At 69.5% G+C, this 45,990-nt stretch carries 38 protein-coding genes and 3 pseudogenes; 13 read left to right on the top strand and 28 right to left on the bottom strand.

All coding sequences use genetic code 11. The features are described from left to right. Nucleotides 1-127: 127 nt before the first annotated feature. The 3 genes from LNK82_RS45710 to LNK82_RS45700 form a co-directional block, all read right to left on the bottom strand. Complete coding sequence (locus LNK82_RS45710) at nucleotides 128-1,174, bottom strand: DUF4062 domain-containing protein (protein WP_230573072.1); 1,047 nt, start codon at nucleotides 1,172-1,174, stop codon at nucleotides 128-130. Nucleotides 1,175-2,144: 970 nt separating this feature from the next. Then, entirely contained in the window at nucleotides 2,145-2,642 is a 498-nt protein-coding gene (locus tag LNK82_RS45705) for a hypothetical protein (protein WP_230573071.1), read from the bottom strand. 497 nt (nucleotides 2,643-3,139) lie between these two features. Next, nucleotides 3,140-3,286 (bottom strand): hypothetical protein, encoded by a 147-nt coding sequence (locus LNK82_RS45700; RefSeq protein ID WP_230573070.1) that lies wholly within the window; start codon nucleotides 3,284-3,286, stop codon nucleotides 3,140-3,142. A gap of 27 nt (nucleotides 3,287-3,313) precedes the next feature. Between LNK82_RS45700 and LNK82_RS47440 the strand changes: the two genes are divergently transcribed. Continuing rightward, the gene (locus LNK82_RS47440) at nucleotides 3,314-3,439 is read left to right on the top strand and encodes a hypothetical protein (RefSeq protein WP_268998193.1); all 126 of its coding nucleotides are present in this window, start codon (nucleotides 3,314-3,316) and stop codon (nucleotides 3,437-3,439) included. A gap of 941 nt (nucleotides 3,440-4,380) precedes the next feature. Continuing rightward, complete coding sequence (locus LNK82_RS45695; protein WP_308257575.1) at nucleotides 4,381-5,322, top strand: ThiF family adenylyltransferase; 942 nt, start codon at nucleotides 4,381-4,383, stop codon at nucleotides 5,320-5,322. A gap of 691 nt (nucleotides 5,323-6,013) precedes the next feature. Here the strand turns inward: LNK82_RS45695 and LNK82_RS45690 are convergent. Both LNK82_RS45690 and LNK82_RS45685 read right to left on the bottom strand, forming a co-directional pair. Continuing rightward, nucleotides 6,014-8,017, bottom strand: a complete 2,004-nt coding sequence (locus LNK82_RS45690; protein ID WP_230573068.1) for an NACHT domain-containing protein — start codon at nucleotides 8,015-8,017, stop codon at nucleotides 6,014-6,016. 313 nt (nucleotides 8,018-8,330) lie between these two features. Then, the gene (locus LNK82_RS45685) at nucleotides 8,331-9,092 is read right to left on the bottom strand and encodes a transposase family protein (protein WP_230573073.1); all 762 of its coding nucleotides are present in this window, start codon (nucleotides 9,090-9,092) and stop codon (nucleotides 8,331-8,333) included. 31 nt (nucleotides 9,093-9,123) lie between these two features. Between LNK82_RS45685 and LNK82_RS45680 the strand changes: the two genes are divergently transcribed. After that, nucleotides 9,124-9,309, top strand: a complete 186-nt coding sequence (locus LNK82_RS45680; RefSeq protein ID WP_230573074.1) for a hypothetical protein — start codon at nucleotides 9,124-9,126, stop codon at nucleotides 9,307-9,309. Between the two features lie 144 nt (nucleotides 9,310-9,453). Continuing rightward, nucleotides 9,454-9,924, top strand: coding sequence for a hypothetical protein (locus LNK82_RS45675; protein WP_230573067.1), 471 nt, complete (start codon nucleotides 9,454-9,456; stop codon nucleotides 9,922-9,924). A gap of 17 nt (nucleotides 9,925-9,941) precedes the next feature. On the opposite strand, the gene LNK82_RS45670 is transcribed toward LNK82_RS45675, so the two are convergent. Further along, complete coding sequence (locus LNK82_RS45670) at nucleotides 9,942-12,911, bottom strand: AfsR/SARP family transcriptional regulator (protein WP_230573066.1); 2,970 nt, start codon at nucleotides 12,909-12,911, stop codon at nucleotides 9,942-9,944. Nucleotides 12,912-14,066: 1,155 nt separating this feature from the next. On the opposite strand from LNK82_RS45670, the gene LNK82_RS45665 reads away from it, so the two are divergent. Continuing rightward, nucleotides 14,067-14,720: a lytic polysaccharide monooxygenase gene (locus LNK82_RS45665; RefSeq protein ID WP_230573065.1), complete on the top strand. Its 654-nt coding sequence runs from the start codon at nucleotides 14,067-14,069 to the stop codon at nucleotides 14,718-14,720. Nucleotides 14,721-15,125: 405 nt separating this feature from the next. Here LNK82_RS45665 and LNK82_RS45660 read toward each other — a convergent pair. The 12 genes and pseudogenes from LNK82_RS45660 to LNK82_RS45610 form a co-directional block, all read right to left on the bottom strand. Further along, nucleotides 15,126-16,097, bottom strand: a pseudogene (locus LNK82_RS45660) (IS481 family transposase); the annotation flags it as partial. A gap of 91 nt (nucleotides 16,098-16,188) precedes the next feature. Beyond that, nucleotides 16,189-17,076 carry an integrase core domain-containing protein gene (locus LNK82_RS45655; protein ID WP_230573064.1) on the bottom strand — a complete coding sequence of 296 codons (888 nt, stop codon included), beginning with the start codon at nucleotides 17,074-17,076 and terminating at the stop codon, nucleotides 16,189-16,191. Nucleotides 17,077-17,361: 285 nt separating this feature from the next. Continuing rightward, nucleotides 17,362-18,192, bottom strand: coding sequence for an integrase (locus tag LNK82_RS45650; protein WP_230573063.1), 831 nt, complete (start codon nucleotides 18,190-18,192; stop codon nucleotides 17,362-17,364). 229 nt (nucleotides 18,193-18,421) lie between these two features. Next, on the bottom strand, nucleotides 18,422-18,952 hold the full coding sequence (locus tag LNK82_RS45645; RefSeq protein ID WP_230573062.1) for an EamA family transporter: 531 nt from the start codon (nucleotides 18,950-18,952) through the stop codon (nucleotides 18,422-18,424). Next, a pseudogene (locus LNK82_RS48565) lies at nucleotides 18,921-19,304 on the bottom strand (EamA family transporter); the annotation flags it as partial. The gene LNK82_RS45645 and the pseudogene LNK82_RS48565, both read right to left, overlap by 32 nt. Nucleotides 19,305-19,385: 81 nt before the next feature. Beyond that, the gene (locus tag LNK82_RS45640) at nucleotides 19,386-20,501 is read right to left on the bottom strand and encodes a serine/threonine protein kinase (RefSeq protein WP_230573061.1); all 1,116 of its coding nucleotides are present in this window, start codon (nucleotides 20,499-20,501) and stop codon (nucleotides 19,386-19,388) included. Next, nucleotides 20,498-21,403, bottom strand: a complete 906-nt coding sequence (locus LNK82_RS45635) for a phytanoyl-CoA dioxygenase family protein (RefSeq protein WP_230573060.1) — start codon at nucleotides 21,401-21,403, stop codon at nucleotides 20,498-20,500. The genes LNK82_RS45640 and LNK82_RS45635 overlap by 4 nt, the downstream gene beginning before the upstream one ends. Further along, nucleotides 21,396-22,376 carry a hypothetical protein gene (locus LNK82_RS45630; protein ID WP_230573059.1) on the bottom strand — a complete coding sequence of 327 codons (981 nt, stop codon included), beginning with the start codon at nucleotides 22,374-22,376 and terminating at the stop codon, nucleotides 21,396-21,398. The genes LNK82_RS45635 and LNK82_RS45630 overlap by 8 nt, the downstream gene beginning before the upstream one ends. Continuing rightward, nucleotides 22,373-23,494, bottom strand: a complete 1,122-nt coding sequence (locus tag LNK82_RS45625) for a pyridoxal-phosphate-dependent aminotransferase family protein (RefSeq protein WP_230573058.1) — start codon at nucleotides 23,492-23,494, stop codon at nucleotides 22,373-22,375. The genes LNK82_RS45630 and LNK82_RS45625 overlap by 4 nt, the downstream gene beginning before the upstream one ends. Next, the gene (gene aepY / locus LNK82_RS45620) at nucleotides 23,491-24,630 is read right to left on the bottom strand and encodes a phosphonopyruvate decarboxylase (RefSeq protein ID WP_230573057.1); all 1,140 of its coding nucleotides are present in this window, start codon (nucleotides 24,628-24,630) and stop codon (nucleotides 23,491-23,493) included. The genes LNK82_RS45625 and aepY overlap by 4 nt, the downstream gene beginning before the upstream one ends. Then, nucleotides 24,627-25,550: an isocitrate lyase/phosphoenolpyruvate mutase family protein gene (locus LNK82_RS45615; protein WP_230573056.1), complete on the bottom strand. Its 924-nt coding sequence runs from the start codon at nucleotides 25,548-25,550 to the stop codon at nucleotides 24,627-24,629. Before LNK82_RS45615 ends, aepY begins: the two co-directional genes overlap by 4 nt. Before the next feature lie 45 nt (nucleotides 25,551-25,595). Further along, a complete protein-coding gene (locus LNK82_RS45610) occupies nucleotides 25,596-26,480 on the bottom strand; it encodes a nucleoside/nucleotide kinase family protein (protein ID WP_230573055.1) in 885 nt (294 codons plus the stop codon). Nucleotides 26,481-26,811: 331 nt separating this feature from the next. On the opposite strand from LNK82_RS45610, the gene LNK82_RS45605 reads away from it, so the two are divergent. Next, a complete protein-coding gene (locus LNK82_RS45605) occupies nucleotides 26,812-27,102 on the top strand; it encodes a hypothetical protein (RefSeq protein ID WP_230573054.1) in 291 nt (96 codons plus the stop codon). Between the two features lie 409 nt (nucleotides 27,103-27,511). Here the strand turns inward: LNK82_RS45605 and LNK82_RS45600 are convergent, their stop codons facing one another. From LNK82_RS45600 to LNK82_RS45555, 10 genes are all read right to left on the bottom strand, one after another. Next, nucleotides 27,512-28,048: an NUDIX hydrolase gene (locus tag LNK82_RS45600; protein WP_230573053.1), complete on the bottom strand. Its 537-nt coding sequence runs from the start codon at nucleotides 28,046-28,048 to the stop codon at nucleotides 27,512-27,514. Between the two features lie 327 nt (nucleotides 28,049-28,375). Further along, nucleotides 28,376-29,173 (bottom strand): ABC transporter permease, encoded by a 798-nt coding sequence (locus LNK82_RS45595; protein ID WP_230573052.1) that lies wholly within the window; start codon nucleotides 29,171-29,173, stop codon nucleotides 28,376-28,378. Further along, the gene (locus LNK82_RS45590) at nucleotides 29,170-29,937 is read right to left on the bottom strand and encodes an ABC transporter permease (protein ID WP_230573051.1); all 768 of its coding nucleotides are present in this window, start codon (nucleotides 29,935-29,937) and stop codon (nucleotides 29,170-29,172) included. Before LNK82_RS45590 ends, LNK82_RS45595 begins: the two co-directional genes overlap by 4 nt. Further along, complete coding sequence (locus LNK82_RS45585) at nucleotides 29,934-30,887, bottom strand: ABC transporter ATP-binding protein (RefSeq protein WP_230573050.1); 954 nt, start codon at nucleotides 30,885-30,887, stop codon at nucleotides 29,934-29,936. The genes LNK82_RS45590 and LNK82_RS45585 overlap by 4 nt, the downstream gene beginning before the upstream one ends. Then, on the bottom strand, nucleotides 30,884-31,969 hold the full coding sequence (locus tag LNK82_RS45580; protein ID WP_230573049.1) for a nucleotidyltransferase family protein: 1,086 nt from the start codon (nucleotides 31,967-31,969) through the stop codon (nucleotides 30,884-30,886). Before LNK82_RS45580 ends, LNK82_RS45585 begins: the two co-directional genes overlap by 4 nt. A gap of 7 nt (nucleotides 31,970-31,976) precedes the next feature. Further along, entirely contained in the window at nucleotides 31,977-33,125 is a 1,149-nt protein-coding gene (locus LNK82_RS45575; RefSeq protein WP_230573048.1) for a M16 family metallopeptidase, read from the bottom strand. Nucleotides 33,126-33,138: 13 nt separating this feature from the next. Further along, entirely contained in the window at nucleotides 33,139-33,990 is an 852-nt protein-coding gene (locus LNK82_RS45570; RefSeq protein ID WP_230573047.1) for a GNAT family N-acetyltransferase, read from the bottom strand. After that, nucleotides 33,974-35,191 carry a M16 family metallopeptidase gene (locus LNK82_RS45565; protein WP_230573046.1) on the bottom strand — a complete coding sequence of 406 codons (1,218 nt, stop codon included), beginning with the start codon at nucleotides 35,189-35,191 and terminating at the stop codon, nucleotides 33,974-33,976. Before LNK82_RS45565 ends, LNK82_RS45570 begins: the two co-directional genes overlap by 17 nt. Nucleotides 35,192-36,070: 879 nt before the next feature. Then, nucleotides 36,071-37,060 (bottom strand): ParB/RepB/Spo0J family partition protein, encoded by a 990-nt coding sequence (locus LNK82_RS45560; protein WP_230573045.1) that lies wholly within the window; start codon nucleotides 37,058-37,060, stop codon nucleotides 36,071-36,073. 542 nt (nucleotides 37,061-37,602) lie between these two features. Next, nucleotides 37,603-40,638, bottom strand: a complete 3,036-nt coding sequence (locus LNK82_RS45555) for an AfsR/SARP family transcriptional regulator (RefSeq protein ID WP_230573044.1) — start codon at nucleotides 40,636-40,638, stop codon at nucleotides 37,603-37,605. A 278-nt stretch (nucleotides 40,639-40,916) separates the two neighbouring features. On the opposite strand from LNK82_RS45555, the gene LNK82_RS45550 reads away from it, so the two are divergent. The 7 genes and pseudogenes from LNK82_RS45550 to LNK82_RS45520 form a co-directional block, all read left to right on the top strand. Then, a complete protein-coding gene (locus LNK82_RS45550; RefSeq protein ID WP_230573043.1) occupies nucleotides 40,917-41,072 on the top strand; it encodes a hypothetical protein in 156 nt (51 codons plus the stop codon). Continuing rightward, nucleotides 41,069-41,563, top strand: a complete 495-nt coding sequence (locus LNK82_RS45545; RefSeq protein WP_230573042.1) for a hypothetical protein — start codon at nucleotides 41,069-41,071, stop codon at nucleotides 41,561-41,563. Before LNK82_RS45550 ends, LNK82_RS45545 begins: the two co-directional genes overlap by 4 nt. Continuing rightward, nucleotides 41,551-42,459, top strand: coding sequence for an HTTM domain-containing protein (locus LNK82_RS45540; RefSeq protein ID WP_230573041.1), 909 nt, complete (start codon nucleotides 41,551-41,553; stop codon nucleotides 42,457-42,459). The genes LNK82_RS45545 and LNK82_RS45540 overlap by 13 nt, the downstream gene beginning before the upstream one ends. Continuing rightward, nucleotides 42,395-43,399 carry a GNAT family N-acetyltransferase gene (locus LNK82_RS45535; protein WP_230573040.1) on the top strand — a complete coding sequence of 335 codons (1,005 nt, stop codon included), beginning with the start codon at nucleotides 42,395-42,397 and terminating at the stop codon, nucleotides 43,397-43,399. Before LNK82_RS45540 ends, LNK82_RS45535 begins: the two co-directional genes overlap by 65 nt. A 151-nt stretch (nucleotides 43,400-43,550) precedes the next feature. Then, nucleotides 43,551-43,733 (top strand): hypothetical protein, encoded by a 183-nt coding sequence (locus LNK82_RS45530; RefSeq protein WP_230573039.1) that lies wholly within the window; start codon nucleotides 43,551-43,553, stop codon nucleotides 43,731-43,733. A gap of 57 nt (nucleotides 43,734-43,790) precedes the next feature. Then, nucleotides 43,791-45,455: pseudogene (locus LNK82_RS45525) on the top strand (hypothetical protein); the annotation flags it as partial. A 111-nt stretch (nucleotides 45,456-45,566) separates the two neighbouring features. Next, the coding region (locus LNK82_RS45520; RefSeq protein WP_230573038.1) for a helix-turn-helix domain-containing protein at nucleotides 45,567-45,990 on the top strand (424 nt) is incomplete at its 3' end.

Raw genomic sequence — 45,990 nt, 5'->3', positions numbered from 1 at the left:
CGGTCCGGCGATACCACCGGGTCCGGTGACACCACCCCCCGGATCATGCGTTCGACTGGGGGCGTAAGTCATGCCGGACCCGGCGACCACAGCTCCTTGATCAGGAACCACGAAGAAGGTAACGGGGTTAGGTCTCGACCGTCGGCTCCTCGATCCCCAGCCCGTCGGTGCGCCTGCGGTAGTCCAGGTAGCTGCCGAAGGTCTCGTAGTCGTCGCACTTGAGCGCATAGTCGCGCAGCTCGATGAGGATCGGCCGCCAGCCCTCGAAGGCGGCGAGCGCCGGCTCGGTGCGCTGTTCGGCCAACGCCAACGCCAGGTACCGGGCGAGGGTCGACTTGCCCGCACCGGGATCCCCGAGCAGCACGCACGTGCGGGCCAAGGGCGAGGTGAGCGCGTAGAACGCACTGCGCGCGGGCTGGCGCCGGTACGAATCGCGGGTCTGTTCCACGAGGTGCCGGTCCAGCCCGCGAGGCAGTTCCGAGCTGGTCGGGGCGGCCGCCTCGGCCAGCTTGCGCAGCAGTTCCTTGGGCAGCTCGGTGTCCGGCATGTCCTCCCGGACATCCGGTTCGACGAAGACGTCCCTCAGCGCGATCTGCAGGTGCTCATCGCGGTCGGGCGGGGTGAGCGCTTCGAGATCGAGACGCCGGTACTCCTGGACCAGGCGCGTGCAGTAGGCATCCCACGCCGCATCCGACCCCACCGTGATCTTGTGCCGCTCCTGCAGGTGCCGGCCGACCACCTCGGCGACCTTGGCCCGAAGGTCGTCCACGGAGACGAACGTGTCGCACACGTGGGCCTCGAGGACGTGATCGCGGAAGCCGTCGATCAGCGTGGAGTCCCTGTCCATGGCCGAGCGCGGCCACATCGCGTCGGGGTCCAGCACGAACATCAGCCGCGGCACGCCCGCATCACCAGCGGTGCGGTACTCGAGTCCGGTGATCGAGGCCGTCTCCTGCGCCGGCACGAAGCCGTACCGCCAAGCCAGGACACCCACGTAGACGTCAGCTGCCCGGACGTCGTCCAGACATCGGTCGAGGGGCCGCTCCTCGCCCGCGGTGTAGGTCTCCATGGCGATGTCGTCGACACCCATCCGCTGCAGGGCGAGCCGGATCGCGCTGCGACAGTGCTGGAGGTCCTGGTAGGTCGAGGACACATAGACCCGTAGTGCGCTCATCCGGGTCCGGCGTGGCCGTGAGTCGGGTTTTCGCTCGTCGCTCCTTCAAGGCGCCGGATGACGCGGTGGGAGGTCCGGATGCTTGTCCTAGTCGAAGTCGAGCACGGCCACGTTACAAGAGTGGACTCGGCGACCGGAATGGCGCCCGACGGCAACTCTCCGGCCCCAGTCCGCCCCGGCGCCGGCGTAACGCACCCTCGTACGCCGTCCCAAACGCCCTGGGGGATCGTGACCGGGCCGTCCCGGCGCAGCGGCGCCTACAGTTGCACGCCGCCCGTGCATCACGAGGTCGAGCCGGAAAACCAGTGAACCCAAAACCCGAGCGCTGCTCCAATATCCTCATGAGTTACACGTAATCAGGTTGCGCGGACACTGAGGTTGTCAGGGATGGCGTACGGTCGCGCATCTTCTGTGTCGACCCCGACAGCCTCCACGCACTGCTCGCTATGCTCACACCGGGTCCTCGTCAGCCGATCCCGGCGGTTCTGCTGTCGGGGTTAATCGCCCTGCATCGCCTCCAACACCCGCGCCGAGCGCCTACACGCCGACCGGCAGGCGATCGAGTACAGCTCGCGCTACGTCCAGCGGAAACGACGGGCGGCACTCGCCCGAAACCTGGCAGAGGCCGCTTCCATCTTCCACGACTCGGCAGCGGAACCCGACGTGTCATAGGCCACGTACGGGGCGGTGGCTGCCCGCAAGCGGCCACCGCCCCCGCCCCTGCCCGAAGACGGGATGTCCACGCCCGTCGCCACGTCGCCGTGTACCTCATGGTGATCAGCAGCCCCTTGGCGGGCATGAGACCCTCCAGGATCCTCATCGTGGCCACCACCGGCCGGATGGATACCCAGAGCACGTCGCGGTCCACGCCTGCGGAACTGGTGGTCGCCCTGCGGGTGGGGCGAGGTGTGACCACCGCACCGCTGATCGGGTGTCGGGCCGGCGTGGCGCCCAGGAGGGTTGGGCCTTCTCAACGCCCTCGGTCCCGTCGCGGGATCACGGCGTGGTCGCGTTGCATGTCTCGATCCGGGTCTGGAGGAAGATTTCGACAGGCTTGGGGGACATCGCCCACGGCAGGCCATCGGCGCGGTGGCCCAGAACGCGGAAGTGGTCGATCCTCGGCGTAGCGCTCGTTCGCCGTCAGCGCCAGGATCGCCCAGCCCCGGTCGTTGCGCAGCCATCGGGTGTCGGCGCCCACGCCCGCCAGCCATGGCAGTAGCACGTCCAGTGCCGCCAGCGCCGTCGGCGAGCGGAACGGGTGGCGCTCGTCGTCTCCCAACTTGTGCGCCGCCCGCAGTGGGAGGGCCGCCAGCGACGGGGACGCCGCCGCCGCGCGGGTGGCGAAGTCGCGCATCAGCTCGTGCAAGCCCGACCACTTCTTGCACCAGTACTGCAACGCCTGCGCGTGCCCCATCCGGTGCAGCGGGGCGCGAGCGACCAGTTCGTCGCACACTTGCCCGAACCTCACGTGGGAGTAGGACAGTCCAAGGGCGAGCATCAGGAGCGTCACCCACGGCATCGGGTCCTCGGGCAGCGCCGTGGCCGGACCGGCTGTCCGGCAGGTAGGGCGGCTGCGGGTTGTTCCCACGTTCACCACTCGATCGATCACGGAGGGAGGTGCCCACCTCTACCCCGGCAGCATCGCCATGACTACGCCGCAGACCTTCGTCATGGCCTCCTTGCCGGACTTCCAAGCCGGTTTCGGAGTTGACCACCCACAACCGGTGGCCACGCGCTGCGTCCCGGCCCGTATTCATCAGGTTTGAGCCGGGTGCGACTTTACGAGGCGTCAGACGGTGGTTTCTCGCGTACACCTTCCCCGCGCTGCTTGCCGGACCCGGACCGTCTGATGATGCCGACCCGTCCCGGCGTTGTCAGGGCTGCTCCCATCGCTACGCGCGTTCCCGCGCATCGACTGCCCTCAGCTTCACCGGCCAGCTGCGACTGGTCGGCGGCGGAGTCCTCTCACCTCCACTCGATCGTGTAGCGCCTCGTGGCGCACTGGAAGAAGTCGCAGGCCAGCAGGCCCGCGGCCTGCGCGCGCAGGAACCGCCGCCACGAAGTGTCGCTGTCGCGCTCGGGTGCGGGCGGTATGCGTAGGCGCTTGAGCACGCGGCGCACAGTCGAGGCGGCGACCCGGTGGCCGAGCTTGAGCAGCTCGCCCTAAATCCTTCGGTGGCCCAGCAGGTGTTCTCCCGCGCCATCCGCTCGATCATCGCCACGATGGCATCGTCGACCGGTGGTCGCCCGGTCCGGTTCGGGTAGGTCCACTTCTTCGCGACCAGGCGCCGGTGCCATCGCAGGACGGTGCCCGGCGTCACCAACCGGTGTTGCCGTAACCAGTCGAGCAGGTGTCGCACCAACGCGGCGAGCGCCGCACGATCTGCCCAGTCCAACCGCGAGCGAGGCTTGGTCCGGCGCAGCACGGCGATCTCGTGCCGCAGCACCAGCAGCTCCACGTCCTTGTCCGCCGATGACCGGCCGAGCAGAACCAACCAGCCGACGACCCGGACGAAGATCAGGTAAAGCAGTCGTAGCGCCACGCCCCACGATCATGCTCCTGCGGCACGTGGTGCGCGATCACCGCAGATCAGCGCCTCAGTGCAGAGTTCTGACACCCCACAGGGGTTCTCGCGCGTTAGGCATAGTACCAGGAGTCGGATCGAGTGGATGGTTCGTGGTCGGCCGGGCCGCTTGGGGCGGGATCGGGCTGCGTGGCGGCGGTCGAGGAGGTTGCGGTGCCATCGCAGGCCTGTCTCCGGGCGTACCAGTAGTCGGAGTCGACGAAGCGCTTGCGTCGGGAGTCGGTGCAGCAGTGCCGCGAGGAAGGCCCGGTCGGCGGGGGAGAACCGTGGTCGGGTGTCTCCGTGTTGGCGTTGCAGGACGATGATCTGGTGGCGCAGCGCCAGGATCTCCGTGTCTTTGTCCCGGTCGCTCATGGGTAGCAGGCGCAGCAGCGCGAACGTGTTGGTCACGCCGAGGTAGGCCAGTCGGAGCGGCACAGCCGATCATCATGCCGTGCTGGCCGACACCACGGCGGATGGCAACCGTGACCCTGAGCCCTCTCGATGCCCTGGGTGCCGCGCGTCCTCTACCTGCATGGATGAGGTTATCGGCAGGCACACGGCTTCTCCACCGTCGACCTGAGCAGCCACGAGCGGGGATACCCGGCACTGCAGCAGATCACGGGGCAACTCGTCGGCGCCGTGGTGTTCACCCCGCAGGCCGCCGCCGGGGACCTGTGGCTGCCCGACGGAACCAGGACCACCCTGGCCGAAGTCGTCGTGCCCGACAACAACGTCCTGCGACCGCAACCCCGTCCCGCCGAACCGCCGGCACGAGACCCGGAGTACGACCGGCAGTCCCGCCTCTTCGGGGACCGGGGGCAGGAAACGCTGCGCCGACTGCACGTGGCCGTGGTCGGGCTCGGCGGCGTGGGCAGCGTGGTCGTGGAACTGCTCGCCCGGCTCGGTGTCGGACGCCTGGTCCTCATCGACGCCGACCACGTGGCCGGCACCAACCTGCCACGCCTGATCGCCGCCCGACGCGACGACATCGGCCGACCGAAGACCAGCCTGGCCGCGCGCAACGCCCGACAAGCCAACCCCGAAGTCATGCTGACCTTGATCCAACAGGAGGTGCAGACCCCTAGGGCGCGTGACGCGCTCGCCGACTGCGACTGGATCTTCCTCGCCGCAGACACCGACGCCGCACGCCACTGGGTCAACGAAACCGTCCACCAGTACCTGATCCCGGCGACGCAGATCGGGGTCAAGATCCCCGTGGACGCCAACGGCACGCTGGGGCAGATCCACGCGGTCACCCGGCCGATCACTCCCGATGGCGGCTGCCTGTGGTGCAACGAGCTGATCGACGCGACCGAACTGGCCATCGACATGCTCCCCGACGCCGAACGCGAGCGGGCCCGCTACGTCCCCGGTGTACCCGCGCCGAGCGTGATCGCCCTCAACACCCTCGCCGCCGCCGAGGCCGTCAACCACTTCATGCTCGCCGCCACCAACCTTCACCATGACGACACCGGCCAAGCGGCAGTCCTCCACCGCCCCCGAAGCCGTGACCGCGACCTGCAGAACCCTCGACACGACCCGCAGTGCCCGACATGCTCAAGGTGCCATCAGGTCACTTGATCCGCTCTACTCTGCTGGTCAACCCCTGTATCGGGATAGGTGAGACCGCAGCGCCACTCTGGCGTGAGTGCCGCGGTGAGTCGGTACCTGCTCGTCTCAGGAGGGAAGGTGCCGAGTGGCGCTGGTTGTTGAGGGTCCGATCGAGGTCGACACCGGAGCCGGTCCGACGGTGTTCTTCGGGGTTACCGAGTCGATTGCTTTGGGAGCGGCGGAGATCCGGCTGTGCGGGTCCCCGCCTCTCCCAGTGGGTCCGACCGGCCAAATCGGTCGATCCCGTCGCGTCATCGCGGTCAACGCCCCTGTCGTTGAGTTGCTGAACACTGGTCGCGTGGCTGTGGTGGGCACGAGAGGCCTCCCATGGGACGTGCGTGCCGAAGGGGTCGGACGATGGTCCAGGACGTTGTTGGACACCCGGGAATCGCGATTTTTGCAGATTGGATATCCGGTGTCGTTCGTGCGCCGGAATGGGACGCCGCCCCGGTCGTGAGAGGGCCGGTCCGCTGGACGGCTTTTGGGTCTGACTACCACGGATTGTCGGTCTCGGATGGGAGAATGGAATCGCATCCCGTCGTCGATACGGCGGGCGGCCCGTGGTTCGGGGAGGCCAAACCCCGCTTGTCGGCGATCACGGCCCCTCCGTGTCGACCATGGTCTACGTCGGATAGCACTACTTCACGATGTCGGCCGCGCTTCATAGCTTGGGTGAGAGAAGCCACTCCTGGAACTCATTGTGCCTGAACTGGATTGCCGTGCCTGCCATCCTGGTCAGGCCAGCCCGGACAGTCCAGTCGAAGAATGCGGCGAGGCGTCGCGGGCTACGGCCCTTCTTCGACGCGCGCCAGACAAAGATCAGGTAGCGTGGCCATGGCGAGCTCGCCCTCGTGACGAGGCCGAGGGCCATGCCCAGGAAGAAAGCAGCCGAGCGGTTGAGCACCGCAAAATGCAGCGGCTCGTCCTCGACTACTACTCCTTGTACAGTCGAGCATAGGTGCACTAGTAGGCCGAACCCGACTACGACCGTCACGTCGAAGGTCAACCCTGATCGTACAATCTGCGTGGGATTTCGAGCGAAGTCTCCGCCTGAGACAAACCCGCCCGCGAGTAGGAACATCGCCATAACGGCCACGGTCACGGTCACCCCGAGCAAGACACTTTCCTGCGCTATACCAGCCAACGCCCCGGTACACGCCGCCATAGGCAGAAATTCGCGGAAGTAGGGCAGATTGAACGCGGTCCGATCGAATTCGCGGTGGGCGACCTGGCGCCTACCCGAGCGGAGAAGCGCAATCGGTGCGAGGACTGCGATCGGCGGTACCACCGTGTCGAACAACGCCGACCACGTGGCGGGCGAGGCACCTCTGACCACGAGGATGATTCCCGCGACGATCAGCAACGGGGCGAGGATGAGGCTGACGTTGACCGCCGCCGACGCGAGCCGGAACGCCATCGGCGACCGCGCGACCTCGCCGTCGCCAAGCCACAGACGATCCAAATGTAGGTCGACCGATGACCCGCCATGTGCGCCTGCGCGTTGTAACCGACCGGCGAAGTACCGCAGCCAAGCGGTGGCGTCCTCTGCCGATACCTTTGCGTCTCGGGGCCCTTTATGCTGCGCCGCCGCCGCATCCACGAAGCGGGACAAGAGGTGCTTCATCACCTCGTCGGCCTTTAAGTTGCACAACGTCTTGGGCGTCGACTGTTGGTCCTTGTACGTCGTCACGGCCAGGTAGAGTCCCAGCGGCGAGGACAGGGTTCGGGCCAGCGCACCTGCGGGCCTACGCCGCAGTTGCGTCACGACCGGACGCCAGCGACGTTGCAGCCCGTCGCTTTGTGACCGGTCACCGAACCGGTGTGTCAACCAGCCGATCACTTGGTCCACACCCAGCGGCTTGGCTACCACCACCGTGCTGTCCTCGATCGTTCCGTCACCGAGCTGCCAGTAGCGGTCGGTGCGGCAGGTCAAGACGAACGGCCGCGGCAACGGCCCGTGGGAGGTGTTCAACGCGGCCACCACGTCGAAGGCCCGGTTCGGGAGATCACCGTCCATCTCGTCAAGACCGTCCAGCACAGGCAGTATCCGTCGGTCTTCCACGAGAGCGCTCGCCAGATCCGGCCTGAGGCCGAACCCACTGGCCAACTCGTCCGCCATCCACCGGTCGAGCCGCGCCACTGGCTGATCACCCGGCGGAAACGCCGGAAGGCTCAGCCGGACCGGCACTAAGCCCGTCTGCGAACCCGATAGCGCTGCCTCGACGAGATCGAGCAGCAGCCGGATCGCCAGCACGGTCTTGCCAGCCCCCGCTTCGCCCAACACGACGAGCCGCCCGCGGTCTAGGGTGGTGTAGAAGTCCGCGACAGACAGCAATGAACCCTCGTGCTCGTCACCGTCCGTGCGCCACCGGACAAGCGCGGCGGCCGGCTGCGCGAAGCGCAGGTCCGCAGGCACGGCGTGTCCGCTGTCGGACAGCAAACGCCGCAGCACCTCCGCTTCGCGCGTGGCGATTCGGGTGGCGAGCCTGCGTGCCTCAATGTCGAGTTCGGCCGCTCCGTACACGTGCGGCCGCAGTGAGAACCCTGAAGCCGACAGGGCCACGCCCAACAGCCCGACGGGCAAGGCGAAGACGTTGGCGATCTCCGCTCCGCGGGTGCCATGTAAAAGCATCCACGCCGTCGGCGCTCCCAACGCCAAGAGCACGCCACCTACGAGGAACAGCCGAGCCGGCAATGACCATGAACTTAAGCCCACGAGAAACATATCGTCCGAGACGCTTCGTTCGTTCCACACGGGCGCGCCGACCCTGCTCCAGTTGAAGCGGCTCGCCAAGGCGCGCTAAGTGAGGCAAGGTGTCACGCCGGATACCATCGGCACTTCAGCCGTCGAGGTAGGGCTGGAGATCATCCGGTGTGAGGGTCGGCGGGTCCGGCATGACGGGCATGATGCTGAGTGGGTCGAGCGCTTCGATGTGGGCCCTGGCCCTGTGCTTGCCGAAAATGAGCCTTTTCCAACCTCATCCAGCGTTGAGGTGAAGCGTGAGGACGGCTCTGGTCAGGTCGGTGATGCGGGTGGTGGAGCAGCGGAGTCTGCGCAGCAGCCGCCAGGCCTTCAGGGTCGAGACGGATCGTTCGCCGAGTGCGCGGATGCGGGCATGCGAGCGGTTGACGGCCTGCTGACCGGGCGAGAGGTTGTGCCACTTGCCGCGATAGGGCACGCGGATTGGACCACCGGCTCCCCGGTAGGCCTTGTCCGCCCAGCATTGGATGTTCGCTGCGGTCAGGGCGTCGACGATGCCGTGGGCGCGGGCCGCGGTCAGGTCGTGGGTCGAGCCGGGTAGCGCGGGCGAGGTCCACAGCAGTCGCCCGGCCGGGTCGGCGAGGACTTGGACGTTCATGCCGTGGCGCTTGTGCTTTCCCGAGTAGTACGGTCGGTCGGCGGCGATGCGGTCGATGGGCAGCACGGTGCCGTCGAGGATGACGTAGGCCTTGCGCGTGGCGACTTTCACCGCGTCGGCCACGTCCGGTGCCAGTGCCGCCAGGAGTTGGACGGCTTCGTGGATATAGCGGCAGACGGTGGCCAGGCCGACGCCGAACCCCGCGGCCAGGCGGCTGCAGGTGTCGCCGCAGCGTAGGTGCGCCAGCACCAGCAGGGCTTGGCGTCCGCGATCGAGCCTGCGCCACCTGCTGCCGATCCGGCGCCGGTGCGCGGTCAGTTCCCGCGCTAGGAACTGAAAGTGTGAACTGGACAGGTCGATCGCGTATGGGTAAACAAGCACTCGAAGCGCCTGCCACCTGATCGACGACCGGGTGGACGCGGGAGTGGAGGCGGGGGAGTGTGCGGTCGAGCTGTGCGAACGGCTGGGGTCCCACCGCACCGTCGAGCGGCTGCGGCAGTTGCGCAACGAGGTGGAACGGCGGCGATCCCACCGCGGGGCACGCGAACTCGCCGATCGCATCCGCGCGTTCCGGCCACCGTCCTCGGTGGAGTGCTGACCGCGCCCGCGGCCACCGCGATGGTTGGTTCGCGGCTGCCGGAACTCCGCCGATCCTCCTCCGAACCCGCTCCGAATCGCCTTCTCGCGCGCGAGGGGTGCGGCTGTTAGAGGGTTGTGAGACCGCGGGCCCACGCTCACCGGCATGAGAAAACTGACATGGATCGCCGCGCTGGTCGGCTTGTTGCTGGCCGTGTTGTCCGGGGGCGCTTCGGCGACAGCCGCAGACGCGGCACCCGACCGCCAGGTGCACACCCTCGACGTACCGGTGGCCGGCACCGCCGGCGCAGGCGAGGCGGCCTGTGAAGCCCGGCTGAACAACGGACCCATCGGTCACGGCATCTGCGGCACGGATGCGACGGAGATGAGGTTCTCCGACGGAACCCAACGCATGTTCATCATCGGGCTCGACCACGCGGTCTGGAACATCGTCCAGTACCCGAACGGCACGCAGAGCGGGTGGCGCAGCCTCGGCGGCTGGCTCAAGGTGGGCGTGTACCCGTACATCTACGACCAGCGGTACTCCTACGACCTGGAGATCTGGTCCTACGGGCGCGACAGCCTGAAGTGGTGCCGGGCACTGCACGGCAGCTGGGGCGCGTGGCACCGTTGCTGATCCGCTGAAGGGGTCGCTCACCGGGGGAACGGCGGGCGACGGAGGCAGGCTTCCTCCAAGCCCAGGCCGGCGACGACGGCCTGGGCCTCGTCGTCGCAGGCCCGCGCGGCGGCGCTGTCGCCGACCGCGGCGAGGGCACGGGCGAGCCGGGCGAGGGCACGGGCGACGTCGAGCGGGTCGGCGGCCCGGCGGCGCAGCTCGACGGTGTCGCGCAGCAGGTCGACGGCGTCCGGCCAGCGCCCGCACAGGGCGGCGATGTCGGCGAGGCTGCGCAGCACGCTCGCCAGACCGTCCCAGTTCGCGCGCTTGTCCTGCACGACCCGCAGCTCGTCCAAGCGGGCGGCGGCCCGGTCCAGCCGCCCGAGCGCGATGTCCACGTCGGCGGCGGTGTGCCCGATGGCGGCCAAGCCGAACTCGTCACCGACGGCGCGGGCGATCCCGGCGCTCTCGGTGAGCACCCGCTCGGCTTCGTCGAGCGAGCCGACGTCGATCAGCGCCATGCCGTAGCGGCGCAGCAGGATCGCGGTCTGCCGGGACGGCCGCTCGTCACGCTCCACCTCCAGCGCCTCCTGGAACAACGGGAGGCTCTGCTCGGGCCGACCCGCCTCGGCGTGCACGTCGGCCAGGCCGCGCAGCGGTTTGGCGAGGAACTGCCCGCCGAGCCGGGCCTCCCGGGCCACGGCGATCGCCTGTTCGAACCACCCGGCGGCCTCGCCGAGTCGTCCGGTCATGAGCGCGGCGACACCGCGGTGGTGCAGGGCGCCCGCCTGGCGCGCCGGGTCGCCGAGCGTCCACGCCAGGTGCACCTGGCGGTCGGCGACGGCGGGCAGCTCGGTGTAGCGGGACATCTGCAGGCTCGCCAGGAACAGCGCGTGCAGCAGGCGCACGCTCAGGTCGTGGTGGCCCTCGACGGTGACCGCGTCGATCGCGGTGCGCAAGGCGTGGTCGCGGTCGTCGTCGTAGGCGCGCAGCTGGAGGAACCCGACCAGCCGCAGGGCCAGCGCGCCCGCCAGGTACGCCTCGCCGAGCGCGCACGCCTGGTCGACGGCGGTGAGCAGGCTGATGCGCCCGGTCTCGCACCAGTCCAGCGCCGTGTCCCGGCTGGGAGGGCTCGCCCCGTCCGGCAGGGGCGGCGCGGCCAGTCCCGCCGCGTTGTCGGTTCCGTGGTCGATCACCTCGTCGGCCGCGGTGAGCAACGCCAGCCAGCCGTTCAGTACGCGGACCTGCGCTGCGGTGCGCTCCTGCTCTCCTTCCTCGGTGGTCGCCTGTTCGACGGCGTAGTCGGCGACGAGGTCGTGTAGCCGGTAGCGGGCCCGGCCGACCGGCTCCACCAGGTGCACCTCGACGAGCTGGTCGAGCAGCCGGTCGGCGTCCGGCGTCCCGGCCACCGCCCGCGCCACCCACGCGGGCCAGTCCGGCGCGGCGATCAGGCCGAGCCTGCGCAGCACGAGGCGCTGCCCGGGGGAGAGCGCGTGGTAGGTCAGCCCGATGCTCGCACGGACGTCGAGGTCGCCGATGGACAGCTCGTCCAGCCTGCCGCGGTGCTCGGCGAGCCGGTCGGCGAACTCGGCGAGCGTCCACTGCGGCCGCACTGCCAGCCGTGCCGCGGCGATCGACACGGCCAGCGGCAGCCGTCCGCACGACTCCACGACCGCCGCCGCGGCCTCCGGCTCGGCTCGCACCCGCTGGTGGCCGACGACGCTGGTGAGCACCGCGATCGCGTCGTGGCGCCGCAGCACCGGGACCGTCCAGCGGTGCACGCCGACCAGCGCCGCCAAGGCGCGGCGCGAGGTCACCAGGACCGCGCACCCACCGGAGCCGGGCAGCAGCGGCCGCACCTGCTTCTCGGCGGCCACGTCCTCCAGCACCACCAGCGTCCGGGTGCCCGCGAGCCTGCTGCGGTACAGCGCGACGCGCTCGTCCGGGTCCTCCGGCAACGCCGACGCGGCGACGCCGAGCGCCCGCAGGAACCGGGCGGTGACGGCGTGCGGGTCGGCCGGGTGCGCCGAGCTGCCGCGCAGGTCGGCGTACAGCTGCCCGTCGGGGAACCGGTGGACCGACTGGTGGGCGGCGACCAGCGCCAGGGTGGTCTTGCCGATCCCGCCGGGGCCGACCAGCAGCCCGACCGGCGCGACGTCACCCGTCGGGCGCAGGGCGGTGGTGATCCGGTCGAGCAGGTCGTCCCGGCCGGTGACCACCGGGGGTCGTGGTGGGAGCTGGCGGGGCACCACGTGCTCGGGCCCGCGGTCCGGCTCGGACGCGTCGTCGCGCAGGATGCGCTGGTGCAGGTGGCGCAGGGAGCGCCCCGGCTCGATGCCCAGTTCCTCGGCGAACAGGCGGTGCACCCGCTGGTAGCAGGTCAGCGCGTCCGCGCGCCGCCCCGCCGCGACCAGGGCGAGCATCTGCTTCTCGTGCAGGAACTCGCGGAACGGGTGCTCGGCGATGAGCGCCGGCACCTCCGCGAGCACGACGTCGGCCCGGCCCAGTGCCAGCTCGGCGTCCAGCCGCGCCTCGACGGCGGCCAGCTTCTCGTCGTGCAACGCCTGCCGGACCGCGCCGACTGACTCGTCGGCCACGTCCGCCAGGGCCGGCCCCCGCCACAGGGCCAGCGCCTTGGTCAGCGCCGCCACGGCACCGGCGTGGTCGGTCTCGGCGCCGGCCCGCCTGCCCCGGTTGACCAGCGCCCGGAACTCGGCGAGGTCGAACCCGTGCGGGCCGAGGGACAGCTGGTAGCCGCCGGGCCGTGAGGCGATCAGCTCACCGCTCGCGTGCAGCCGACGTCGGAGGTTGCTGATCATGTTGTGCAGCTGCGCCCGCGCCGAGGACGGGGGATCGGGCCACAGCGCGTCGACCAGCGCGTCCGCCGTGACCAGCCGGTCGGCGCCGAGCAGCAACGTGGCCAGGACGAACCGCTCCCTGGCGCTGCCCGTCGCCAGCCGCTCGCCCCCGTCGAGCACCTCGACCGGTCCGAGCACCCCGAAGTACAACCGCCGAACCTCCGCCAGTTCCACTGCGCCGCGCCTGCGGTGGGCCCGCGCGGGAGCCCACGGCCGGCGGCGTCGAGTCGGACACCCCGCGGACCCGAACCCCTCCCCGTCGTCGGGCCCGGTCCGAGTCTGCCACCGCGCTGCCTCCCGGAGACGTGTTTGAGATTTCCGGGCGCCGGGGGTGTGCGTCTCTCACCCGCTTGGCCCTCTTCGGTGGCGGCTCACCGGTTGTCGAGCGGCGCAGTTCGCGGATCACTCCTCGCCGGACGGATCGTCCTGCGCACCGTCGTACTCCTGGCGGAGCCGCGCCGGCTCCTGGAGCGCCGACAACAGCTCGTCCTCGCGGTAGGTGCGGCCGGCCTCCAGGTAGTCGGGTGCCGGCGCCGGACCGGAGGTGGCGGTCGTGGGAGTGCCGAGGCTGCGGCGTGGTGAGCGCCGGCTACTCGGTGCGGGCCGACGCGGTGTTGTGTGCGGCGTGCGTGCGGGTACGCGAGGGCAAGACATTGGTCAGCGCCCGCGAGGTGTGGGAGGAGATCGTGGAGCTGGAGACCAGACGACTGGGGCGTCGGACCGCCTTTCGCGAGCGAGTTGGCGGAGGCGCGGGCGTTGCGGGAGTCGGCGTCGGAGGTGTTCGAGGCCGCGCTGGAGACCGAGCTGCTGCACGTGGCCGACGCGGACGGCACGGTGCGTCCGGCGAAGTGCGCCCGGTGCCGTGGGCCGGTGCGGGCACGGGACGGGGCGAGGTTCGGCGCGGCCCTGTACCTGCCGAAAACTCCATCCACGCAGGTAGAGGGCGTTTCGGGCCAAAGACCTCGAAGCGCTCACAGCACGGCTGTCATCCGGCGTGGCATTGGCCAGCACGGCATGATGACCGGTTGTGCTGCTCTGATTGGCCTACCTCGGTGTGACCAACGCGTTCGCGCTGCAGTGCCTGCTGCCCATGAGCGATCGGGACGAGGACGTGAAGATCCTGGCGCTACGCCACCAGCTCACGATCCTGGAACAACGACGGTGCGTTTGTAGTTCGAGGATGAGGTGGTCACCGGCAACCACTCCGTCGGCGCTGTCCGACCCCGTGCACGGACGGTTACAGTTCGATGCAGGAGCGCTCCCATCACATCCTTGACGGATCATCCTCGATGAGGAGGAGAGAGAGTGGCGCTCATATCGCTCCCTGCAAACAGCAAGAGCCTGCTCGTCCGGGTCTTCGCGACGTTTCTGACCGTGGGCGCGCTCATGGCGAGCGTGCTGACCGGCGTCGCCGAGGCGTACGGGACCCCCACCGATCCGCCGTCGCGGACCTATGGCTGCTGGAATCGTTGGCACACCGACCCCTTGAACCCGGTGATGCCCCAGGCCGACCCGATGTGCTGGCGGCTCTGGCAGTCCGACCCCAGCGCGAGGTGGTACACGGAGGGTGTGTACCGCGATGGTGCGGAGGGCCCGGTTCCCAACGGCCGGTTGTGCAGCGCCGGGCAGGCGCGGTACGGGGCGCTGGACGAACCAGGCAGGTGGCAAGCGGTACCCAGAAGCAGGCAGTTCACCGTCACCGTGATCGACCGGACCCGTCTCGGGGCGGACTACCTGCGGGTGTACCTGACGAAGCAGGGGTACGATGCGACGACCACGCGGTTGGGCTGGAACCACCTCGATCTGGTCATGTCCACCGGACGCATCACGAATGTCGGACAACTTTCGTTCATGTTGGACGCGGCCAACCGCACCGGTCGTCACGTGGTGTACTCGGTCTGGCAACTCGGCAGCTCGGACCGGGCGTACTACTCCTGCACGGACATCATCTTCCAGTGATGTCTTGAGGCGCTGTGCCTGCCGATAACTCCATCCATGCAGGTTGAAGCCGTGCGTAGCGTGAGGGGCGGAGGTGCTCGTGAGTGCGACTGCAGGTCCGCAGCGTCCTCGGCTGACACGGCATGATGACCGACTGTGCTGCTCCGACTGGCCTACCTCGGTGTGACCAACACGTTCGCGTTGCTGCGCCTGCTGCCCATGAGCGACCGGGACAAGGACACGGAGATCCTGGCGCTGCGCCACCAGATCACGGTCCTGCAACGCCAACTCGAAGACGCCCGCCCGCGGTTCTCCCCCGCCGACCGGGCCTTCCTCGCGGCACTGCAGCCGCCGGATCCGCGTCCTCGGCGCCACCGCGCACCCAACCGCATCCTGGGTCACCCCAAGCCGCCAGGAACCTCGCCATGTGGCTGGTGGTCGGTTCCCGGCAGCGGTGTGGGGGCGATGGTAGTTGTAGTGCACATTCCAGACCGCCAAGGCGTCGATGCGTTGTTGTTCGCTGGTCCGGACGCGGGCATGGAGGAACTCGTCGCCCAGGGTGCGCTGGTAGCGCTCGACCTTGCCGTTGTGGCGCGGGGTGTAGGGCGTGATGCGCTGGTGGCGGGCTCCGAGCAGGACCTTGGCGAAGTCGTGGGCGCGGTAGCAGGAGCCGTTGTCGGTGACGACGCGGTGGATGTGGTCGATGCCGTGGGCGGTGAAGAACGCCCGGGCGCGGTGGGTGAAGCCGATCGCGGTGACCGCCTTCTCGTCGGGCAGGGCTTCGGTGTAGGCCAGGCGGGAGAAGCCGTCGACCGCGGAGTGCAGGTAGGTACAACTCCGCCGGGCGCCGGTCTTCCCGGTGGCGGTGTTCTTGGCGCGTTCGACCTGTTTGGCCTGCTCGCTGCCCCGATCGTGGGCCCGCCATCCGCCACCGTCGGGGATGACGCCGACCTTCTTGACGTTCAGGTGGACCATGTGGCCGGGCCAGCGGACGATGATCCGGCGGGGCGCGCGGTTGTTCTCCCCGGTGGGGTCGAGAAAGCGACGACGGTTGAGCCCGAGGTGGGCCAGGTGTCGGCCGACGGTGCGCACCGAGACGGTAATGCCGTCGGCGGCGAGTTCCAGGGCGATTCGGCGGGCCGACCATTTGTGATCCCGGCGCAGCCGCTCGATCCGGACGACGACCTCGGCGGAGGTGGCGGTGGGCTGCCAGTGCGGAGCGCTGGGGCGGTCGGCCAGGCCGGCCTCGCCGAAGCGGCGGCGGCGGTTGACCCACTTGGATGCGCTCTGGCGCGAGATGCCCATCTTCGCCGCGACATGTGCGATCGGGCGGGTGCGGCAGCGCTGGACCAGGCCGTGGCGGCCTCCGACGGACAGCGAGGCGTTACGGTGGAGCACGGACGGGTCTTCTGCTCGGCGGATGTGTTGGTCGCACTTCTCATCCTGCCGCCGAAAGACCCTGTGCCGCTCGAAAAATCATCGCTGCTGGTCAAGCGGCGTGTCTGTACTCGTTGATCAGACCGCCGAGAACTCGGTTGCGTTGCAGTCTGCGGGTGTCGAGGTTGTGTACTGCCGCAGGGTGCTGCCGGGCGTCGGGTGGTAGTTGGTCGCGGGCCTGGTGGGGTCGGTGTCGGTTGTAGTGGTCTTCGTAGGTCGTGAGGACTTGTCGTGCGTGGGCTTCACCCATGATCAGGATATGGTCGAGGAGTTCGCGTCTGATGGTGCCGATGACCCGTTCGCAGTGGGCGTTCATCCGGGGTGCCTGCGGCGCGCTCTTGATGATGCGTAGGCCGTCCGCCAGGAAGACGCTGTCGAACGTCTGGCTGTACTTGCCGTCGCGGTCACGGAGAAGGAAGCGCAGGGACTCCATCCGGTGTCCGAGGTCGGCGGCGAGGTTCCTGGCCTGCTGGGTCGTCCACTCCCGGGTCGGGTGGGACGTGACGCCGGTGACGTGCAGGCGGCGGGTGCCGTGTTCGAGGAATACCAACGCGTACAGACGCCTGCCGAGCGCGGTGTCGAGGTGGAGGAAGTCCGCCGCGATGATGCCCTGGGCCTGGGCGGTGAGGAACTCCCGCCAGGTCGGAACATTGCGGCGTGGTACCGGGTCGATGCCCGCGTCGCGCAGGATCTGCCAGACCGTCGAGTGGGCGATGTGGTGGCCGAGCCGGGCCAGTTCACCCTGGATCCGCCGATGACCCCACCGCGGGTTCTCCCTGGCGAGCCGCAGCACGAGCGTCTTGACCGCCGCTCGGGTTGGTGGGCGCCCGGCACGTCGACGCGCGGAGTGGTCCCACTTGCGGGCTATGAGTTTGCGGTGCCAGGTGAGCAGGGTGCCCGGCGTGACCGGGAAGACCTCCCGCCACCGGCGGCGATCCACCAGTGCGGACAGGGCGGCGAACCAGAACCGGTCCGCGGGACTCGTAGCGGACCGGGCCTGCGAGTTGCCGGCGAAGGACCGCGTTCTCGTGCCGCAGCACGAGCAGCTCGGCGTCCTTCGCTGCCTCGCCGCGCAGCAGCACCGACGGGACGGACAGCAACTTCCGGGTCACCTTGTACAGCAGGGACACGATCACCCGGACATGGTCTCAACGCGGCGGCACCCCGCTCTACCAGCAGCGATGACTTTTCGAGCGGCACAGGATCCAGCGTTCCATGATCCCGTTCATCCGCGGTATCCGGACACCGGTGAGGACGACCTGGATACCGACGTCGGCGAGGACGAGTCGAACAGGGCGGGGAACTTTCCATCCCGGTCGCGGATCAGGAACCGCGCGGAACTACCCGCCTCCTCGAGATCCATGACAAAGTTCCTGGCGGCTTGGGTGACCCAGGAGGCGGTCGGGTGTGTGGTGGCGCCGAGCACGCGGATCCGGCGGCTGGCGTGCTTGATCACCGCGAGCACGTACAGGCGGGTACCGCTCAGGGTGGTGGTCTCGAAGAAGTCGCAGGCCAGGAGCGCGTCGGCTTGGGAGCGGAGAAAGGCCGACCAGGTCGTCGTGGTGCGTTCGGGTGCCGGGTCGATCCCGGCGTCCTTGAGGATCTGCCACACCGTGGATGCGGCGCTCTTGATGCCGAGTACGAGGAGTTCGCCGTGGATGCGGCGGTAGCCCCAATTGGGATTCTCCCGTGCCAGGCGCGGCACCAGGAGCCGGATCGAGCGGACGGTCCGTGGTCGACCGGGCCGCTTGGGGCGGGATCTGGCTGCATGGCGGTGGGCGAGGAGGTCTCGGTGCCATCGGAGCACCGTCTCCGGGCGCACCAGTAGTCGGAGTCGACGAAGCGCTTGCACCGGAAGTCGGTGCAGCAGTGCCGCGAGGAAGGCCCGGTCGGCGGGGGAGAACCGTGGGCGAGCGTCTCCGAGTTGGCGTTCCAGGATCGTCATCTGATGCCGCAGCGCGAGGATCTCTGTGTCTTTGTCCCGGTCGCTCATGGGCAGCAGACGCAGCAACGCGAACGCGTTGGTCACACCGAGGTAGGCCAGTCGGAGCAGCACAGTCGGTCATCATGCCGTGTCAGCCGAGGACGCTGCGGACCTGCAGTCGCACTTACGAGCACCTCGGCCCCTCACGCTACGCACGGCTTCAACCTGCATGGATGGAATTGTCGGCAGGTACAACGCGCGCGAGCCGGAGTCGCTCCCGGTGGACGTGCTGGTCTGCGGAACGCGGGGCTCAGGTCGCGGGCCTACGGGCGAGCGAGCTTCGCCCTTGCTGTGCTCCAGGTCAGAAGCCCGTGGCCAGGAGGGACAGACCCAGCACGACCGCTGCGGCCGCCAGCAGTCTCGCGCGCCGGTGTCCTTCCGCCAGCAGCGTGCCGCTCGCCAAGACGACGAGCAGCACGCTGGCCTCGCGGATCGGGGACACGACGCTGACGGGCGCCAGTCGCAACGAGAACAGGAACAGCAGGTACGGCAGAGGCATGATGGTCGCGGCGCCGCAGAGCAGCAGGCGGCACTCATGCCACAGCTTCCGCACCTCGGCCCGCCTGCGGTGGGCCACCGGCGCCAGTAGCAGGACCCGGCCCGCGTCGTCCACCCAGTTGAGCAGCAGCGGGGAGATCGCCAACGGCCCGACGGCGTGCTGATCCCACAGCGTATAGCCGGCGATGGCGACACCGGAGAGCAGCCCGTAGCCGACCGCGCGGGGGGGGGGGGGGGCGGCCGCCCGGGGGGGGGGCCGGGGGGGGGGCGCCCCCCCCCCCGCCCATGCCGAGCACCACGACCCCGGCGACCACCGCGGCCAGACCGATGACACCGGTAGTGCTCGGCACCTGACCGAGGAACACCATGCCCCCGACAGTCGACAGGACCGGTCCGGTGCCGCGGGCGATCGGGTACACCAGGGAAAGGTCCCCGGACCGGTACGCGTATTGCGTGACCACGAGATACACGAGGTTGATGACGATGCTGCCCGCCATGAAACCGGCCTGGGGCGCTGAAACGGACAGCCGCAAACCGTCGGTCAGCCAGATCGCCACAGGTGCGTAGACGACGAAGGATCCGAGAGAGGCCAGCCAGATGAACGAGAACGGGTCGTAGTGCGAGAGGCGTTTGCCCAGCAGGCTCCACCCCGCGTGGAGGGAGGCTGCCAGAAACGCCAGGGACACAGCGAGGATGTCCACCGCACCTCCTCCCCGGCAGCCGAGCAGGGTCAGTCAACCACGGAGAGTGAACTCCGGAGGAGCGGTCTAGAAGCGTCCATAACGCTTGGGGAAGTAGTCCTCGAATTGGCTCTCGCGTTGGATGTCCACGGTAGAGCAGTGCAGGCCGCCGCCGAAGGGCGCGACGTCCCAGAACGGGATGGGGATGACCTCGAAGCCGAGGTCGACGAACTGGTCGATCTGCGCGGTCTCGCTCGCTTCGACGCAGATGGTCTTCTCGTCCAGGCTCAGCGTGTTCATGGAGAGCCAGCGGCTGCACGGCGAAAGCGGCGGAGCGACCTCGTGCCTGGCGGGCGCGGCCTCCACCACCTCCCAGTCGTTGACCTTGAAGTACTGCACCAGCGCTTCGTCCGCGGTCCGCTCGCCGCAGTGCAGCACCAGCCCCGGACGCAGCGGCACCCAGGTCGCGTCGATGTGGAGCGGGTGCGAATTCCCGAACACGACTGTGTGAACGCGGTGGTTGGGCAGGTGCTGCTCGAGCCAGCGGATGCCGCTCCGGTTGGTCACCAGAGAGAGCTGCACGAACAGGTCCTTGCCGAACCTGGCGATGTCGGCGGCGTCGAACAGCGGCTCCGCCTCCGTCAGCACCAGGTCGTTGCGCGAGACGCGCTCGACCTGGTCGTCGAAGGACAGCGCCTCGAACTCGTCCCAGAAACCCTCCCGGTAGGACGCCGATGTGAGCCGCGGTTTGGGTGCGGCCTCCCAGCGCATCTCCTTGTCCTCCCGGAAGTACGACTCGATCAGCGGCCGGTAGCACAGGTACTCGAACCAGCGGCTCCGGTAGGACATCGTCGCTTCGAGGATCTCGTTCCCCAGGGTGATCAGCACGTCCCGACCCGGCATGCAGCCGAACATGCTGTCCTGGGTCCACTCCGGGGTGCTCACCGGCTTGCCGAAGTCGAGCGGCACCGGCCGGTCGACCCGGATGCCGCGGTCGGTCAGCACCTTGGTGAAGTGGTCGAGTTGCGCGTTCGCGGCCTCGACCAGCTCGTCGGGGAGCGGACCGTGGGTACCGCGGGGGTATCCTTCATCGGGCCAGTCACGGAAGATCGCGGGCTCGGGCGCCTGCACCTGGGTGCCGTCCGCCCTCCCGACGATCACGTGCTTGAGCGGACCCCACTCGTTCCACGAGTTGACCTTCATCGCGTTGCCCTCCCTGCGCTCGGACCGCCACCAACGGACATCGCTTCGTCCTGGTCGAGCGGCTTGTAGAAGTCGGACGGGTGCACGGCGTCGCCGAAGTCGCCGAACATGCGCCGCAACCGGGGCGACATCCGGTCCAGCACCTCCCTGGGCTGGGTCGCGTAGTCGTAGGGCCGCTGCCAGAGCTGGCCGTACCGGAAGATGAAGGTCTTCCGCGGCTGGGTCGTGTTGGCCATCACCCCGTGCCAGAGGGAGTGCGGGAAGAGCAGGACGTCCCCCGGCTCGGCTTGGACCACCAGGGCGTGCTCGGGCACCTCGCCGCGGCGCAGCGGCTCGTTGAGCTCCTCGATGTTGCACATGTAGTCCAGCGATGTGGGCACCTCGAGGTGACTACCCGGCACCAGCAGGAAGTTGCCGCTGTTGGGACGGGTCACATCGGTCAGGAACACCTGCGCCTTCACCTGGAGCGGCAGGCTGTCGGCCGTCAGGCGCAGGCGCTGGAGGTACTGCCCGCCGTCGGTGTGCCACGGCTCCAGCGCCTCTTCCTGGAGGTGGCGCACCAGCACCTCGGTGCTGAGGATCTGGACGTTGCCGTTCAACAGGCTCATCAGCGGCCCGACGAGGGCCGGGTGGTCGAGGAACTCGTCCAGCCCCGCAGTGGTGGCCACCGCGTTGCGCACCCGGACCGTCTGGTCGTTGACGTAGAAGCTTTCGTGGTGCTCCAGGGTGTTCGGGTTCGCCGCGACGACCGCGTCCACGGCCTCCAACCCCCGTCGCACCTCCTCCTCGGAGAAGAGCCCGCGGAGGTGCAGGTACCCGCGCTCGGCGTACTCGGCGAGCTGGTCGTCGGTGAGTGGGGACCAGTCGTTGATCGTGGGGGCTGGAGAAGCAGTGTCAGGCATGGTGGAGCTCTCCTTTGCTCTTCATCAGTTCGGTGAAACTGGGGATCAGCTTGAGCTTGCCGGGTACCTCGTACTGAACGAGGTTGCTCGCCACGATGAGCGGGTCCCAGCCGTAGGGGTCGATGCCGAGTCCGCGCAACCCGTCCGCGAAGGCGAACCAGTCCAGGTTGCGGCCGGGCCGCTCGCTCGCGGTGAGCAACGCCCGCAGCGCCCGCGCTCGGGCACCGTCGGTGTCGGTGTCGGCGTTCGCGATGTCGTCCAGCAGTCGTAGCAGTGCCCGGTCGGAGTCGATGTCGTGCTCGGTGCTCCCGGCGTAGGCGGCGTCGACCACGGGTCGGCAGTCGTACTCGGCGGCGTCGTCGTCGAAGGAGCGGGCGAGCCGCTGGTGGACGTCCGACAGGACCGGTTCCGGCAGCATGACCGCCAGTTCCCGGAGGACGTCGAGCGGCTCGTCCGCGCAGTGCACGAAACCGAAGATGTTGTTGATCGCGCCGAGCTCCGACCGCAGGCTGGAGCCGTCGCGCTGCGCGGGGTCGGGGGAACCCTTCAGCAGGGTCAACCGGCTGCTCGCGGGCATCCCCGCGTCCGGTCGGGTGTCCTTCAGGAGCAGCATGATCGACGTGCCGTGGGTGTAGATGCCGTCGCGGACCGCCAGGCTGTCCTGGCTGATCACGTTGGCCTGGAAGCGCCACACGACGTCGCACATCGCCTGCGACACCTCGAACGGGAGGGCGTGAAGCAGTCGGAAACCGTTTCGCGCCGCGTACGAGAGGCAGGTCTCGGCCTTGCGGAGCGCGATCGTCTCCGCGTGGATCACGAGGACTGCGAGTCGGGGCAGGATCCGCGGCAGGTCCGTTCCGTATGCCCTCTCGGCGGATGCCGTGCCGGCGGCGAGGAAGCCGCCCTCCTCGGCGCGGTAATGATCGAGCTTTCCCGGTATTGTGGTCAGGCTTTCGTGGTCCAGCGCGCTCACCACGGTGACAGCACCCCTTCCAACTCGGAGACGAAGCGGGAGAGCGTGCGCAGGCTCAGCTCGCCCATGTTGCTCACCCGGAAGTAGTCACCGGACAGCCGACCTTGCGCGGCGTAGATCACGAAACCCCGTTTCTTCAGCGCGTCGTGCAACCGGTCGTAGGTCATCCCGGCCGGGAGCCGCACCGCCGTCACGGAGTTGGACCGGTGCGGTTGCGCGACGAGGACCTCCAGGCCCAGCCGCGCGAACCCGGCGCGGAGCAAAGCGGACCGGGCGCGGTAGTCGGCGACCCGGGCGCGGTAGCCCCCTTGCTCCCGGAACTCTTTGATCGCCTCGTCGAAGGATTGGTAGACCTGGACGGCGGGGGTGTGCAGGACGTCGCCCGCGCGTTGTGCCCGCAAGTGGCCGGCCAGGTCGAGGTACAGGCTCCGGGCCGGGGCCTCCTGGACCCGTGACGACCCCTTCCCCCGCCCGACCAGGACGAACGCGGCGCCGGGCAGGCCGTGCAGGCCCTTGTTCGCCGTGCCGCAGACGAGATCGGCCCGGATCTGCGGAAGGCCTGGTTCCTCGTGCCCGGTGGCGCTGATCGCGTCGACCACCAGGACCGCGTCGGACTCGGCGACGACCGCACCGATCTCCTCCATCGGGTTCAGCAGACCGCTGGTCGTCTCGTGCATCACGCCGACGACCGCGTCGATGTCGGGATGGGCGGCGAGGGCTTCCGCCACCCGCGCCGAAGCGATCGGACGATCCCAGTCCTCGGTCACCTCGTAGCTCTTCAAGCCCTGTGCCGTGCACATCCGACTGATGCGTTCGCCGTACGAACCGTTGTTGAGGACCAGCGCCGCCCGGCCCGCCCGCACCGATGAGGACAGGGCCATCTCGACGGCCGCCGTGCCCGAACCGGAGATGACGACGGCCTCGTGGCTGTCGGGCGAGACCAGCGTCTCGACCAGGCCTTCCCGGATCGACCCGAGGAGCCGGGCGAACTCCGGCTCGCGATGGCACATGTCGCCACGACCGAGGGCGCGGCGAACGCGTTCGGAGGTGTTGGCCGGTCCCGGGTTGAGCAGCACGAGGTCGGTCCGGGGCTCGGCCGCCTCCGCGGTGGCGCTCATCGGTCCACCGCGTGCACGGCCATCGACCGCGCGGCAAGCGATCCCCGCAGCCGCTCCGCGACGGCAGCGGGGCTCTTCGACGGTCTGCCGAGCGCCGGGTCCGAGCCGATGCCGATCCCGACCCGGATCAAGTGCGGCCCGCCTCCCGCCACCGCGTCACGGGTGTGCCCCGCGGCGATCGCGGCATCGTCGGTCGTGCGCGCGGTGGCGTACCCGCACGCCTCGGCGATCGCGAGGAAGTCGACGCCGGACGAGTTGCTGCGCTGGCCCCCCGTGCTCTCGTAGGCGCCGTTGTCCAGGAGGACGTGGGCGAAGCGCTCCGGTCGGTGAGCGCCGATGGAGACCATCGCCTCCAGCCGCATGAGGGCGGCGCCGTCGCCGTCGAGCACGACGACGGCCCGGTCGTGCCGTTCTCCGGCGATGCCGAGGGCGATGCTGCTCGCGCAGCCCATCGAGCCGACGACGTACAGGTTCGCAGGTCGGTCGTGGTTCGCTTCCAACTCCCTGGCGGTCTTGCCCGTCGTGGCGACGACCACCACGTCGTCGGGCAACTCGCGGACGACCGCCGCGATGACGTCCCGGCGCGGCGGTAGCCCGCTGGTGGGCAGCGCGGCTGATTCCGGCCTGATCGAACCACCGGGCACCACCAGCGCACGGGAGAGCCCGGAGCCCCACATGTCTTCGGAGAGCCGGCGGACCTGCTCTCGGAACGCGGTGGTCTCGGTGGAGATCTGCTGGTGGTCGATTTCCATGAGGTCCAGCAGCGGCAGCGTGATCGACCCCATCAACCGGTGTTGCGGCTCATCGGGCCTGCCGGGCTCGCCGCGCCAGGTCACGAGCAGCAGCAACGGGATCCGCATGGGGTGGCAGAGCGACGTGAACGGGTTGACGGCGTTGCCCAGGCCCGAGTTCTGGATCAGGACGACAGGTCGCCTGCCCGCGAGGTAGCTGCCCGCCGCCATGGCGACCGCCTCACCCTCGTTGTTGGCCGCGACGTACGCCTCCGGCGCGTTCTGCTCGCACCAGGTGACCAGCGGGGCGAGGAAGGAGCAGGGCACGCCGAAGAACGGGCCGAAACCCGCTTCGACCAGCGTGCGCATCACGGAACCGGCGTCGATCGACGCTTGGTCGGTCATCCCTCCACCGATCGGCTGTGGTTCACGCGGGTGCCGTTCGTCGACGGATCACCGCTCCGCACGTACTTCGCGTCGTGGGCCAGCAATTCGGACGTCCCCTGCAACTCGAGGATCGTGTCCAGCGGCGCGATGCGGTCTTCGCTGGAGGTCGTGCCGTCCGTCCGCAGGATCTCTTGGAACACTTCCATGACCGCCTGCGTGCCTGCCCGCAGCCCGTGGTTCGCGTAGATCACCAGCTTCGCGCCCGCTCGTTCGAGCTCGCTGCCCGTGATCCCGTGGTACATCGTCGGGACGACGACGACCGGGACCGGTCGGTCCCATGAAGACAGGAAGTCGAGCACCGGCTGCGGGGACTTGTCCTTCGCGTGGATGAGGATCGCGTCGGCTCCCGCCTCGGCGTACGCCGAGGCCCGTTTCAGCGCCTCGTCGAGGCCGTAACCGGCGATCAACGACTCGACGCGTGCGATGACGACGAAGTTCGGATCCGTCTGGGCCGCCTTGGCGGCGCCTATCTTGCCGACGAACTCGTCTATCGAGGCCAGCCGCTGGCGGCCCGCGATGAAACTGTTGGTCTTGGGGAAGACTTTGTCCTCGATGCAGACGGCGGCGACACCCGCGGCCTCGTAGAGCCGCACCATGTGGGCGACGTTGCTGGCGTTGCCGTAGCCCGCGTCGCAGTCCGCGATGACCGGACTGGACACGGCCGACGTGATCCAGCGGATGTCGGCCAGGAGGTCGCTCATCGTCAGAATGTCCGCATCCGGCACACCGTGCGAAGCCGACAGTTCCAGCCCGCTGGCCCAGATGGCGTCGAATCCCGCACGCTCACCCAGTCGTGCGCCCAGGGCGTTGTGCACCCCGATGGCTCGGATTATCTCCGTTCGGGCGAACAGCTTTCGCAATTCTAACGTGGCAGACATGTGCGTATCACACCTTTGTCGTGGATTGCGGCGATGGGTCTCGGATCACTTGACGTCAACTCGATGCTCGATCAATCGCTGCACCGCTGTGTCCTTCGTCAGGACCTCCACGGCGTGCGCGGCTGTCTCCCGCTGCGGCCGACCGTCGATCTGAAGGACGTTCCACCCCCAGTCGACGGCGGCCGCGCGCAACTTCGCGGCCACGGCGGTCTGCAGGGCCATGTAGGCATCCGCGCCCCGCCGGCCGGCCAGCCACAAGTCCTCGCCCGCCCCCAACCGGCCGTCCTGCCGCATCCGCCACTCGTAGGACCGTCGCGGCTCCACGTCGAGCAGGAAACCGATGTCGGGTTGCAGGAGCGGCATCGAGTAGGCCGTCCGGAAGAACGTTTCGAACTGGTCCAAGGCGTCGTCGGACGTCGCGTCGGCCGGGATCTCGCGGGCGATGCGGATGTTCTTGGTCGCGGTGGAGAACCCGAACCCGTCCGCCAGGGTGACCGCTCCCCGTGCGAGGACGGGCTCGACGACCTCTGCCCTGATGATCTGATCCATGGTCAGCTCCGTCGAAGCGGATGCCAGCGGGCCGGACCGCCGCACGCCCGCGATGCTCGCCGGCAGCCTGTCGACGATCCAGCCTGACGCCACTTCCGTCCGGTCGGTGAACTCCAGCGGGATCGCCGAATCGACGGGAGACCCATCGGCGTGCCCGCCGCCGAGCAGCGACCGCCACGACTCCAGCCACAACCGCTCCAAGCTCCGCGCGGGGAAGCCGCCGTCGGAGCGGGCCGAGCGGATCGCGGCCTTCCGGCTCGTGTCGACGCACTCGAACCCGAGTTCGTCGAGCGCCCGTCCCAGGTGGTTCAGGAGGGTGGTCTTTCCCGCTCCGTCGATGCCCATCAGGGCTACGGACACCCCGCGCACTGCACTGTCCATGCGATTCGCCTCTCGGATCAACCAGTCGATCTTGCCCACGTGGTGCTCGTCGTCCTGCCGTGCGGAGTCGTCGACCTCGTAGTGGTGCCGAGCGGCGCGGGCTTCGACGGCCAGACGGGGACTCGGGCGCGGGAGACAGGTCGATCGGCTGGGTCAACCTGACGCGATCACGCGCGGCACCCGTCCAGGACCGGCTCGAACCGTCCACGCCTCCTGCGCCGTGCAGCCATTCGTCGTCGCAGAAGTCACTGAAGCTGAGCCCGGCCACGATGGTGCTGCCGAAGGTCCGGTCGACGTGGTGGCATGTCCAGGCGATCGGCGGGGTGACCCTGTGCTGATCGATCGGCGCGGTCGGTCCCGCCGATCCCGCCGGTTCGAGGCAATGCCACTTTTTTCAGGAATCGGCGAATTAACCGAGCCTGAGCTTCCCGATCGCGATGGTACGCATGAACCAGCCTTCCCGGAACAATCGGGCGGCCGCGAAAATGAAATCGTACGGTGCATCGGCCACCTGCCAGGCGACGACGTCGCGTCCGCTGAAATGTCGACGTACCGCACCTCGGCGAGCATGTCCGAAGCGTCCGTTGACCATTTTCGCGCGAGCCCAGAACTGCCATCGTGAATGCCGGCCAATGCCGAGAGTTGCCGGCACCTACCCCTCCCACGGTCACTCATCCGCCCCTGGCGTCACTCTGATCCCCACCACGTTCGCCGTTCTGGAGATCATTTACAACCTTGCAGGACACCTTTCACGCATCGCACGTCACAGCCGTCTCGACTTAACGGCTTGTGATTTGGAAAACTCGATACCATTTGTATACCGGGGCAATCCTGAGGTGTCAACAGAAGGGTCGACGGTGTTCACGCCGATCGGCGCGTTACACCATGGGCCGTCATCGCAGACGGTGTTTGACGGCGCGGCCGTCCGAGTGAAAGAGGTCGTTCCCCGACCATCTTTTCCCGGCGGGGTGACACCCGACCGCTAATCGCGTGATCGGCGCGCGCCACCGTCAGTGCGGTTCGCCTGTGCGCTAGGAGAACAGCTCGAACGGTTCGTCGATCTCCTGGCCTTCGAGAACGGCGGGCAGCAGAACCGGCAGTCGACCGGGGTAGAAGCGCTCCCGGCTTGCACAGATCTCAGCTGTCGGCCACCAACGGAAGTCGAAGTAGTCCTCGCGCTCGTACTCCACGCGTTCGGACCCGTCGATGTCTGGCCCCGGAATGGGCAGCCTCAGCGTGACAATCACCTCGTCCTGGAGGTGTCGGCGCTGCCGGCTCCGGAACGACGCTCGACGTCGCCAGTTCGGTGGTCCCAACCGCGATGCGACGGCAACGATCCCGGCTTCCTCGCGGAGCTCCCTGATCGCGGCATCCTGGTAGGTCTCACCCGGGTCGATGCCGCCACCCGGAAGCTCCCACCAGGTCCCGAGATCCGGATGGTCGTGGTCCCGGATGTGGAAGAGCAACACCCTGTCGTGGACGTCGAGCACGACGACCCGGACCGCACTGCGCTCGAGGATCGGCAGGTCGTCGGGCAACGACACCGGAAGGCCGTCTTCGACAGCCACGCTCAGGCCACCCCGTCAGGCAGGCTGTCGCCGTGCACCGCCAACGCCCGCCCCACCTCGGTGGCCATGGCCCGCCTTTCCCGCCCGGCATCAACCGACCCAACGATACACACGACCCTTCGATGCCTCGAACGCTGTTCGCAGCGGGTGAGCCGGGCCGCGAGGCACGGTGTTGCACCGCCGGTCGCGGGCTGAACGGCGCATGGCGCCGAGCAGGCCGGTCGCTCACCGCACAGCACCTCCGAACCGGAAGGAGGGCCACACCGGCGGGCCGCCGCATGACGCCGCGCCTGAGCCCTTCAGCGCGATCGGCGTGCGGCAGCCCGGTCAGTCGCCGAACTCGATCGAACCGTCCCGGCGTCCGCTTTCCGCGAACTGGCGGAAGGTCAGCGCCGCGAGGGTCAACCATCCCGCCGCGACGCACAACTCCAGGCCCGCTTCGGCCAGCACGCTGCCGCCGGGTGCTCCGGCCAGGAGGTGGCGGACGGCCTGGAGGCCGTGCGTGAGCGGCAGCACCTGGGCGATCTCGTGGATCGGGCTGGGCCAGAACGACGACGGCACCTGGACCCCGCAGATGACCATCAGCACCAGTCCGCCGAGGTTCCCAACGAGGTTGCGCAGCTCCAGGTTTCGCAAGGCCACGCCGGCGAGCACGAGTCCGAAGCAGTAGGTCGACACCGCTACCAGGATGATCAGCGGGATCGCCAGGAGCACCCGCGGCATCGGCAGCGGTACCCCGAACAGCGGCCCCAAGACGAACAAGGCGATCGAGGCGCACACGGACCCGTCGATGAGCCATTGGGCACTGCGGCCGACGAACAGCGTGAACGGGCTCGTGGGCGCCGCGACGAGCAACGGCAGGGTGCCCGTCTGACGCTCCCAGGCGGTCGAGGCGCACACGAACATCGAGACCAGCGACGCGATGTAGACGGCATTGCCGACGAGCAGGTAGTGCGTGCGCTCGGTGGACGCGAGCAGAGTCCCGATCACGGCGAAGAACGCCACCTGGCAGAGGATCCGCGACAGCCAGGCGAACGTCCACGTGCGCCAGGTGTAGATGGCCCTGAGGTCGGCGAGCGCGCTGACGAACGCCGCCGCCAGGACCCGGGCGTTGTCCCGGATCACGCGTAGCTCACCTGCCCCGTCGTCCGGACCCTGTGCAGGATGCGTGCGAGCATCCACACCCCTCCCACGTAGCCGACGAGGCCCAGCAGCAGCACCATCGCCAGCCTGCCCGCCGCGTCGGGGACCGGCGATTCCTTCAGGCAGTCCCTGATCAGATCGGTGGACCAGGACAGGAACACGACCTTGGTGACCGGTTGCAGCCACAGTGGCAGCAGGGGTGCGGGCACGACGGCCCCGCTGAGCAGGTAGAACGGGTAGGACAGGGAGTTCTGGAAGGTACGCGCCGACCGGGCCAGGACGAAGACCCCCGCCATCGCCGTCGCAGTGCCGGTCATCGCGACGACGGTCGCCGCCAGCGTGGCGACCAGCACGCCGATGTGCTTCACGTCCACCACGACGCCGAAGGCCAGTTGCGCGACGAAGAGGCTCTCCAGCAGGGACAGCATGCTGATCGCCGTCACGGTGGCGGTCCTGCCCAGCACGACCACCGCCAGCGGCGCGGGTGTGCCGATCAAGGCTTCCAGGGTGCCGTTCTCGCGCTCGGAGTCGATGATGTCGCCGGAGACGAGCATCGCCATGCTCCACACGGCGATGACCGTCGAGCCGATGACCGCGTAGGGCGCGAGGTCGAGACGCCCTGCGTTGGTCATGATCGCGAGCAGGGCCAAGGTGAACATCGGCGCGTTGACCAGTGCGGTGAGGTCGGCGAGCCTGCGCAGCATCAACGCCTGGAACCACACGGCGGTGCAGAAGATCCTGATCACCGGACCACGCTGCCCCTGTCACCGATCACGTGCAGGTACACGTCGGCCAGCGACGGTTTGCCGGTCGACATCGTGACCACGCCCGCCTTGGCCAGTACCTGCACCACCTCGGCCGCGGCGCCCGCGGCCTCGGTCTCGACGACCACGGTGCCGTTGTCCTCGGCCGCACTCCGCACACCGCGGATCGCCCTGATGGACTCGGCCACGGCGGGAGGCACGTCCTCGGCGACCACGCGCTCGTACGTGGTCAGCCAGCTGCCGATGGTGCGGGGGTCCTCGGTCGCCACGAGTTTGCCGCCGTCGATCAGCGAGACCCGGTCGCAGACGGCTTCGGCCTCGGCCATGTCGTGCGTCGTGACCAGGATCGTGCGGCCCTCGGCACGCAACTCGCCCACCAGCACCCGGAAGTCGCGTGCCGCGACGGGGTCCATGCCGATGGTCGGTTCGTCGAGGATCAGCAGCCTCGGGTCGCCTATCAGGCCGCGTGCCAGGTGCAGCCGCTGTTTCATGCCGCGGGAGAAGGTCTCGACCCGTTCGTCGGCCCGGTCGGCGAGTCCGAGGCGGTCGAGCAGTTCGGCCGACCTCGTCTTGCCTACGGCGGTCGGTTGCCGGTAGAGCGTGGACCAGTAGCGGAGGTTCTGGCGTGCGGTCAGCCGCCCGTAGAGACCGCGTTCGCCGCCGAACACGATGCCGATCGAACGGCGCACGGTCCCGGTGTCGGTCACCACGTCGCGGCCGAACACCTCGGCCGTGCCGGAGGTGGGCAGCAGCACCGTGGAGAGGATCTTGCACAGCGTCGTCTTGCCTGCGCCGTTGGGTCCGAGCAGACCGTGGACCTCGCCCGGTGCGACGGTCAGGTCCAGCCCGTCCAGCGCGGTGCGCGGTGGCCGGCGCCTGCGCACGTACTCGCGGCCCAGTCCCCGGACGTCGACTGCCTTCGGCCCGTTCATCGGTCCTCACCGTCCATCGCGGCCAGCGCCGCCAGCGCGTCGGCGTGCTGTTCGGGGGTGACCACGGGGTGGTCCACGAGCAGGTAGTCGCCCACCGGTGTGGCCAGCAGGGCACTGGTGCCGAACCGGCGCAGGCGCGTCGTTTCGGGGTCGGTGTCACGGCGCGTCTCGCGCAGCAGCAGCCCTCCCACTGACCTGCCTTCGACGAGGGCGGTGGTCATCGCGTCCGCTCCCGGGGGGATCGTCGGGGCGGACCAGTTCTCACGGCGGTCGAGTTCGCGCTCGGCCGCCGCACGCAGCGGCTGCCGGGTCTGCCCGAGGAGTCCGAGGTCGACCAGGTCGCCGGCCAGGTCCAGCAGTTCGAGCAGTTCGGGCGCCAGTTGCCACCTCTCCGCCGCAGCGACGACGTCCGCCGGGGAGAACGCGACCTGCCCGAGTACCGCGATGTCGATGACGTCCTTGGCCTTGAACCCGCGCTGGAATCGTTCCTCGGCCAGCGCGAGGAGGTCGGTGACCACTGGCTGTGCGGGCAGTTCCGCGCGGACGCGCACCGGCCCCTGGGCTCCGGTGAACCCGGCCGTGCAGACCTCGACGGCATTCTCCACGTCCAGCATGGGGTCTTCGCCCGGCCACTCGAGTTGGACGAGCAGGTGGGCTTCCGGATAACCGAACACCGACACGTCGATCGTCTCCACGGGGGCGTTGTCGAGGACAGTGCGCACGACCCGCCAGAGTTCGGCCTCGTCGGGGACGACGACGTCCAGGTCACCGACCGGTCGGACGAGCGGCTCCGGGTAGTGCCTGGCCAGGGACGGGCCCTTGACGATCCTGGCCGACGTCCCCGCGAGGGCCGCGGCGAGGGCGGCGTAGTTCTGCTTGCGGTTCTTCGCCCTGCGGAGCTCGTCGGCCGACCCGCTGCCCAGGGGGCGGCCGTCCCTGGCGTACGCCGACAGCAGCAGGGCGGGAAGCGCCCAACTCTGGGAACGCGCGGTGCGCACCAGCTTGTCCGGCGGCTCGTCCTCGTCCGCGCCCAGGACCCTGGAGAACAGGTCGATACCCAGCCCAGCGGCGGTTGTGGTCATTCGGTGGTCATCCCTCGGGTCGCACGACGGTGATCAGGTTCGCCAGGATGTCGGCCGCAGCTGCGGCCACGTCGGTCGCGGACACCGCGCGCAGCGCGTCCAGCTCCGCCTCCGGTGTCCACCCGAGGACGCCTCCGCGGGTTCTGACACCGGTCAGTTTGGCCAATTCCAACGGGTTCTCAGAGTCGATCAGCAGCTGCATCCCGGTTTGGCGCTGGACCATGAGCAGGTGCTCGCGGGACGGCCCGGTCTCGGCGATGTCGGAGAGCAGGTCGCGCACGATCGCCTGGACGCGGTCGCCGTTGCCGTCGTCGACACCCACGAGCAGGCGCCACGCCCCGGCTTCGGTGTAACCGCGGTCCCACGCCTCGAACGCGTAGCCCAAGCCGTTTTCGTCGCGCAGACGCGTGTACATGAGCGAAGAAGGGCTGGCGCCCAGCAGGGTCGCCAGCAGCGAGTAGGCGTGTCGGCGCGGATCGCCGACACCGGGCGAGCGGGCTCCGAAGCACAACCAGGAGTAGCCGGAAGGCCAGGCCACGGCCGGCTGGGTCACGGGTGCCAAGGGGACCGGGTATTCCCGGCGGAGTCGGGTCTGGGGGGCCACGTCGAGTTGCGGCGGGCGGGGACCGACCACGGTGAGGCTCATGGGGCGGGTCAGGAACCCGGTCGTGTGGTGCGCGGCGAGGTCCTGGGCGCTCGCGGCCCGGATTCCCTCGGCCGTGCCGCCGACCGGTGCGCCGAGCGGGTGGCGGGGATAGAGGGCGGCGAGGATCGCGTCCTGCACGACCTCGTTGGGATCTGCGGCGTTCCCGGCCAACTCCTGCAGCACGGCGTTCTTCTCGTTGGCGATCACGGTGTCGTCCAGGTTCGGACAGGACACCGTGCTCAGCAACAACTCGATGACGTCGTCGGCGTCGTCCGGGTGGACCTGGGCGTAGAACTGCTGCTCTTCCAGGCCGGTGTGCGCGTTGACCGTGCCGCCCCGGAACTCCGCTCGTCGGCTGAACGACATCCCACCGGTCAGCGGCGCCGACATCACGACGTGCTCCAGGAGGTGCGTCAGGCCGCCCAGCCCTTCGGGGTCCGACCGCGAACCGCACATGACGGTCAGGCAGAAACTGGTGGTGCGTAACCGCGCATCGACCAGCGGGAGCACTGTGACACGGTGATCAGCCAACGCGGTGTCCTTCTTGTTCGAGAGAGCACGACCAGTAGGTGGTGTCCCGTACCCACCCCTTGCCCAGCAGCGAGTCGAGCACCCGGTCCGGAGCGGGGCCGTGTCCGGACACGTAGCCACGCAGCGGAAGCCCTCGGTTCCTGGCGTACCGCAGTGCCGCCGAGGTGAGCAGCCGGGAGGCCGGGGTGCCGCGCCGGTGTCGTGGCACGAACAGGTCGAACAACTCCAGTCGGTCGAGGCCGCTGAGCTCGTCCCGGTCGGGGACTATCGTCACGTGGCCCGCGAAACCCTCGTCGTCGTGTGCCACGAACACGATGCCGTCCTCGACCGCCCGGTCGAAGAGTCGGCGCGCATCGGCTTCCACCTGTGCCTCGCCGACGGCGGTCCCGGCGACGCGATAGCCGTCGACCATGGCTTCGACGAGCAGGGGGAGGACGTCGGAGATGTCCGTCCTGCCGGCGGGACGCACGGACCAGTCCCCGTCCGGATCCGCGAGGGCCACGGCGTCGGTCGCGAGCACGTACCGCATGTGCGGATGCCCAGACCTCGGTGCGGGCACGATCCGCCGGGCGGGGACGACCGTCATCATGCGGTCGACACCGGGGAACCGGAGTCGCGCGACGTCCGCCAGCCGAGGCAGGAGGTCCGCGACGCCGCGGCCGGTCGACTTCAGCAGCACCGCCAGGGCCCGTCGCTGCCCGGTGATCGCGTCGGTGTCCTCGGTGATCACGGCGAGTTCGTCGTGCAGGCGGGCGAGCAGGCCCGATGTGGAGAGTTCCTCGGCGAGATCGGGGGCGACGCCGTAGCCCGACACCTCCGCGACGACGTCACGATGCGACGACATGCGTGTAGCTCCTCAAGACTTGGGACGCGATCGCACGGACGGCCTGGTGGTCCACGCTGTTGATCAGCCTCCGGAGACGGTCGACTGGCGGCTCGTCGCCGGAGTCCAGGCCCCAGGTGCTGTTCAGGTGCGCGCGGGCCACCGGGTCCTCGTTGTCCAGCAGCACCGAGCCTGCGGCCTGCGTCCTCGCCGCCGCGAATCCGTCGTCGCCCAAGCCGCCCGATGACACAGCGGTCAGGCAGTCGCGGATGGTCGACTCGACCCGGTCGGCCTGTCGAGGTTCGGAGCCTGCGGTGATCGACCAGACGCCGGTGTCCCGGTACGCGGTGTGGCCGGACTGGATCTGGTAGCTGACACCGAGTTCGCCGCGCAACCGGTCGTAGAGGAACGATCCCGGGGTGCCGCCGACCGCGGCGGCGAGCACTTCGGCCGCGCCCCACAGCGGGTCGTCGCGTCCGGCGCCGAGGCCCCCGGCGACGAGGTACGCGTACTCGGCGTCCGGTTCGACCTCGGCGGTGGGAGCGCCTCCGCTCGCCGGGGGACCACAGGGCGTGAACGGGCACGGCTCGCGGTCGATGTCGCCGATGCTGCCGCGGAGGGCTTCGAACGCCTGGAAGACGAGGTCCGCGGGACCTACGAGACTGATGGCGACGGGAGCGGTTCGCAGGTTCCGTCGATGCGAGGCGAGCACCCCGTCCGCGGTGAACACGGGGAACTCGACCCTGCCTCCGACGGGGCGGGAGAGCGGGCCGCCCTCGAACAGCCTGCCGTAGAGCGCCTCGTGAGCGACGTCGACGGGATCACCTGCGGCGGCGAGCAGTTCCTGGACGACCACCTGGCTCTCGCTCGCGCACAACGCGTCGGTGACGGCCGGGGCGACGATGGCGTTGCCGAGGTGCCGGGCGCAGTCGACGGCGTCCGCCGGGGGGACGCGCGCCCAGAACGTCACCGCCTCGTGCGAGGTCGACGCGTTGGACTGGCCTCCGACGGAGTCGACCCACTTGCTGATCGAGGCATTCCCGAGATCCGCACAGGGAGCCGCCATGACAAGGTGTTCCACCAGGTGCGCCGATCCGGGCTCGGAAAGGTCGTCGTATCGGGAGCCTGCGCTGATTGCGACACACACGGTGACGCTGCGGACTCCGAGGGAGCTGTCCAGCGCCACTCCCACACCGTTGTCCAATACCTTCACGGTGAACATCTGCTCCCCACGGGCCCCGAGAGATGCGGCAGTGTCCACGCGGGGGCGGAGTTGGACTCCGCCCCCGCGTCGGATCACTTGCCCTTGCCCTTCACGACGAGCTTCGGACGCAGTGCGGCCATGTGCTTGCGAGTCATGTCATCCTCCCTTCCGAAATCGAGGCCTGCCCTCCGAGGAGCGACTTGGCCGGAACTTCCGCGGATCAAGGGTTACCCATGACGGGGTAAGGCTGTCGTCACGCGATCCCCTTGTTCGCGCCATGCCGCCGCTTTTGTGACCACGGCGGTCGCGCCTTTCCACTATTACCGGGAGGGGTCGGTTAGTGACGAAATTTCGACGACTATTCATGTGACGTGGAGCACGTTGATCGATCAAGATAATTGATCAACCAAATCGGTTGGATATGCAAGTCCGTCCGAGCGATTGATTTCGACGGTTCCGTAGCGCCTCTCGCCGCGAGGGGGAGAGCCGCACCAATTCCCGGTTCATGCCCAGGACTGCTTCCACCCGCCGTGACGTAGAGCTGCACGACCCCTGATTTCACGGTTCGGCCCGTACCGCTGCCGTAGTTGCCGAACCGGACCGGCTCGGCCGAGGGTGTCGGCGGCCGACCCCGTCTCACCACCAAGGAGCCGGTTCCGAACCCTCGGCGACGGAATCCACCCGCGTGCGGGTTGCGTGTCCCGCCGTCGGGACATCGAGCGGGATGAGCCCCCACTCGCGAGCGATCAACAGCGTGTGGGTCCGTTGTGGGCTTCTTCGGAACACCGGAAACGTGCTGCGACCGACAGAGGCCTGCGCTCTTCGCCGCGTGTGTCCCGGAAGTCGTGCACCTGGGCATTCGCCACCCCCTCACCTCTCGGTGGGCGGCCGGCGTGCTCAGGAAGCGCTCCGCCCCCGATGGTCGAGTTCGTCGGCCACCTCGTGCCACATCCGCGCGTACTCCCGTGCGAGCCCTGCGACCACCGGCACGCAGTAACTCGGCACGGCGTCGAGCAGGTCGCCCCGTTCCTCGCGCCCGACGGCGTTGGCGCTGGCGTTGAGCCAGCGCAACAGGCGGCGTCCCGCGTCGGAGAGGCGCAGGGACGGATCACTCGCCAACCGGTGGAACGCCGACGCGAGGTCGATCGGCTCGGCGACACCGTCGACCTGCTTCGGCCCCCGCCGCCCGTCGGCGGCCCGCGCGACCCCGCCGGCGCGTCGCACCCCTGGCGGCACCGGGTCCTCGCCGTGGCGGATGCGCTCCCGCACGTCGCGCGCGGTTGCCAGGGAGATGCCGGACGCGCTCGCCACCTCGCGCAGTGTGGCACCGGGACGCTGCTCGAACAGCTCGCCCGCCTGCCGCCTGCCGTTCGCGCTGCTGAGCGGCCGGGCCCGGCCGTCGAGGCCGACGCGGCTGTTCAACTGGCTCACTCCGCCGGTTGAACGCGACCGGATGCGCGCGATCGTGCGCCTGGCCAGTCCGACGGCGACAGCCACCGCGCGGTCCGACCACTGCGGGTGTGACGTCATGATCCGGACCGCCGCCGTCTTCCGGTCGGCGAGCGAGAGCGGCAGGCCGTGTGTCGTGTTGGCCTTGACCGCGAGCACGAACGCCTCGTGCTCGTCCCCGTCGAAGAAGCGGACGCGGATGTCGCTCGCGCCCCTGAGTTCAGCCGCACGCAGCCGGTGCATGCCGTCTACAACGCGCATCGTCTTCCGGTGCACGAGGATCGGTGGCAGTTCCGCGTCCGCCTCGGCGAGCAGCGCGGAGTGCGTCTCGTCGCTCCCGCCCAGCCGCGGCGAGTCCGCGGGCAGAAGCGCGGTGAGCGGCACAACGGCGTCGAACACCTCCGCTGCTCGCGCGTCTTCGAGGTGCTCAACGTGCACCTCGGCATCTTCGGGCCCATCGATCTGGCCTACGGGTCTGATCGTCACCGTGTTCTTCACCGATCCCCGGTCCGTTCCATTGCCTCGCTCGCGTGCTGTGTGCCGCGAACCAGGCTGGCAGGCGCCGCTACCGGTGGACTACTCAACCGCACTGCGGGTGCCGTTAACCCATCCGGCAACGCCGCACATCACGCAGAGGACTGGATCGTGCGTCTGACACGCGATCCCATGGGCCTCGAAGACACGGGCAGCAACGCCGACTTACTGCTCGCGGACCGCGACTCGAAGCTCGCCGACAGCACCGATGATGGGGAATCCTCCACAGCTGCGTGTTCAAACTCCTCGGACTTGAAATCAGCCGATATCTCGGCTTCACCTCCGGCGATCTTCGCAGGTCACCGGAGGTTTGTGCGTCAACATGAGATAACTCGGCGCTCCATCTCGTCGTTCCACGGAAAAAATCGGCCGCACGACGAGCCTGGGCGTCGAGGGATCATCACCGACCACCCGGACCGCGTCCGCCGCCGGCCACGGACGGCGCCCTACGGCTGCGGGCACCAATCGGCGAGCGAAATCGCGCAGCGGAAGCACGTGGTGTCCCGGTCGGCCAAACCGTCGAGATGGTGCTGCACGTAGTCGAGGTCGACCATGCCAGGCGGGTACAGGTGCGAGGCTCGCTTCCAGTGGCGCTCGGCGTCCGCCCACCGGCCCCGTGCCGCCGCAATGTGCGCGAAGCCCTCGGCTGCTCGCGCTTCGTACCTTTTCAGCCGTCGCCGGCGGGCGTAGTCGGCCGCTTGCTCGAAGACCCGTTCGGCGTGGTCGAGGTCGCCCGCGGCAAAGGTCGTCTCACCGATCGCGTTCAACACCTCGCACTCGAGCTTGGGCAGGTCCAACTCCTTGGCGAGGGCCAACGCCCGGCGGCCGAGGTCGAGCGAGACCTCGAACGCGCCCAGTGACCGGTGGACGGTGCTGAGCCCGAGCAGCGCGGCCGCCTCGCTGTGCCGGTAGTCGTGCGCCTCGCTCTCCTGCTTGATCCGTTCGAACTCGCGCAACGCCTCTGCGTGGTCGCCGCGTGCGTGGTGGATGGTGCCGATGCTCCAGGCAGTGAGCAGTTTCGCGTACGGCAGTCGGTCGGGAGCGTCCGTTCGCACCGCCCGGCGCAAGTGGTGCAGCGCCGAGTCGTACCGGCCGATGTCGCGGTAGATGACGCCGAGGTTGTTGTCGATCGCCGCCTGCAGACCGCTGTCCGGGCCGCCCGCGGCCAGTGCTTCGGCCGCCAGGAACGCGTTCAGCGCTTCCTTGAGGCGATCCTCTGACAAGTGCAGGCTGCCCAGGTCGAGCAACTGCGTCGTCTCCGCCTCCCGGTCTCCGAGCATGCGGCTCAGTTCCAGCGCCCGGGTCAGGTACTCACGGGCCTCGCCGGTCGAGCGGCGTTCGTGGGACACCAGCGCGAGTCCCTGGAGGCAGGCCGCCTCCCCGTGCGGGTCGCCGGCGTGACGGGCGGCGGCCAACCCCTGTTCGAAGATCGTGAAGGAACCGTCGCCGTAGTTCCGCAGCTTCAACGCGGGCTGCAGGAAGCACGCCAACTGCCAGGTGTGGCGGTGGCGGCCGGTGCGGGCGCAGAACACCGCAGCCGCCACGAGGTTCCCCAGTTCCCGCTGTAACAAGACGGCGCTCTCCGCCGCCGACCCGGCCGCCCGCACCGCCGAGTCGGCGGAGTCCACGACCGGCGCCCGCCGGTAGATTCGGTTGCCCAGCCGGCGGCCCCACTCGTGCGCCGCGAGCACCTGGTAGTCGAGCAGGCGGACCAGCGCGGCATCCCGCTCGGCCTCGTCGTCGGTCTCCTCCATGATCTGGTGCGCGCAGTCGCGCACCAGATCATGGAGGTGGAACCGGCCCGGGCTCCGCTCCATGACGAGGTTGTCGTCGAGCAGTTCCTCCAGCAGTTGCTCGGCCGCGTCCACCGGGTAACCCGTCAGCGCGGCGGCGGCGTACGCGTCGAAGTCGGCACCCGGGTACACGCTCAACAGCCGGAACAGGCGCCGCCGCTCGGGCGGGAGGTAGCGATAGGAAAGGCGGAGGACGGCCATCACGTCGCGGTCGTCCACCTGCAGCAGCCTGCCGCGCTGGGTCTGGTCGCGCAGCCTGCGCACGAGGTTGGAGACCTGCCACGACCGGCGGTCGCGCAGTCGGGCCGCCGCAATGCGGATGGCCAGGGGCAGCCGCCCGCACAGCTCCACGGCGTCCCGGACGGCCGTTTGCTCGCCGGTGGTGCGGTGCTCACCGGCGATCCGGACGAACATCGTGACGGCGTCGTCGACGGGCAGCACGTCCAAGGAGAACGGCAGCGCGCCTTCCAACGCGGTCAGCCTGCGTCTGCTCGTGATCAGGACCAACGTCCCCGGCGAGGCCGGTAACAGGGGCCGGACGTGCGCGGCGTCCACGGCGTTGTCGATGACCAGCAGGGCGCGGGCACCCGACATGTGGGAGCGCCACAGCGCGCTGCGGCGCTCCAGCGTCGCCGGGATCAGCTCCGGGGGCACGCCGCTGTCGCGCAGCAACGCGTCCAGCGCCTGTTCCGACGTCAGCGGGTCCGTGCCGGGGGTGAAGCCGTGCAGGTCGATGAAGTACTGGCCGTCCGGGTACTGGTCGGCGAGCCGATGAGCCAGGTGCACCGCGATGGCCGTTTTCCCGACGCCGCCCATCCCGTCGATCGCCGAGACGACCAGGGCGGTGGGTAGGACACCTTGCGCCGCGGACGACAAGCTGTCCAGCTCGGTCGTCCTGCCGGAAAAGTCGCTGGTGTCGTGGGGTAGGTAGGACCGCGGCGGCGCGGGTGGCGCGGGCGGGGAGGACGAAGCGGGCTGCTGCGGCGCGGGTGGGGCGGGCGGCACGACCGTGCCCTTCAACAACGCCGCGTGCAGGCGACGCAGTTCCGGACCTGGGTCGATGCCCAGCTCCTCGCGCAGGAGGTCTCGGCCTTCGGCGTAGACGGCCAGCGCGTCCGCCTGCCTGCCGCTCGCGTGCAGCGCCCGCATGAGGACCGCGCGCAGCGACTCCCGCAGCGGGTGCAGGGCCACCAGGGTACGCAGGTCGGCGGCCGCTGAAGCGGCGTCGCCCAGCTCCACGCGGGTGGCGAGCAGGTCCTCGTTGGCGGTCAGGCGGTGCTCGTTGAGCTTCAGCGCGGCCGCGTCGATCTCGCGACCGTCCAGCCCGGACAGCGCGTCACCTCGCCACAGGTCGAGCGCCTGCTCCAACAGTGCGGCGGCGTCGGTGAGCCGGCCCTCCGTGCGGGCCTGCGAGGCCGCCGCCGTCCGCTCCAGGAACAGCCGCGCGTCGATCGAGGACTCGGGCACCTCGATCACGTACCCACCGTTCAGGTGGGCGATCATCGACGCACCGATGGACGCTGCCAGCGTCGAGCGGAGTCCGCCCACCGCGTTGTGCACCTGCTGCCGCGCGGAACGCGGAGGACGCTCCCACAGCTCGTCCTCCAGGCGCTCGACCGCCACGGCCTGGTTGGCGTTGAGCAGCAGGATGGCCAGCAGTTTCTGCTGCCGCCTCCCGGGAATCTGCACGACGCGGCCCTCCGACCGCACTTCCAGGGGACCCAGAATCCCGAATTTCACCGAAAACCATTCCCATCCGCCGCCGCGTACGGACACCTCACGGCCGGTCGACGCCGGCCTGCCCTTGCGCACCTGCACCACGACCCCAGCAGCTCCTCGTTTTTTTACCACAAGTAGTGATCCGGTAGCGGACAGGTAGATCCGGTCCGTAGCGTGGTGCCGCTGGCGGGTTGCGCCAGCACCGGGGGCGGTGCCGCCGCTCGCCGGAGGGTTTCCAGGGGGGAAACGTGCGGAACGTGCTTCTTGGTGTGGTTACGTCGGTCGCGATCGCAACGGCTGTGGTGGTGACAGGCGCCGCAGACGGGGAGAACGGCGTTCCGGAGGTCCGTCCACAGAACGCGCTCGTCACGACGAATCCCCCGGACGGATTCATCGTCGAGTGAACGTCGAGGAGTCCGCACGAGCCCTGCGTGGGTTCCACCTCACCGCCGCGATGGTGGTCACCGGCCTCGTGCTGTCCGCCCTCGCGCAACTGCCGGGCGCGAATCCGCTTCGGTCGTACCGCGTGGTGTGGCCGCAGCACTGGCCGTTCTTCACCGAGCTGAGCCAGGACGTGCTCGTCGCGTACAACGTCCCGGACCTCACCCCACTGGTGCCTCGGCGCCCATGGGACGGCCTCCGCCGCGAGGGCTCCGTGGTGGTGGCCGAGACGCGTCGAGTGGCGTTGCGCGTGCCCGACGCCTACTGGCAGGCGTGCGGGGAGGCCACGGCGGCCATGTGTGGCGAGGAGGTCGCCCGCTCGTCGGTGTTCACCCTCGACGGCTCGACCATCACCTCGCGCCTGTGCGGCCGCGTCGCTGTCGCCGTCGAGCGGTCGGTTCCGAAGCGTCACGTGCACCGCATCGCCGTCGTGGAGGTCGAGTGCGGGCCGTGACCGCGGTGGTGGGCCGCATCGAGGGCGCCGTGGCGGTGTTCGAGCCGCGTGGGTGGCAGTTGGCGTGCGCGAGGAGCGCCCTCGCGGCAGCCCAGGTGCTGGTGCTGCTGGCGAACCCCGACGAGGTGATCTTCGCGGGCGGACCGGTGTGCTCGGGGGTCGGTGCGATCGCGCTCTGGTGCCTCGTCGAACCCGCCGAGTCGCCGGCGGCCGACGCCGTCGCCCTGCTGGTCCTCGCGGTCGTGCTGTCCGGCTTCCGGCCGCGGTGGACCTGCGTGCCGCACTGGTACCTCGCCTTCGGGTTCGCGGCGGCGTGCCCGGTGGCCAACGGGGGCGACCGGATCGCCCAACTGGCGACGATGCTCCTGGTGCCGCTGTGCCTGGGCGACGACCGGACCTGGCAGTGGAGCAGGCCGCGCGCCGCGCTGTCGCCGGGGTGGAGGGGCGCGGCGTTCGCCGGGCACCTCGCCCTGCGGCTGCAGGTCGCGGTCGTCTACGGGTACGCGGTGGTCGCCAAGTTCGGTGATCCGCTGTGGAGGGATGGTCGGGCGTTGTCGGTGGTGTTGACCGATCCCAACTACGGCGCACCGTGGCCGGTGCTGTCAGACCTCGTGCCCGCGCCGGCGCTCGTCGGGGCGACGTGGCTGGTGATCGCGACCCAGGCCGTGATCGCGGTGGGAGTGCTGTGGCGGCCCGGGGTCGCGGTCGTGGCGGCGGGGGTGGTGCTGCACGTGGTGATCGCCGCCGTGCTCAACCTCCAGGCGTTCGGCCTGGTCATGGCCGGCGTGCTGGCGGCCTGCCTGGTGCGGGCAGAGGACAGGAGGAACAGCGGTGGCCGGATTCCCGTTCGTCGTCGAGCGGTTCGACCCATCGGCGGCGACCGACGAGGACTTTGACGCGTACCACCGGGTGGTGGCGGGCAGCCAGTCGGTTGAGCGACCCGACGAGGTCCCGCTGACCCGGGACGCGGTGGTGGCGCGGCTGAGCACCCCCTTCCCAGGGTTGGGGGCCACCCTGTACTGGGTGGCGCGGTCGGGCGGCACGATCGAGGGCGTGGCGCAGGCGCGGCTGCCCGAGGACGAGAACGCCCACCTCGGTCTGGTCGAAGTGGTCGTGCGGCCCGACGTGCGCGGTCGTGGCCTGGGATCGGCGCTCTACGCCGCGGTCGTGCCCGAACTGCGGTCGCGAGGCCGGACGGTGGTGGAGACCTCCCAGGTCGTCGCCGGGGGAGACGGGGAACGTTGGGCCGTGGGCCGCGGCTTCGGAGTGGTGCGGTCCATCGCCGTGCAGTCGCTGTCGATCGCCGACGCCGACCGTTCGCTGTGGACGGTCGACGTGCCCGACGGCTACCGGGTGCTGCGGTGGCGGGGCACCGCTCCGGACGAATGGGTGGCCTCGTACGCCGAGGCGCGTGGCGGTATCCACGACGCCCCCGTCGGCGGCCAGGACCGCTCCGAGCCGGACTGGACCGTCGAGCGGGTCCGCCGGGCAGAGGAGGAGTTCCACCGGCAGGACGTCGACCAGCGGGTCGTCGTCGTGGTGCACGAGGCGACCGGGCGGGTCGTCGGGCTCACCGAGGTGATCGTGTTGCCGTACAGGCAGTACGAGGCCCTCCAAGGCGACACGGTCGTGGTGGCCGCGCATCGCGGGCACGGGCTCGGTCGCTGCCTCAAGGGAACCATGTCGTGGTGGTTGGCCGGACGACCGGGACTCCAGCACATCCGCACCGCCACCAGCACCGACAACGCTCACATGCTCGCGGTGAACCACGCCCTCGGCTACGCCACCGTCCGAACCATGCTCACCGTGAACGCCGAACTACCTCGACGGCCGTGACCTGACGCGGTCGATCCGTTGAACACAGGCGCGTCGCTGTCAACCACCCGCGTCCAGCGATTCGCCAACGACTGCATCGAACCGCCCCGGCTCAGGCACGGGCGCGGCCACCGCGGCGGGTTGTGGCACCGGGGAACCGGGAGTCGCCGACGTGGTCACGCTGCTGCTCGACGTCGTCGTGTCGGCGACGCTGGAGCTGGGAGCGGTGGTCGAGGTGGCGGTGGTCGCCTCGACGGAGGTCGCCTGCCGCTCGTCCGTGCCGCTGACAGGCGCGGCCTTGTGCTTGCCGAAAATATCGTCCGTGCAGGTCAGGCTGCGTGGTGGTACTCGTTGAGGATGTCGCCCAGTCGTTGCCGTCGGCGCGCCCGCCGACGCGGCGGGTGCGGGGCAGGGCGCGACGGTGTTGGTGTCGGCGATCGGCGGTGCCGGGGGCATCGGCAAGACCTGGCTGGCGCTGGCCTGGGCGCACCGCCGGCTGGAGCGGTTCCCCGACGGGCAGCTGTTCGTGGACCTGCGCGGGTTCAGTCCCACCGGCGAGCCGGTGCAGCCGGCGGTGGCGGTGCGGGGGTTCCTCGACGCCCTGGGCGTCGAGGCGAACCGCATCCCCGCCGACCTCGACGCCCAAGCCGCGCTGTACCGCAGCCTGGTGGCCGGGCGGCGGATGCTTATCGTGCTGGACAACGCCGCCACCAGCGAGCAGGTCGTGCCGCTGCTGCCCGGCTCGCCGTCCTGCACGGTACTGGTCACCGGCCGTCACCGGCTGGCCTCGCTGATCGACCGGCACGGCGCCCGCCACCTGCCCCTGAACGTCCTGTCCCCGGAGGAGGCCCGCGGCCTGCTGGCCGCCCGCCTGGGCGCCGCCCGCGTCGCCGCCGAACCCGAGGCGGTGGACGAGCTGATCGGGCTGTGCGGGGGCCACCCGCTGGCGTTGTCGATCACCGTGCGCACCGCCGACACCCGCCCCGACGTCGCGTTCGCCGAGACTGCCGCCGAACTGCGCGACCTCGGCCTGGAGGCGCTCGACCACGACACCGACCCGGCCGCCAGCCTGCCCACCGTGCTGTCCTGGTCCCTGCGCCACCTCACCGACCGGCAACGCACAGTGTTCGCACTGCTGGGCATCGCCCCCGGCCCGGACACCACCCCGCCCGCCACCGCCGCCCTCACCGGCCTGCCCGACCGCCTCGCCCGCAAGACGCTGAGCGGGCTGGAGAACGCCTCGCTGCTCGAACGGCGGCCGGGCGGCCGCTACGCCATGCACGACCTGGTCCGCCGCTACGCCGCAGACACCGCCCACACCACCCTGCCCGGGCACGTGCGGGAAGCGGCCCTGACCCGGGTGGCAGACTTCCACCTGCACACCGCCCACACCGCCGACCACCTCCTGTACCCCCACCGCGCGCTCGTGCGGCCCGAGCCGCCCGCACCCGGCGTGCACCCGCACCCGCTGCCCGACACCGCCGCGGCGCTGGCCTGGCTGCAGGCCGAGCACGCCACCCTGCTGGCCACCCAACGCACCGCCGCCACCCTCGGCCACCACCACACCGTCTGGCACCTGGCATGGAACCTGACCACCTTCCACCACCGGCGAGGACACCGGCACGACGCGGTCACCACGTGGCGGGCCGCGCTGGACGCCGCCGACCACCTGCCCGACCACACCACCCGCACCCGCGCCCACCGGAACCTCGGCCTCGCCTGCTCCCGGCTGGGCCTGCACGAACAGGCCACCACACGTCTGACGCAGGCCCTCGACCTGGCCGTGCGCCACCACGACCCCACCGACTTCTGGCACCCCACAGCGTTGCATCGCCGCGAACGCGGAGCGGATCGATGCGGTAGTGGTGGGGGAGTACGAGCGTGCGTTCCTCGACGGTGCCCAGGTGCGGGAGCTGCGGGCGGTGTTGGAGCGGTACGGGTGCAGTTGTGGCTGCCGGAAGCCGGGGGACCGGTGACTGAGCTTCCCCCGATAACCCCGACTGCCCGAGACAGCCTGGATCAACCAACCCGTCGAGCAACCACAGCCAGCCCCGTAAACACAACCTGTCTCATCTAGTGGCGCGTCTCGGAGGGTTGACCCGGTAATCGATCGGTTGGGCTGATCGGCGAGGCTGGTCCCGCATGTCGAGTGCGGGAGGTGGTTGTGGCTCGTCGACCGAGTGTGTTCGTGAGGCCGTTGTCGATGGAGGAAGGCCGGAAGATCCAGCGGATCACCAGGACCGCGAAGGATCCGGTGCGGCTGCGGCGGGCGATCGTGGTGCTGATGTCCGGCCAGGGCCAGGCGGTCCGCGACATCACCTCGTTGATGCAGGTGAGCGAGGACTACGTCCGTGACGTGATCCACGCCTTCAACGAGCGGGGGTTCGCGGCGCTGGACCCAAAATGGAGCGGCGGACGGAGTCGGACGATCGGTGAGGCGATCCGTGAACGGATCTGCCTGATCGCCCGCACTGCGCCCGCCGACTGGGGCATCACCGCGTTCTCCACCTGGTCACTCGCGAAGCTGCGCGAGCACCTGCTCGACCGAGGAACCGTCGCCGCGGTCAGCCGGGAGACGCTGCGCCGCATCCTGCGCGACGCGGGCGTCTCCT

This window comes from Saccharothrix luteola (assembly GCF_020859565.1).
Lineage (GTDB): Bacteria > Actinomycetota > Actinomycetes > Mycobacteriales > Pseudonocardiaceae > Actinosynnema > Actinosynnema luteola.
Note: the sequence above shows the minus strand (reverse complement) of the source record. Positions and strands in the feature narration are given on the sequence as shown.

Coding starts and splice junctions, on each gene's coding strand:
- LNK82_RS45710 (WP_230573072.1), bottom strand. CDS start 1,174: ATGAGCGCACTACGGGTCTATGTGTCCTCGACCTACCAGGACCTCCAG.
- LNK82_RS45675 (WP_230573067.1), top strand. CDS start 9,454: ATGAGAAAACTGACATGGATCGCCGCGCTGGTCGGCTTGTTGCTGGCC.
- LNK82_RS45640 (WP_230573061.1), bottom strand. CDS start 20,501: ATGAAGGTCAACTCGTGGAACGAGTGGGGTCCGCTCAAGCACGTGATC.
- LNK82_RS45635 (WP_230573060.1), bottom strand. CDS start 21,403: ATGCCTGACACTGCTTCTCCAGCCCCCACGATCAACGACTGGTCCCCA.
- LNK82_RS45625 (WP_230573058.1), bottom strand. CDS start 23,494: ATGAGCGCCACCGCGGAGGCGGCCGAGCCCCGGACCGACCTCGTGCTG.
- aepY (WP_230573057.1), bottom strand. CDS start 24,630: ATGACCGACCAAGCGTCGATCGACGCCGGTTCCGTGATGCGCACGCTG.
- LNK82_RS45615 (WP_230573056.1), bottom strand. CDS start 25,550: ATGTCTGCCACGTTAGAATTGCGAAAGCTGTTCGCCCGAACGGAGATA.
- LNK82_RS45610 (WP_230573055.1), bottom strand. CDS start 26,480: ATGGACAGTGCAGTGCGCGGGGTGTCCGTAGCCCTGATGGGCATCGAC.
- LNK82_RS45585 (WP_230573050.1), bottom strand. CDS start 30,887: ATGAACGGGCCGAAGGCAGTCGACGTCCGGGGACTGGGCCGCGAGTAC.
- LNK82_RS45580 (WP_230573049.1), bottom strand. CDS start 31,969: ATGACCACAACCGCCGCTGGGCTGGGTATCGACCTGTTCTCCAGGGTC.
- LNK82_RS45570 (WP_230573047.1), bottom strand. CDS start 33,990: ATGTCGTCGCATCGTGACGTCGTCGCGGAGGTGTCGGGCTACGGCGTC.
- LNK82_RS45565 (WP_230573046.1), bottom strand. CDS start 35,191: ATGTTCACCGTGAAGGTATTGGACAACGGTGTGGGAGTGGCGCTGGAC.